At 71.3% G+C, this 57,671-nt stretch carries 48 protein-coding genes (1 of these 48 running past the window's edge); 21 read left to right on the forward strand and 27 right to left on the reverse strand.

The features are described 5' to 3' along the window. The first annotated feature begins 537 nt into the window (after positions 1 to 537). The 4 genes from AB0B68_RS07290 to AB0B68_RS07305 all read left to right on the forward strand — a co-directional run bounded on the left by AB0B68_RS07290 (position 538) and on the right by AB0B68_RS07305 (position 3,750). Positions 538 to 960: a MerR family DNA-binding transcriptional regulator gene (locus AB0B68_RS07290; protein ID WP_357204454.1), complete on the forward strand. Its 423-nt coding sequence runs from the start codon at positions 538 to 540 to the stop codon at positions 958 to 960. 92 nt (positions 961 to 1,052) lie between these two features. Then, entirely contained in the window at positions 1,053 to 1,853 is an 801-nt protein-coding gene (modA, locus tag AB0B68_RS07295) for a molybdate ABC transporter substrate-binding protein (RefSeq protein ID WP_357204460.1), read from the forward strand. A 5-nt stretch (positions 1,854 to 1,858) separates the two neighbouring features. Next, the gene (modB, locus tag AB0B68_RS07300; RefSeq protein WP_357204458.1) at positions 1,859 to 2,686 is read left to right on the forward strand and encodes a molybdate ABC transporter permease subunit; all 828 of its coding nucleotides are present in this window, start codon (positions 1,859 to 1,861) and stop codon (positions 2,684 to 2,686) included. After that, positions 2,683 to 3,750 carry an ABC transporter ATP-binding protein gene (locus AB0B68_RS07305; RefSeq protein ID WP_357258295.1) on the forward strand — a complete coding sequence of 356 codons (1,068 nt, stop codon included), beginning with the start codon at positions 2,683 to 2,685 and terminating at the stop codon, positions 3,748 to 3,750. Before modB ends, AB0B68_RS07305 begins: the two co-directional genes overlap by 4 nt. A gap of 206 nt (positions 3,751 to 3,956) precedes the next feature. Here AB0B68_RS07305 and AB0B68_RS07310 read toward each other — a convergent pair whose 3' ends face one another. From AB0B68_RS07310 to AB0B68_RS07325, 4 genes are all read right to left on the reverse strand, one after another. Continuing rightward, positions 3,957 to 4,370, reverse strand: a complete 414-nt coding sequence (locus tag AB0B68_RS07310; RefSeq protein WP_357204450.1) for a type II toxin-antitoxin system prevent-host-death family antitoxin — start codon at positions 4,368 to 4,370, stop codon at positions 3,957 to 3,959. Between the two features lie 29 nt (positions 4,371 to 4,399). Further along, complete coding sequence (locus tag AB0B68_RS07315) at positions 4,400 to 4,972, reverse strand: GNAT family protein (protein ID WP_357258626.1); 573 nt, start codon at positions 4,970 to 4,972, stop codon at positions 4,400 to 4,402. Between the two features lie 107 nt (positions 4,973 to 5,079). Continuing rightward, complete coding sequence (locus tag AB0B68_RS07320; protein WP_357258297.1) at positions 5,080 to 5,520, reverse strand: hypothetical protein; 441 nt, start codon at positions 5,518 to 5,520, stop codon at positions 5,080 to 5,082. 33 nt (positions 5,521 to 5,553) lie between these two features. Next, positions 5,554 to 6,780 (reverse strand): hypothetical protein, encoded by a 1,227-nt coding sequence (locus tag AB0B68_RS07325; protein ID WP_357258299.1) that lies wholly within the window; start codon positions 6,778 to 6,780, stop codon positions 5,554 to 5,556. A 166-nt stretch (positions 6,781 to 6,946) separates the two neighbouring features. On the opposite strand from AB0B68_RS07325, the gene AB0B68_RS07330 reads away from it, so the two are divergent. Continuing rightward, complete coding sequence (locus AB0B68_RS07330) at positions 6,947 to 8,506, forward strand: NAD(P)/FAD-dependent oxidoreductase (protein WP_357258301.1); 1,560 nt, start codon at positions 6,947 to 6,949, stop codon at positions 8,504 to 8,506. 27 nt (positions 8,507 to 8,533) lie between these two features. On the opposite strand, the gene AB0B68_RS07335 is transcribed toward AB0B68_RS07330, so the two are convergent. After that, positions 8,534 to 9,352, reverse strand: coding sequence for a hypothetical protein (locus AB0B68_RS07335; RefSeq protein WP_357258303.1), 819 nt, complete (start codon positions 9,350 to 9,352; stop codon positions 8,534 to 8,536). 394 nt (positions 9,353 to 9,746) lie between these two features. On the opposite strand from AB0B68_RS07335, the gene AB0B68_RS07340 reads away from it, so the two are divergent. The 3 genes from AB0B68_RS07340 to AB0B68_RS07350 all read left to right on the forward strand — a co-directional run bounded on the left by AB0B68_RS07340 (position 9,747) and on the right by AB0B68_RS07350 (position 19,132). Continuing rightward, positions 9,747 to 10,076, forward strand: coding sequence for a trypco2 family protein (locus tag AB0B68_RS07340; protein ID WP_357204440.1), 330 nt, complete (start codon positions 9,747 to 9,749; stop codon positions 10,074 to 10,076). A gap of 21 nt (positions 10,077 to 10,097) precedes the next feature. Further along, the gene (locus tag AB0B68_RS07345; protein WP_357258305.1) at positions 10,098 to 15,404 is read left to right on the forward strand and encodes a serine protease; all 5,307 of its coding nucleotides are present in this window, start codon (positions 10,098 to 10,100) and stop codon (positions 15,402 to 15,404) included. 263 nt (positions 15,405 to 15,667) lie between these two features. Next, positions 15,668 to 19,132 carry a ThuA domain-containing protein gene (locus tag AB0B68_RS07350; protein ID WP_357204439.1) on the forward strand — a complete coding sequence of 1,155 codons (3,465 nt, stop codon included), beginning with the start codon at positions 15,668 to 15,670 and terminating at the stop codon, positions 19,130 to 19,132. Between the two features lie 103 nt (positions 19,133 to 19,235). Here AB0B68_RS07350 and AB0B68_RS07355 read toward each other — a convergent pair whose 3' ends face one another. Then, a complete protein-coding gene (locus AB0B68_RS07355; RefSeq protein ID WP_357205027.1) occupies positions 19,236 to 19,691 on the reverse strand; it encodes a nuclear transport factor 2 family protein in 456 nt (151 codons plus the stop codon). Positions 19,692 to 19,888: 197 nt separating this feature from the next. Between AB0B68_RS07355 and AB0B68_RS07360 the strand changes: the two genes are divergently transcribed. Next, positions 19,889 to 20,533 carry an alpha/beta hydrolase gene (locus AB0B68_RS07360; RefSeq protein WP_357205024.1) on the forward strand — a complete coding sequence of 215 codons (645 nt, stop codon included), beginning with the start codon at positions 19,889 to 19,891 and terminating at the stop codon, positions 20,531 to 20,533. 112 nt (positions 20,534 to 20,645) lie between these two features. Here AB0B68_RS07360 and AB0B68_RS07365 read toward each other — a convergent pair whose 3' ends face one another. After that, complete coding sequence (locus tag AB0B68_RS07365) at positions 20,646 to 23,717, reverse strand: S8 family serine peptidase (protein ID WP_357258308.1); 3,072 nt, start codon at positions 23,715 to 23,717, stop codon at positions 20,646 to 20,648. 211 nt (positions 23,718 to 23,928) lie between these two features. Next, entirely contained in the window at positions 23,929 to 24,456 is a 528-nt protein-coding gene (locus AB0B68_RS07370) for a hypothetical protein (RefSeq protein WP_357205018.1), read from the reverse strand. A gap of 109 nt (positions 24,457 to 24,565) precedes the next feature. Here AB0B68_RS07370 and AB0B68_RS07375 point away from each other — a divergent pair, with 109 nt between their 5' ends. Next, positions 24,566 to 26,125, forward strand: coding sequence for an acetolactate synthase large subunit (locus AB0B68_RS07375; protein WP_357205015.1), 1,560 nt, complete (start codon positions 24,566 to 24,568; stop codon positions 26,123 to 26,125). Here the strand turns inward: AB0B68_RS07375 and AB0B68_RS07380 are convergent. From AB0B68_RS07380 to AB0B68_RS07420, 9 genes are all read right to left on the reverse strand, one after another. Then, a complete protein-coding gene (locus AB0B68_RS07380) occupies positions 26,122 to 27,285 on the reverse strand; it encodes a hypothetical protein (RefSeq protein WP_357205013.1) in 1,164 nt (387 codons plus the stop codon). The two genes, AB0B68_RS07375 and AB0B68_RS07380, sit on opposite strands and share 4 nt — an antisense overlap. Then, positions 27,278 to 28,117, reverse strand: coding sequence for a sugar phosphate isomerase/epimerase family protein (locus tag AB0B68_RS07385; RefSeq protein ID WP_357205030.1), 840 nt, complete (start codon positions 28,115 to 28,117; stop codon positions 27,278 to 27,280). The genes AB0B68_RS07380 and AB0B68_RS07385 overlap by 8 nt, the downstream gene beginning before the upstream one ends. Before the next feature lie 20 nt (positions 28,118 to 28,137). Further along, complete coding sequence (locus AB0B68_RS07390; RefSeq protein ID WP_357205010.1) at positions 28,138 to 29,289, reverse strand: dihydrodipicolinate synthase family protein; 1,152 nt, start codon at positions 29,287 to 29,289, stop codon at positions 28,138 to 28,140. Continuing rightward, on the reverse strand, positions 29,286 to 30,437 hold the full coding sequence (locus tag AB0B68_RS07395; RefSeq protein ID WP_357205007.1) for a Gfo/Idh/MocA family oxidoreductase: 1,152 nt from the start codon (positions 30,435 to 30,437) through the stop codon (positions 29,286 to 29,288). Before AB0B68_RS07395 ends, AB0B68_RS07390 begins: the two co-directional genes overlap by 4 nt. A 38-nt stretch (positions 30,438 to 30,475) precedes the next feature. Next, entirely contained in the window at positions 30,476 to 31,270 is a 795-nt protein-coding gene (locus AB0B68_RS07400; RefSeq protein WP_357205004.1) for an ABC transporter ATP-binding protein, read from the reverse strand. Between the two features lie 4 nt (positions 31,271 to 31,274). After that, positions 31,275 to 32,279: an ABC transporter substrate-binding protein gene (locus AB0B68_RS07405; protein ID WP_357205001.1), complete on the reverse strand. Its 1,005-nt coding sequence runs from the start codon at positions 32,277 to 32,279 to the stop codon at positions 31,275 to 31,277. 23 nt (positions 32,280 to 32,302) lie between these two features. Beyond that, positions 32,303 to 33,274 (reverse strand): ABC transporter permease, encoded by a 972-nt coding sequence (locus AB0B68_RS07410; RefSeq protein WP_357204998.1) that lies wholly within the window; start codon positions 33,272 to 33,274, stop codon positions 32,303 to 32,305. Positions 33,275 to 33,441: 167 nt separating this feature from the next. Next, a complete protein-coding gene (locus AB0B68_RS07415) occupies positions 33,442 to 34,158 on the reverse strand; it encodes a cupin domain-containing protein (RefSeq protein ID WP_357258312.1) in 717 nt (238 codons plus the stop codon). Continuing rightward, on the reverse strand, positions 34,151 to 34,495 hold the full coding sequence (locus AB0B68_RS07420) for a cupin domain-containing protein (RefSeq protein WP_355006751.1): 345 nt from the start codon (positions 34,493 to 34,495) through the stop codon (positions 34,151 to 34,153). The genes AB0B68_RS07415 and AB0B68_RS07420 overlap by 8 nt, the downstream gene beginning before the upstream one ends. 93 nt (positions 34,496 to 34,588) lie before the next feature. Between AB0B68_RS07420 and AB0B68_RS07425 the strand changes: the two genes are divergently transcribed. After that, complete coding sequence (locus AB0B68_RS07425; RefSeq protein ID WP_357258314.1) at positions 34,589 to 35,662, forward strand: LacI family DNA-binding transcriptional regulator; 1,074 nt, start codon at positions 34,589 to 34,591, stop codon at positions 35,660 to 35,662. Continuing rightward, entirely contained in the window at positions 35,659 to 36,678 is a 1,020-nt protein-coding gene (locus tag AB0B68_RS07430) for an aminoglycoside phosphotransferase family protein (RefSeq protein WP_357204989.1), read from the forward strand. The genes AB0B68_RS07425 and AB0B68_RS07430 overlap by 4 nt, the downstream gene beginning before the upstream one ends. Positions 36,679 to 36,792: 114 nt before the next feature. Here AB0B68_RS07430 and AB0B68_RS07435 read toward each other — a convergent pair whose 3' ends face one another. Then, positions 36,793 to 37,455, reverse strand: coding sequence for a fasciclin domain-containing protein (locus tag AB0B68_RS07435; RefSeq protein WP_357204934.1), 663 nt, complete (start codon positions 37,453 to 37,455; stop codon positions 36,793 to 36,795). A gap of 134 nt (positions 37,456 to 37,589) precedes the next feature. Between AB0B68_RS07435 and AB0B68_RS07440 the strand changes: the two genes are divergently transcribed. Next, the gene (locus AB0B68_RS07440; protein WP_357258317.1) at positions 37,590 to 38,075 is read left to right on the forward strand and encodes a GNAT family N-acetyltransferase; all 486 of its coding nucleotides are present in this window, start codon (positions 37,590 to 37,592) and stop codon (positions 38,073 to 38,075) included. A gap of 103 nt (positions 38,076 to 38,178) precedes the next feature. Here AB0B68_RS07440 and AB0B68_RS07445 read toward each other — a convergent pair whose 3' ends face one another. Continuing rightward, a complete protein-coding gene (locus AB0B68_RS07445) occupies positions 38,179 to 39,450 on the reverse strand; it encodes an MFS transporter (protein WP_357204929.1) in 1,272 nt (423 codons plus the stop codon). 125 nt (positions 39,451 to 39,575) lie between these two features. Here AB0B68_RS07445 and AB0B68_RS07450 point away from each other — a divergent pair, with 125 nt between their 5' ends. Then, positions 39,576 to 40,757, forward strand: coding sequence for an FAD-dependent oxidoreductase (locus AB0B68_RS07450; RefSeq protein WP_357258320.1), 1,182 nt, complete (start codon positions 39,576 to 39,578; stop codon positions 40,755 to 40,757). Then, positions 40,754 to 41,671: an RNA polymerase sigma-70 factor gene (locus tag AB0B68_RS07455; protein ID WP_357204923.1), complete on the forward strand. Its 918-nt coding sequence runs from the start codon at positions 40,754 to 40,756 to the stop codon at positions 41,669 to 41,671. The genes AB0B68_RS07450 and AB0B68_RS07455 overlap by 4 nt, the downstream gene beginning before the upstream one ends. Positions 41,672 to 41,687: 16 nt before the next feature. On the opposite strand, the gene AB0B68_RS07460 is transcribed toward AB0B68_RS07455, so the two are convergent. Beyond that, the gene (locus AB0B68_RS07460) at positions 41,688 to 42,593 is read right to left on the reverse strand and encodes a LysR family transcriptional regulator (protein WP_357204920.1); all 906 of its coding nucleotides are present in this window, start codon (positions 42,591 to 42,593) and stop codon (positions 41,688 to 41,690) included. Between the two features lie 152 nt (positions 42,594 to 42,745). On the opposite strand from AB0B68_RS07460, the gene AB0B68_RS07465 reads away from it, so the two are divergent. After that, positions 42,746 to 43,684 (forward strand): SDR family NAD(P)-dependent oxidoreductase, encoded by a 939-nt coding sequence (locus tag AB0B68_RS07465; protein ID WP_357204917.1) that lies wholly within the window; start codon positions 42,746 to 42,748, stop codon positions 43,682 to 43,684. A 56-nt stretch (positions 43,685 to 43,740) separates the two neighbouring features. Here the strand turns inward: AB0B68_RS07465 and AB0B68_RS07470 are convergent, their stop codons facing one another. Then, positions 43,741 to 44,301, reverse strand: a complete 561-nt coding sequence (locus AB0B68_RS07470; protein WP_112589991.1) for an NAD(P)H-dependent oxidoreductase — start codon at positions 44,299 to 44,301, stop codon at positions 43,741 to 43,743. Between the two features lie 137 nt (positions 44,302 to 44,438). Between AB0B68_RS07470 and AB0B68_RS07475 the strand changes: the two genes are divergently transcribed. Continuing rightward, positions 44,439 to 44,912: a MarR family winged helix-turn-helix transcriptional regulator gene (locus tag AB0B68_RS07475; RefSeq protein ID WP_357204914.1), complete on the forward strand. Its 474-nt coding sequence runs from the start codon at positions 44,439 to 44,441 to the stop codon at positions 44,910 to 44,912. Between the two features lie 103 nt (positions 44,913 to 45,015). Here the strand turns inward: AB0B68_RS07475 and AB0B68_RS07480 are convergent, their stop codons facing one another. The 5 genes from AB0B68_RS07480 to AB0B68_RS07500 form a co-directional block, all read right to left on the reverse strand. Then, on the reverse strand, positions 45,016 to 46,863 hold the full coding sequence (locus tag AB0B68_RS07480; protein WP_357258323.1) for an IucA/IucC family siderophore biosynthesis protein: 1,848 nt from the start codon (positions 46,861 to 46,863) through the stop codon (positions 45,016 to 45,018). Next, the gene (locus AB0B68_RS07485; RefSeq protein ID WP_357258327.1) at positions 46,860 to 47,453 is read right to left on the reverse strand and encodes a GNAT family N-acetyltransferase; all 594 of its coding nucleotides are present in this window, start codon (positions 47,451 to 47,453) and stop codon (positions 46,860 to 46,862) included. Before AB0B68_RS07485 ends, AB0B68_RS07480 begins: the two co-directional genes overlap by 4 nt. After that, positions 47,450 to 48,727, reverse strand: coding sequence for a lysine N(6)-hydroxylase/L-ornithine N(5)-oxygenase family protein (locus AB0B68_RS07490; RefSeq protein ID WP_357258629.1), 1,278 nt, complete (start codon positions 48,725 to 48,727; stop codon positions 47,450 to 47,452). The genes AB0B68_RS07485 and AB0B68_RS07490 overlap by 4 nt, the downstream gene beginning before the upstream one ends. A gap of 35 nt (positions 48,728 to 48,762) precedes the next feature. After that, positions 48,763 to 50,301, reverse strand: coding sequence for an aspartate aminotransferase family protein (locus AB0B68_RS07495; RefSeq protein WP_357258330.1), 1,539 nt, complete (start codon positions 50,299 to 50,301; stop codon positions 48,763 to 48,765). Positions 50,302 to 50,381: 80 nt separating this feature from the next. Then, complete coding sequence (locus AB0B68_RS07500) at positions 50,382 to 51,413, reverse strand: ABC transporter substrate-binding protein (RefSeq protein ID WP_357204902.1); 1,032 nt, start codon at positions 51,411 to 51,413, stop codon at positions 50,382 to 50,384. Positions 51,414 to 51,648: 235 nt separating this feature from the next. Here AB0B68_RS07500 and AB0B68_RS07505 point away from each other — a divergent pair, with 235 nt between their 5' ends. The 4 genes from AB0B68_RS07505 to AB0B68_RS07520 are packed head-to-tail and all read left to right on the forward strand — an operon-like array spanning position 51,649 to position 56,523. After that, positions 51,649 to 52,599, forward strand: a complete 951-nt coding sequence (locus AB0B68_RS07505; protein WP_357204937.1) for an iron chelate uptake ABC transporter family permease subunit — start codon at positions 51,649 to 51,651, stop codon at positions 52,597 to 52,599. Then, positions 52,596 to 53,624, forward strand: coding sequence for an iron chelate uptake ABC transporter family permease subunit (locus AB0B68_RS07510; RefSeq protein WP_357204899.1), 1,029 nt, complete (start codon positions 52,596 to 52,598; stop codon positions 53,622 to 53,624). Before AB0B68_RS07505 ends, AB0B68_RS07510 begins: the two co-directional genes overlap by 4 nt. A 29-nt stretch (positions 53,625 to 53,653) precedes the next feature. After that, positions 53,654 to 54,478, forward strand: coding sequence for an ABC transporter ATP-binding protein (locus AB0B68_RS07515; RefSeq protein ID WP_357258333.1), 825 nt, complete (start codon positions 53,654 to 53,656; stop codon positions 54,476 to 54,478). Continuing rightward, positions 54,475 to 56,523 carry a penicillin acylase family protein gene (locus AB0B68_RS07520; protein ID WP_357258336.1) on the forward strand — a complete coding sequence of 683 codons (2,049 nt, stop codon included), beginning with the start codon at positions 54,475 to 54,477 and terminating at the stop codon, positions 56,521 to 56,523. Before AB0B68_RS07515 ends, AB0B68_RS07520 begins: the two co-directional genes overlap by 4 nt. Positions 56,524 to 56,584: 61 nt before the next feature. Here the strand turns inward: AB0B68_RS07520 and AB0B68_RS07525 are convergent, their stop codons facing one another. After that, positions 56,585 to 57,671, reverse strand: the end of a protein-coding gene (locus tag AB0B68_RS07525) for a S8 family serine peptidase (RefSeq protein WP_357258339.1). 2,627 nt of this gene lie beyond the right edge of the window; the window shows 1,087 of its 3,714 coding nt (coding positions 2,628–3,714); its start codon lies off the right edge, out of view — the gene reads right to left on this strand; its stop codon occupies positions 56,585 to 56,587.

Raw genomic sequence — 57,671 nt, forward strand, 5'->3', positions numbered from 1 at the left:
CTTCACCACCACAGCCGCAAACTCCTTTTGCGGGTAATTGTTCTTGTGTTCGCCGGGGCGGCGCCCCCCCCCCGGCCCCCCCCCCCCCCCCCCCCCGCCCCCACCCCACCCCACCCCACACCCACCCGCGCCCGCGCCCGCGCCCGCGCCCGCGCCCAACATCCGCGCAACTTCGCGGATGTTGCTGCCTCCGACGCGGGAGAGGCAGCAACATCCCTGATATTGCGCGGATCTTGACCACGGCCACCTAGCCGATCGGTCGGGAGTGTGGTTCTGGGGTGCCCGCGCCTCACACCCGGGCCTCACACCCGCACCCCCATCAAGATCGCGCTCCAACCAGGATGTAGTGGCCTCATCGCTCGCCGACACCACTACTTCCTGGTTGCAGCACGATCTTGCGGGCTCGGACCAGGGATCCGCGGGCGTCCTGAGACAGCACAGCAGGATGCAACTGCGGGCCTGGGCACCGAGCAACCCACACTTTTGCTGCTTATTTCGGGGTTTCGTGCTGGCAAATGCGGGCGTTAGGGTGAGCCTGTGACGACGTACCGGATCGGGGAGGCGGCCGACCTGCTCGGCGTCAGCGCCGACACCATTCGCCGCTGGGTGGACGCCGGGCGCCTGACGGCCGGGCGCGACGAGCACGGCCACCGGGTCGTCGACGGCGTCGACCTGGCGTCGTTCGCTCGCGCCCAAGCCAACGACCCGGATGCGGGCGCCGAGTTCTCCTCGGCCCGCAACCGGTTGCGCGGCATCGTCGTCGACGTCCGTAAGGACACGGTGATGGCCCAGGTCGACATCCAGGCGGGCCCGTTCCGGGTCGTGTCACTGATGAGCCGGGAGGCCGTCGACGAGCTCGACCTGCGGGTCGGTTCGGTGGCCGTTGCGGTGATCAAGTCGACCACTGTCGTGGTGGAGCGGGCCGCACCCGCCCCGGCGCGCGGACGGTCGGCCAGATGAACGCGGCGACGGTCGCGCGGACGAACGCGGGAACGATCGGCCGGATGAACGCGCGGGCGGTCGCCCAGACGAAGGTGCAGATGGGTGCACCGATGCACGCGCGCACGGTTGCCCGGAGCAGGCGTACGGCGGTGGCTGTCCTGGTGGCGGGCCTGGCGCTGACCGGCTGCGGCGCGGGCGACGGCCGGGCAAACGGCAGCGGTGCTGGCGGGCGGGTGACCGGCTCGGTGACCGTGTTCGCGGCCGCCTCGCTGACCGAGTCGTTCACCCGCATCGGGAAGGACTTCGAGGCCGCCTACCCGGGCAGCCGGGTGACCCTCAACGTCGCCGGCAGTTCCGCCCTGGCCAACCAGATCACCCAGGGCGCGCCGGCGGACGTGTTCGCCTCCGCCGCCGCGACGAACATGAGCACTGTCGTCGAGGCCGGCGACGCCGATGGCACGCCGAGCGTCTTCGCCCGCAACCAGTTGGTGATCGCGGTGCCGCGGGGCAACCCGAAGGCAGTGGCCGGCCTGGCCGACCTGAGCCGCCCGGGTGTGAAGGTGGCGCTCTGCGCCAGTCAGGTGCCGTGCGGCGCGGCGGCCCGCACCGCCCTGGACGCGGCCGGCGTCGCGCTGACGCCGGTCACCCTCGAACAGGACGTCAAGGGTGCGCTCGCCAAGGTGAAGCTCGGCGAGGTCGACGCGGCACTGGTCTACCGTACGGACACGCGGGCGGCGAGCGACGACGTGACAGGCGTGGAGTTTCCCGAGTCGGCGCGGGCGGTCAACGACTACCCGATCGTCGCGTTGAAGGACGCGCCGAATCCGAACGGCGCACGGGCTTTCGTCGCGTACGTCCGCTCGGCGCCGGCGCAGGCGGTCCTCGCCGACGCGGGGTTCCAGGCCCCGTGAGGCAGATCCACGAGCACAACGCACCGAGCGGCCGCCCGGCGACGGCTCGACGGCGGGGTCGGGTGCCGGCGGCGCTGCTGATCCCCGCCGGGCTGGGGTTGCTGTTCCTCGTCCTGCCGTTGGCGGGGCTGCTGATCCGGGCACCGTGGACGACCCTGCCGGAGCGGCTCGCCGCGCCGGGCGCGTTGACCGCCCTGCGGCTGTCGGTGCAGACCGCCACCCTGGCCACCGCGCTCTGTCTGCTGCTCGGGGTGCCGCTCGCCTGGGTGCTGGCCCGGGTCGAGTTCCCCGGCCGTCGGCTGGTACGCGCGCTGGTCACCGTGCCGCTGGTGCTGCCGCCGGTGGTCGGCGGGGTGGCGCTGTTGCTGGTCTTCGGCCGACGCGGCCTGCTCGGTGGCTGGCTCGACAGCACGTTCGGCATCACCCTGCCCTTCACGACCACGGGTGTCGTGCTGGCCGAGGCGTTCGTCGCCATGCCGTTCCTGGTGATCGCCGTGGAGGGTGCGCTGCGTGCCGCCGACCACCGCTTCGAGGAGGCAGCGGCGACGTTGGGCGCCAGCCGCTGGACCACCTTCACCCACGTCACGCTGCCGCTGGTGGCGCCCGGCCTGGCCGCCGGGGCGGTGCTCTGCTGGGCCCGGGCGCTCGGAGAGTTCGGTGCCACCATCACCTTCGCCGGCAACTACCCCGGTCGGACACAGACCATGCCGCTCGCCGTCTACCTGGCGTTGGAGACGGACCTGGAGTCCGCGATCGTGCTCAGCCTGGTGCTGCTCGTCGTGTCGGTGGGCATCCTGGTGGCGTTGCGGGACCGCTGGATGACCACCGCATGAGCGACCGACTTCTCGACGCGAGGCTCGTCGTCGACCGGGGCGTCTTCCGGCTCGACGTGCCGCTGGGGGTTGCCCCGGGCGAGGTGGTGGCGTTGCTCGGCCCGAACGGCGCCGGGAAGACCACCGCGCTGCGGGCGCTGGCCGGGCTGCATCCCCTCACCGACGGGCACGTCACCCTCGACGACGTCGACCTGGACCGCCCGGCGACCGGGGGCTGGGTGCCCACCGAACGCCGGTCGATCGGCGTGGTCTTCCAGGACTACCTGCTGTTTCCGCACCTCAGCGCCTTGGACAATGTGGCCTTCGGACCGCGCCGGCGCGGCGTCGAGCGGCGGGCCGCCCGCGCCACGGCCCGGGAGTGGCTGGGCCGGGTGGGGCTGGAGGCGCAGGCGCAGCGCAAGCCGCGGCAGCTCTCCGGCGGTCAGGCGCAGCGGGTGGCGCTGGCCCGCGCGCTGGCCGTGGCACCGTCGCTGCTGCTGTTGGACGAGCCGCTCGCCGCGCTGGACGCCCGCACCCGGCTGGACACCCGCGCGGAGCTGCACCGGCACCTGTCGGCGCACGCGGGCGCGACGGTGCTGGTCACCCACGACCCGCTGGACGCGTTGGCGTTGGCCGACCGACTGGTCATCGTCGAGGGTGGCCGTGTGGTGCAGGAGGGCGACGGGCCGAGCGTGACCGCCCGCCCGCGCACCGACTACGTCGCCCGGCTGGTCGGGCTGAACCTGTACCGGGGCCGTGCCGACGGGCACGGGGTGCGGGTGTCGCCGGAGCTGACCCTCACCGTCGCCGACCGGTTGGACGGCGAAGCGTTCGTGGCGTTTCGCCCGGCCGCTGTGGCTCTGCACCCGGCCCGGCCGGACGGCAGCCCACGGAACACCTGGGCGGGCACAGTGGCCGGCGTCCAGCGCCACGGTGACAACGTGCGGGTGCAACTGGACGGACCGATCGGGGTGGCCGCCGACGTCACGCCGGCCGCCGCCGCCCAGTTACGGCTGATCCCCGGCCAGCGGGTCTGGGTGGCGGTCAAGGCGACCGAGACCCACGCGTACCCGGCCACCGGCTGACCCGACGCCGGCCACAGCGTCACCGGGGTGGACCCGACCGGCGCGTCCGGCGCCGCCGCCCGTGCCACGCCGACCGCCGGCCCGCGCGGACGCCGATCGGCTTGCCCCGCCAACGCGGGACCCGTCAGCCGGCACGACACCGCCGCACACCCGGCGCGGCACCCGCCAAGCGGGTGCGGCCAACGCGGCGCGGGCAGGGACGCTGGTCAGCCGGCGAGCAGGTCGGCATGCGCGGCGCGCAGCCGGGCCAACGTCGGGTCGCTGCCCGGGACGACGCGGCTGTCCAGCTCGGCCCACGCCTCGGCCAGCGCCGCACGGACCGCGCCCAGCTCGGCGGCGTGCCGCTGTGCGCTGCGTCGGTGCTGCTCCTCAAGGCGGCGGGCCCAGCCGGCGGTGACCGTCGCGAGCCGGTCGGCGTCGGCACGGGCCTGGGCGGCACTGCGGGCGGCTGCGGCGGGGACGATCGCGGCGACCGGGCGGGGATCGCCGTCGCGGGTGACGACGGTGACCGCGTCGGTCAGCTCGGCCAGCGCGACGAGCTGGCTGAACCGGGTGCGCGCCTCACGCAGCGGCACGGAACGCGGCGGGTCGGAATGAGGGGTGAGCGCGGGGACGGCCATGGATGCATGGTGCCGCGCGGGTATGACAACTATTCGCGGTCGTCAGTGGACGGTGCGTAAGAGTCGGTCCACTCGTCCGCCAGCACCGACCAGATTTCAATGTCGATCCGACCGCGCGGACCCGGGATGACCTGGCGCAACGTGCCGTCGAGGCGCAGGCCGAGCCGGTCGGCGAGGGCCTTGCTGCGGGTGTTGTCGGCGTTGGTACGCCACTCCACCCGTTGGATGCCGCGCTCGCGCACCGCCCAGTCGACGATCCGGCGCACCGCCGGGGCGACCAGGCCCCTGCCCTGCGCCGCCGGCTCCACCCAGCAACCGACCTCGCAGACGCCCCGGGCCACGTCGAACGACACGAACATGACCCCACCGACGAGCGTGCCCCGCCACCACAGCCCCCAGATGCCGCCGCTGTCGCTGGCCCAGAGGTCGGCGTACCGCTGCAACACCGCGCGGGCCGACGGCAGGTCGGTGGCGACGAAGGACGGCGAGACCCAGGGTCGGATGTGCTCGCGGGCCCGGTCGAGGTGGGCGAGGAACTCCTCGGCCCGCCACGGGTTCAGCGGGCGCAGCTCGACATCCTCGGTCAACGGCAGGGCGAACACCGGGCCTCCACTCAGTACGCTTCTCACGTCGGTAGCAGGCTCGCACAGCCACCCTGGCCGAAGCACGACCACCCTCCGCGCTCACCCCGGCGATGCGTCCGCAACGCTCACCCCGGCAGGTGCGTCCGGAGCGCGGCGAACTGGGCCACGGTCAGGTAGGAGGGGTTGGCGGCCTGCGGCTGACGGAACACCTCCAGGGCGGCGAGCCGGTCGTCGGCACGCAACAGCAGCCGGGAGATGCGGTCCTGTTCGGCGAGGATGGGCAGATCCAGCGGCACCGACCACGGCTGCCCCGGTGCGCCTGGCTCGGCCGCCCCGGTGACCTGCCCGACGCCCCACACCCCGTACGGCAGTCGGCCCCGGCTGCCGCTGGCCCAGAAGACCACCGGCTGCCCGGCGCACATCAACCGCGCCCGGTAGCCGGGACGCACGCACCAGCTCGTCACCAGTGGCTTCCGGGCGAACCGGGCGGCGAGGTCGACCAGGTCCGCGTTGCCCTTGATCAGCCAGGCGCCCAGGTCGTCGAGGCGTACCCGTGGCTCGGTCATCCGCCTATCCTGCCCGGCCGCCGGCCGTCCCAATCAAATGATCATGTGGGTCCAGTAGCTGAGCCACAGCACGAACAGCGCGCCCTGCACCACCGCGAGCGTCGCGGTCAGCCACACGTCCACGCTGGTACGGCGGGCCCAGCGGGCCAGCACCAGCGCCACCGGGAAGGCGGCGAGCAGATAGCGCAGCAGGCTCTTGTACACCGGCGGGCCCATCGACAGCGGCACCAGCACCATGAGGACGCCGTACACCAGGTAGGCCAGCTCCCGGCGGCGGAAACCGACGACCAGCACCGCGAGGACGGCCACGGCGAACCACACCCGAGCGGCGTCGCGCGGCTCCCCGGTCAACCCGTCGAGCAGCACCGGGACGGGGTTCTGCACCTCGATTCCCCATCCGGTCTCCTGGGCGTGCTGGTAGGCGAGCCAGTCCCCGCCCCGCCACCGGCAGTACGCCATGAAGGTGAACCACCCGGCGGGTAACAGCAGCAACGGCCAGCCGATCCGGAGGTAGCCGAGCAGGGCGCGCGGCCCGAGCCGCCAGTCGTGCTGCCGGAGCAGCACCAGGGCCAGCGGCAGCGCCACGAGCAGGCCGACGGAACGGCTCATCGCCAGGAAGTAGCCGATCACGCCGACCAGCAGCCACCGGCGTCGCTCGGCGTAGAAGAAGGTGGCCAATGCGAGGCAGACGAAGAGCGACTCGGTCAGCGCGGCCTGGAACAGGAACGCGGTCGGCAGCAGCACCAGGTACCGGATGAACCGGCGGGCCGCGTACGCGTCGCCGAGCAGCAGCTCCGCCAGCCGGTGGCCGTACCAGAGCGCGAGCAGGAACGCGACGTTGCTGATCACCAGCAGTGCCAACGCGTTGTCGCCGCCGAGCACCGCGCCGAGGGGCCGGGCCAGGAACGGGTACAGCAGCGGAAAGCCGAAATCTCGCCACGGCCCGGTCAGCGGCAGGGTGCTCAGTCGCAGGTACAGCAGCGAGTCCCAGGCGAACCAGAAGGAGATCCACCGGTGCCCGGAGATGTCCCGCTGCTGCGCCCACATCAACGCCTCGTCCGGCGGCGGGGCCCCGGGGACGCCGTCCCAGGCGTGCAGGACCAGGAGCCCGAGCACTGTGAGCAGCAGCTTCCCGCCGAGGAACAGGCCGATGACGTACGGCCAGGGCGCCGGCACCCGGCGGGCCAGGCGCGCTGCGCCTCGGCCGGTCGCGACCGCCCGCGCGGCCAGCGTCGCCGCGCCGCTGCGCCACCGGTCCATCCGCCCGCTCCCCCGCTCCCCCGGCGCGCGGGGAGGTCGCTCTTCTCGTGGTACGCCACCGCGCGCCCCGCCGAAGCGAGGACCGGCTAGCACTAAGTGTGACATTCTGCGCGTAACGGGTGGACGCCGCGCCTCAACCATGGCGGTGAACAGGGAGCGCGTCAGCATGAGCGAGCAGAACGGCACGGTGGTCATCGGTGCGGGGCCGGCCGGGCTCACCGCGGCGTACGAGCTGCTCCGGCACGGCCGGTCGGTGCAGGTCTTCGAGGCCGACGAGGTGGTCGGCGGGATCAGTCGGACCGTGGAGCGCGACGGGTGGCGGTTCGACATCGGCGGGCACCGGTTCTTCACCAAGGTGCCGCGGGTGGAGGCGTTCTGGCACGAGATCCTGCCGGACGAGGACTTCCTGACCCGGCCCCGGATGAGCCGCATCTTCTACCGGGGCGCCCTGTTCAACTACCCGCTCAGCGCCGTCAACGCGCTGCGCAACCTGGGTCTGCCCGAGGCCGTCCGCTGCCTCGGCTCGTACGCCCGCGCCCGACTGCGGCCACCACGGGACCAGTCGCACTTCGAGGGCTGGGTGTCGGCCCGGTTCGGCTGGCGGCTGTACTCGATCTTCTTCAAGACGTACACCGAGAAGGTCTGGGGTATGCCGGCGGACCGGTTGCAGGCCGACTGGGCGGCACAGCGGATCAAGAACCTGTCGCTGGCCACCGCGATCCGCAACGCGCTGCTGCCCCGACGTCGGCGCACGGACGTGACCAGCCTGATCGAGGAGTTCCAGTACCCGAAGTATGGGCCCGGAATGATGTGGGAGCGCTGCGCCGAGCAGGTCCGCCAGCGGGGCGGGCACGTGTGGACGGGCAGTTGGGTCACCGCCGTGCACCGCGACCCGGCCCGTCGACGGGCGATCAGCGTGACGGTCAACGGCGCGGGCGGGCAGCGTACCGAAGCTGCCGACCACGTGATCTCGTCCATGCCGATCTCGGAGCTGGTGTCCGTGCTGCACCCTCCGGCGCCGCCGGAGGTGCTGGCCTGCGCGGCCGACCTGCGCTACCGCGACTTCCTGACGGTCGCCCTTGTCGTGCCGGCGGAGTTCTCGTTCCCTGACAACTGGATCTACGTGCACGACCCGGGGGTGCGGGTCGGTCGGATCCAGAACTTCGGCTCCTGGTCGCCGTACCTCGTCAAGGACGGCCGCACCTGCCTCGGCCTGGAGTACTTCGTGTTCGAGGACGACGAGATGTGGCGTACCCCGGATCCCGACCTGGTGGCCCTCGCCACCGCGGAGCTGGAGCGGTTGGGGTTGGTCCGACCCGGCGTGGTGGAGGCCGGCTACGTCGTGCGCATGCCCAAGGCCTACCCGGTGTACGACGAGCGCTACCAGCACAACGTGGACGTGATCAGGGCCTGGCTGACCGAGGCGGTGCCGAACGTGCACCCGGTGGGCCGCAACGGCATGCACCGCTACAACAACCAGGACCACTCGATGCTGACCGCGATGCTCACCGCCGAGAACATCGCCACCGGCAGTACGCACGACGTCTGGTCGGTGAACGTGGAGCAGGACTACCACGAGGAGTCCTGCGGCGGCGACGGCCGGCGGGGCACCGGCCGGGACGCGCCGGTGGTGCCCAGCCGGATCGTCGCGGCCCCGATCACCGTGCCGGAGGGGTCGGACGACCGAGCCGCTGTCGCCGCTCCCCCGTCTCACGCGGGAAGCTGAGCACGCCCTCGCGGCACGAGCAGGTGCTCAACGCGGCAGATGCGTGCAGTGTGCCACTGTGGCGTCGTCCGGGCTGCGCGCATCCGCGCCACCGGTGGTCTGCGCCTCGACCTGCCGGACCCGGGCGATGACGCCGGCCGGTCCGCTGGCGCGAAGCAGGTCCAGCACGCCCGGCCAGTCGGTCCGGCCGTAGGGGCTGACGATGCGGCTGGCACCGTTGCTGAGCAACGCGACACCGTTCAGGCCGGCGATCCGCCGGCTGCCGGTCACCGCCTCCCGCGCCGCACGGGGGTCGTCCTTGGCGATCCAGTAGCCGCCCGGCTGGTTCCGACGGGCACGCAACGCGGTGACGCACAAGGCTCGCACCTGGTCGTACTCCGGGGTGTCCTGGGCAATGCCGGCCAGCGGCGTCGCGCATTCCCGCCGCGCAGTCATCTCACGCTCATCAGTGATCACCAGCGGGCCGGCGTCGACCTGGTCGAGGACGAGGAAGGAGTCCGCGAGCAGGAGCCAGTCCAAGCGGCCCTGGCCGGCACGGACCATGGCGACGGTGGCCTGCGGGCTGCTGGGGTCCGCGATGTCGCAGGTGTCGCCGTGCTCGGCGGCGATCGCACCGATGGCGGTGGCGAGGATCGCGGCGAGATCTGGTTCGTCGCCGCGCGACAGGTGGCCGAGCAGCGCGCCGCCGAGGCGGTGCGTGTACCAGGCGACGCCGTGGGAGCACAGCGACTCGGCGCCTGGAATGCCGGCGCCGTCGAGCAGGACGACAGCGCCGGGAACCGCACCGACGAAGTCCTCGTTCGGCCGATCGGCTCTGCCGACGCTCGTTACCAGGCTGACGCGCACTCGTGGGCTCCTGTCCGGACACGCGGCGCCGTTGGGGTGGGTACGGTCAGCACCGCGTGGCGCCCAGCGCCGCGACAGCCCGGCGGCTGCGGTGGGGCGGGCAGCCCGTACTGGTCCGCCCATGGGCGGGCGGCCAGGTTGTGGTGGAAGGTCTCCTCGGCATCGAGGTGGGCGCCGTCGATGACGAGCCGGGCCACCGTGGATACCTGCCGGTTGCGAACCAGGCCATGCTCGACGCCGCATCGGACATCACCTCGCCACCCAGCATCCACCGCAAGCCATCACGCTACCGACCGGTGAGAGCTGGCCGCGAACTCGACCCCCACTGTTGATGGACCGTGACTGATACGGTCCAGATGCGTGACGTCCGGCCGAAGAGAGGGAACGCGAGCCAATGGATATCGACGACGAGGACACTCAGGGTTGGGGTCTTGCGGACGCGATCGAGGCCCTCAAGGCCGATCTGGCGGCAGCTGCCGTCACGCCGACCAGCTATCCGAAGTTCCCGGTGACCTCGGCGACGATCGAGTTGAAGGTCGTCGCGACGCGCAGCAAGACCGGCAAGGCCGGGTTCAAGGTGCCGTTCATCCACACCGAACTGGGTGGCGAACTGGGTCGCGTAGACGAGGTGCTCAGCACCATCACCGTGCAACTGGGAGCGCCAGTAGATGCGGTGGGCAACCAGGTGAGCATCTCGGACTCGGCTGACCAGTTGAAGCGCTGAGGCGATCCGTAGCCCACCTCGATGCACGTCGCGGAACGCGTCCTCGGGATAGCCGCCGATAGAGGGGTCGGCCATCCCGACGGCCGATATGGCTTCGGGTCCGGCTTCCTCGTCGCGGGCCGTGCCGTTCTGACCTGCGCCCACGTCGTCGCCGGTGCCCGCGAGGTGCTCCTGAACGACGCCGTGGGCAACGAATACACCGGACACGTCGCACATCTCGGTGACCGACGGCCGCCCGGCACCAGCATCGCCCCCGACCTGGCCATAGTCGAGATCGACGACCCCGCGGTGGACGCGTCGCCCTTTCCGATCGCCGAGATCGACCGCACGGGCATGGGAACACTGGAGTCGGTGCGCATCGTCGGATGGCCACGGTTCATGGATACTGCGGACAAGACCGGCCGGAGCACCTACTCCGCCGTCGGCACGATCGAGGACATGACCCGGCGGCGTGAAGGGCTACTCCGCGTCGACGTCAGTGGCAGCCCGCCGGCGAACGTCGAGCCGGGTTCCCCTTGGCAGGGGTTTTCCGGAGCGCCGGTCTTCGCTGACGGGCATCTGGTCGGGGTCGTGACCACGCACGGCCTGCCGGAAGGCCCCAGCGCCCTCACCGCCATACCCCTCACCGTGAATCTGCCGGACGGCTGGCGGACGGCGCTTCGCGCGACCCACGTCTCTCCCCTGCACATCGTGCGGCCGGGGCCGGCCGGCCCGCCCTGCGTCGTTCACCACCAAACGGTGCTGCGGTCACTGAACGGCTATCGTTCCAGTCTGCTCTACGACGTCATGCCCTACGTCGAGCCGCACGCCGAAGCCGTCTGGCGACCGAGCAGCGTCTGGCAGAGGTTGCGTGCCGATGACGGCCCGAACGCCGTCCTGGTGAGCGGACACGGCGGTATCGGCAAGACCCGCACACTGCTCGAGGTTGCCGGCATGGCCGTCGAGGATGGCTGGACGGTTCTGCACGTACGCGCGGGGAACGCCGCGCGGGTGGTGGATCATCTGACCACATTCGTGCGGTCGAGCTTCGCGCCTGTGCTGCTGGTCGTCGACTACCTCAACCAGAGCCTGGCGAAGGACCTCGACCTCCCGCAGTTGCTCGCCCTGATCCAGCAGAACCGACGCGGCTCCGGCCCACACCTCGCCGTTCTCGCCAGCGCCCGTACGGGTTGGCTGCTCACGCCTGCCCACGCCCGCGAGGTTGTCGCCCTCGAACAGATCCAGCTCGCGCCCGAGGCCGCGGACCTGCGGGCCATCTGCGCGTCGCTGGCACAGGCCGTCGCCCCGCGCGCCGCTGAGCAACTGGGTCTGGACACCCTGCTGGGGTACACCGACGCCGTTCGGCCCATCCTCACCCTCCTGGTGGCCCGGCAGATCGAAGATCGGGTCACGCGCGGGCTGGCCCTACCGCGCGCCACCATGGACGCCCACGACCTCCGGCAGTGGCTGGAGCTGCGCCTCGACGAGGACCAGCTCGTGCCACGGCTCGACTCGCCCGAGAGTTTGTGGGGCCCGGAGGTGGAGGTCCACATCCGGGCGGCGGCAGCCGTGTTCCTCGCCACCCCGGGCACCGAGGCGACGCTCGTGGAGACCGCGTCGCACATATTCAATGATGGTGCCTCGGCGGCGAACCTGCTGCGTCTGCTCATCAAGATGGGCTGGCTCATCAGCAGCGACGGCGGCCTCGACTCCGTACACGACGTCGTCACGGACTTCCTGGTCAGCGGAGTCGTCTTCTGGAGCACCACAGGTGCCCTGCGCCAGGCACTGACCGCACAGCTCATGGACGCCGTCGGCCAACAGCAGGCATCCCTGGAGCACGCGCTGGTCGCGCTCGGCCGGCTCGTCGACGACATTGACGAGAGGGAACGTGCGGTCGACCTGGTAGGCGAGATCGACCGCTGGTTCGGAGAACATCGCGAGTCGGTGGTACGGCTGCTGCTGCAGGACAAGCGGATTGGGGCCCGGACGGCGGCGGTGCTGGTAAGCAGCGGCATGCTCACGACGACCCGGCAGGCATACTGGGACCACGCGTTCGGCCCTCTGCTGACGGCGCTCGGCCGCGAGCCGGAGGCCTTCTCTCTCCTCCTGGCCGCAGTGCGTGCGGTGCCCCTCGAAAGCCGGGACGTCGTCGCTGAGCTGGCCGACCACGCGATCGCCTGGCTTACCGGACGTCCGCTGGCTGGGGTCGAACAGCTTCTCCGACTGCTGCTCCGCCGCGACGACCTTCCACCGGATCGCGCCAGGGCAGCTGTTCGGCTGGCCAACGACTGGCTGCGCCTGCACTCGCGCGACGCTCGGTCCGACGTCCTTCTCAGTTCCACGCTGATGTGCGACATCGTGGATCACGAGGCGGACGCCGACCTCGAACGGCTCACCGGGTTCGCACTGCAGTGGCTGGCCGCGAACGGCACACAACTGAGAGCGTCGTACCTCCTGCGAGCTATGAGCAGGGTCAAGCACCTACCCGATGATGTCGTTGGGCCGCTCGTCTCCCGCGCACTGTCCTGGCTGGGAACGCACGGCGAGACCATCGAGGCGAGCTTTGTGCTGCCGGGCTTCCTCAATCAAACGGCGGTACCGCAGAAGAGTGTCACCGACTTCGTTGGAGCGGCCCGAGCTTGGCTTGCGCACCACCAGACGCGGCCGGAGGCCAACTACGTTCTGGCGCACCTGCTGACCCGCCACGGGCTCGATGCCGAGGTCGTTTCGGAGACCTTCGATCACACGCGTGAGTGGATCAAGCAGAATTCGAACGACCCCAGCGCCGACTACCTTGTCCAAAGGGCACTGGCCCACCCTGCACTGCCCACGGAGATGGCGGGGGTCGTCTACGCGGCGGCGTCCGAATGGTTGGCGAGCTACGGGTCCCTTGAGACGGCGACCTACCTCCTGCAGGTGCTCGTGCCCGCGAACGGCCTACCCGAAGACCTGCGCGCCACCACGTTCACCACCGCACGAACCTGGCTGCAGACACACGGCCAACACCTCACCGCGAACTACCTCCTCCAGGTGCTCGTGGCCGCCACCGGACTACCCGAAGACCTCCGCGCCACCACATTCACCACCGCACGAACCTGGCTGCACACCCACGGCCAACACCTCACCGCGAACTACCTCCTCCAGGTACTCCTGCCCGCCACCGGACTACCCGAAGACCTCCGCGCCACCACATTCACCACCGCACAAAGCTGGCTGCACACCCACGGCCAGCACGTCGACGCGGCCTACCTCCTACAGGTGCTCCTGCCCGCCACCGGACTACCCGAAGACCTGCGCGCCACCACGTTCACCACCGCGCGGACCTGGCTGCACACCCACGGCCGACACCACACCACACGACACCTGCTCGCGGCATTGCTACAGACCGATGGGCTGCCCGAAGACCTGCGCACCATGACGTTCAGCAGCGCACAGGCCTCGCTGCAGACGCACGGCCAACACCTCACCGCGATCTACCTCCTGCAGGTACTCCTGCCGGCCACCGGCCTACCCGAAGACCTCCGCGCCACCACGTTCGCCACCGCACGAACCTGGCTGCACACCCACGGCCAACACCACACCGCGAACTACCTCTTGCAGATGCTCCTGCCCGCCACCGACCTACCCGAAGACCTCCGCACCACCACATTCACCACCGCACGAACCTGGCTGCACACCCACGGCCACCACCTCGACGCGGCCTACCTCTTACAGGTGCTCCTGCCCGCCACCGACCTAACCGAAGACCTCCGCACCACCACATTCACCACCGCACAAAGCTGGCTGCACACCCACGGCCGACACCACGCCGCACGACACCTGCTGGAAGCACTGCTACAGACCGATGGACTGCCCGCAGACCTGCGCACCACCACCTTCACCACCACACAGACCTGGCTGAGGACACACGGCCAACAGCTCACCGCGAACTACCTCCTACAGGTACTCCTGCCCATCAACGGACTACCCGAAGACCTCCGCACCACCACATTCACCACCGCACAGACCTGGCTGCACACCCACGGCCAACACCACACCGCACGACACCTGCTGGAAGCACTGCTACAGACCGGCGGACTACCCGCAGACCTGCGCACCACCACCTTCACCACCGCACAAAGCTGGCTGCACACCCACGGCCGACACCACGCCGCACGACACCTGCTGGAAGCACTGCTACAGACCGGCGGACTGCCCGCAGACCTGCGCACCACCACCTTCACCACCACACAGACCTGGCTGAGGACACACGGCCAACAGCTCACCGCGAACTACCTCCTACAGGTACTCCTGCCCATCAACGGACTACCCGAAGACCTCCGCACCACCACATTCACCACCGCACAGACCTGGCTGCACACCCACGGCCAACACCACACCGCACGACACCTGCTGGAAGCACTGCTGAGAATCGATGTCGTGCCGGCCGCAGCTCGGGAACTGTTCGTCGACGCCGCGGTATCCTGGCTGGATTTGTGGTGGCAGGAGGCGTCGGCAGTTTCGGTTCTCAGCGCACTGCTTCGAATCGAGTCACCTGGCAGCGACGCTGCCGACCACCGGAGTGGTGCCACCATCCCCGGCGCGAGACTGGTCGAACGGGCACTGCAATGGCTGTCCCGTTTCGGGTCGGCCACGGAAGCTCGGTCGGTCCTCGGTCTCTTGCTGCGGTCGCCGGCTCTCGAAGCGCGGGCACGCCATCAGGTGCTCCAGGCCGCGGTGGTCTGGCTGAACGAGCACGCCGATTCACCTCGCGCCTGCGAGATCATCTCCGCGGTGCTGGGCAATTCGGACGTGCCGAAGGAGATGCTGGTCGACGCGTTCGAGGGAGCGCGCATCTGGCTGAGTCGACCGAAGCCCAAAGCATCCCGAGCCCGACCTGTCATCGAGGCCCTCTTCCGGCGGCAGCCGGAATATCCGGAGGCGGTCCGAGCAATCGCTTCCCAGTACCTGATCGCCCTGGAGCGTGGGATCGACACGGCTCAGACCCGGTTTGCTCTCGCCGCTTTCCTCACCGAACCGCTCCTGGACGGCGAGGTCCGGGAGACTGTCCTACGCCTCACTCGCGAATGGCTGGTGCGGTTTGCCGAGCTGCCCTCCGCCCACCTCGTCCTCGGAGCCACGGCTAGCCGCGGTGACCTGACCGCGGACGAGGTGCGGTGGTTCGAGCGCTTCGTTGCGGCATGGCTGGGCGAAAATTCGCAGGCACCGCCCGCACGTCCGCTCGCCCAGGCGCTACTCGACGGCGCCGTGACGTTTCCACACGCATTGCACGGGGAGCTGCTCAGGATTGCGCAGGCCAGCTACGACGACTCCGCTGGTCGCAGTGCCGGAACGGGTGGCGGCTAGCTAACCCCTGCGCCAAAAACCCCGCGATCGACCGTGCGCTCGGGGCCCGCGGGCCACCGCGCCGTAGCTGGAGGCGTCGGCCAGGGGCGGAAGCTGCTCCACCGCACGCCGTGGCCCGTGGGCCCCGCCGAGGCGCGGACGCCGGCATGTCGGGAAACCGCTTACCAGGCCACTATTGACGGTCTTCACTGGCTGTCAGTACCGTGATGCGGGCAGCGAGAAAGCGCTTTCCGACCCCTCACCGTCCGACAGGGAGCGCCCCCATGCCCCGACACCTCCGTGCGTTCTGCCTGATCCTGCTCGCCATCGCCACAGCGGTGAGCACCACCACCGCCCTGCCCGCCGAGGCCGCCCCGCGCTTCCGGGTGATGGTCTTCTCCAAGATCACCAACTTCTACCACGACTCGATCCCGGCCGGCATCGCCGCGATCCAACAGCTCGGTGCCGCCCACAACTTCGAGGTCGTCGCCACCACCGACGCGGCGGCCTTCACCGACGCCAACCTCGCCACCTTCGACGCTCTCGTGTTCAACAACACCAACAGCCTCCCGACCTCGGGCGACCTGCTCAACGCCAGCCAACGGGCCGCGTTGCAGACGTTCATCCGCAACGGCGGTGGTTGGGCCGGCCTGCACGCCGCCTCCGCCAGCGAACGCGACTGGCAGTGGTACGAGGGCCTGGTCGGCACGATCTTCGACTACCACCCCGACTTCTCGTCCACCGGCGGCACCTTCCCCGGCCGGGTCAAGGTGCTCGACCGGGCGCACCCCTCCACGCGCAACCTGCCGGAGCTCTGGGAGCAGAGCGAGGAGTGGTACAACTGGCGGACCAACCCGACCGGCAACGTGCACACCCTCGCCCAGATCAAGGTGCGCGACGGGATCAACGGCCTGGACGAGGGCGTCGACCACGCGTACTCCTGGTGTCAGCCCTACGACGGCGGCCGGTCCTGGTTCACCGCCGGTGGGCACGCCAGCTCGCAGTTCAGCAGCGCGACCTTCCTGGAGCACCTGCGCTACGGCATCGAGTGGGCGGCCGGCGCGGTCGCCGGTGACTGCTCGGCCACCAAGACCAGCAACTTCGAACGGGTGGGGCTGGTCACCGAGAACCTGGCCGACCCGTTCGAGCTGGCCGTCGGCCCGGACCGGAAGGTCTACTACATCCAACGCACCGGCGCGCTGAAGGTGGTCAACTCCGACACCCTGCAGGTCACCACGCTGATGGACTTCGCGTACACCTCGGCGATGACCGACCAGTCCGACGGGCTGCTCGGGATGACCCTGGACCGCAACTTCGCCAGCAACGGCTGGATCTACCTGCTCTGGTCGGACAAGACCCTCAAACAGCTCAACCTGTCCCGGTTCACTGTCGCCAACAACAGCGTCGCGCTCTCCTCGGAGAAACGGCTGCTGACCGTCCCCACCTATCGGGGAGAGGGCCGGGCCAACTCGCACATGGGCGGGTCGCTGGCCATGGACACGGCGGGACGGCTCTACGCGGCGATCGGTGACAACACCGACCCCTTCGCCTCCAGCGGCTACACCCCGGTCGACGAACGCTCCGGCCGCGCCGCCTGGGACGCCCAGGGCACGGCCGGCAACACCAACGACCTACGCGGCAAGATCCTGCGGATCACCCCACAATCCGACGGTACGTACACAGTGCCCAGCGGCAACCTCTTCCCGGCCGGCACCGCGAGGACCCGGCCGGAGATCTACGCGATGGGCATGCGCAACCCGTTCCGGATCACCGTCGAGCCGCAGACCAACGCGGTGCTGGTGGCCGACTACGGTCCGGACGCCCGCGCCGCCGACCCCAACCGCGGTCCGGAGGGGACTGTCGAGTTCAACCGGATCACCAGCGCCGGCAACTTCGGTTGGCCGTACTGCGTGGGCAACAACATCCCGTTCAACGACTACAACTTCGCCACCAACACCTCGGGGGCGAAGTTCAACTGCGCCGCACCGGTGAACAGCTCACCCAACAACACCGGCCTGACCACCCTGCCGGCGGCGAAGTCCGCGCTGGTCTGGTACGCGTACTCCGCCTCCACCCAGTTCCCGGAGCTGGGCACCGGTGGTGGCGGGCCGATGAGCGGCCCGGTCTACGACTACGACCCGACCAACACCCGCACCACGAAGTTCCCCGAGTACTTCGAGGGCAAGTGGATCACCTATGAGCTGACCCGCAGGTGGTTCAAGACGCTGTCGATCCACAAGACGGCGCAGACCTTCAGCAACGCGCGCTTCGGCCCGACCGCCGTGGGTGACCTCCAGTCCATCAACGGGATCTTCGACAACATGAGCTGGATCCAGCCCTTCGAGGCGGAGTTCGGCCCGGACGGTTCGCTCTACGTCATCGACTTCGGCGAGGGCACCGGCAGCGGTCGCGGCGGCAGCAACGCCGGCGCGGGCATCTACCGGATCGACTACGTCGCCAACGGGCGGCCACCGACCGCGAAGATCGCCGCCAGCCCGGACAGCGGACGTACGCCGCTCGCTGTCAGCTTCTCCTCGGCCGGCACGACAGCGGGTGACGGCACGGCGCTCAGCTACGCCTGGGACTTCACCAACGACGGCAGCACCGACTCCACCGCCGCCAACCCGAGCCACACCTACTCGACGGCCGGAAAGCACACCGCCCGGCTGACCGTGCGCAACAGCGGCAACGGGTTGACCGCCACCGCGGTCACCGACGTGGTGGTCGGCAACACCCGGCCGACGGTGACCATCACCGTGCCCGACGGCGGGTTCTTCGACTTCGGTGACAAGATCCCGTACACGGTGACGGTCACCGACCCGGAGGAGACCACCATCGACTGCGCCAAGGTGACGGTGCAGACGCAGCTCGGCCACGACTCGCACGCCCACCCGCTGGACGTCTACACCGGCTGCTCCGGGCTGCTCGCCACCGAGGCGGACGCCGGTGACGGCCACGGGCCGGGGCAGAACCTCTACACCCTGATCACCGCGCAGTACACCGACGGCGGCGCGGCCGGGGGCGTACCGGCCCTGACCGGCTCTACCCGCGTGCAGTTGCAGCCCAAGAGCAAGGAGGCCGAGCACTTCAGTGCCCAGTCCGGCGTCACTGTCAACGACCGGGCCACCGCCCGCGCCGGCAAGCGGCTCGGCGAGGTCGACCACAACGACTGGGTGGCGTTCGGGCCGGCGGACCTGCGCAACGTCGGCTCGGTGACGCTCGGGGTGACCAACGGCGGGCTCGGCGGCACCATCGAGCTGCGCACCGGCTCTCCCACCGGCACGCTGATCGGCACGGCCACCATCGGCTCCACCGGCGGGTGGGACAACCTGGTCTCCCCCACCGTCACGCTGACCAACAAGCCCACCGGCACGACCACCCTGTACGCGAAGTTCGTCAACGCCGCCCAGGTCGGTGGCACCCCGGACCTGATGGCCCTGGACTGGCTGCGGTTCAACGGCGCCGGGGTCAAACAGGAACCGGGCGGGACGTTGTCGCTGGGCGCCAGCCCGACCGGCGGCGCCGCGCCGCTGACCACCACGCTCACCGCCACGGCGACGGCGCCGTCCGGGCAGAGCATCACCGACTACGCGTGGGACTTCGGCGACAACAGCGCCATCACGCACGGAGCGACACTACGGTCGACGGCGCACAGCTACCCCCGCAAGGGGACCTTCACCGCCCGGGTGACTGTCACCTACACCAGCGGGGAGACCCGCTCGCTCAACCTGACCCTCACGGTCAGCTGACCCCGGTAGCCGGCGGGCGGGAGCGTCCCGCCCGCCGGCGCCACCAAGCAGGCCTGATCGCCGTGCCGCTCATCGGCCGGCCGATTCCAGGGCTGATCGACGGCTACGCCCTCGATGGGGGTGCTTCTTGCGGACGCAGTGCGGTCAGGAGGCTGTCGAGTTGACCCCAGGCCCGCGCGCTGGCGATGGGGTCGATGTAATCCCTGGACTCGATGATGAGCCCGTCGCGGATACGCATCACGAAGACGCAGGGCACCGTGAACGCCTCACCCGTCTCGGCCACCTGCCCCTGATAGGCGAACTCGGCGACAATCACCTCCGGGTCCGCAGTCTCGTGAACTGTCACGTCGACTGGCTTACGGACCAGCGTCCGGGCGACCGGAGGCCGCGAGGTGAAGTGCTCGTGCAGTTCGTTGCGGCTCCGCAGCGGCGGCGGGTCGAGCGGGTGGAACGGATGCGTCACGTGGGTCTGTTCGGCGTACAGCTCGGCCAGGTCGTCGTACGGACCGTCACAGACACCGTTCACCAGTCGGAGGAACGTTTCACGTGGGCTACTCATGCCGGGCTTCCTTCGCGATCGGTAGATGTCACCTGAGCCACGCCGAGACCTACCTCCGGGGCGGCTGGTACCCCAACGACGGCACCCTACTGACCTCAGCCTCGATCTGACTGTCCCGAAGCGCTTTCTTCGCCCCGTATCCACTGCATCGGCACCGACGGAGGCGCGTGTCGTACCTGTGTGTGAGGCTACGAGACATGGCGACTTTCGTTCTGATCCACGGCGGTGGGGGCAGCGCCTGGGACTGGCATCTCCTTGTCCCCGAGCTGACCAGCCGGGGCCACGACGTGGTAGTACCGGAACTGCCGATCGAGGACACATCCGCGGGGTTCGCCGAGTTCTGCCGGACTGTCGTCGACGCGATCGGCGACCGGCGTGACCTCGTGGTCGTCGGGCACTCGTACGGTGCGTTCACCGCGCCGCTCATTGCCGACAAGCTGCCGGTACGGCTGCTCGTCCTGCTCACACCGATGGTCCCCAGACCTGGCGAGAGGCCCGGTGACTGGTGGGCCAACACCGGTTACCGCAGCGCCGAAGGGCTCACTGAGGAGGAGCAGTTCTTCAACGGTGTCCCGGCCGAGATCATCGCGGAGGCAGCATCACACAGCCGGGGCCAGGTCAGCGCGGAGGGCGACGAGCCGTGGCCCCTGGACGCCTGGCCAGACGTGCCGACGACGGTGCTCCTCGCACGCGAGGACCGGTTCTTCCCGGCGGACTTCCAGCGCCGGGTTGCCGCCGACCGACTCGGCGTCGTTCCGGATGAAATAGATGGCGGCCACTGCGTGCCGCTCAGCCACCCGAAGCAACTCGCCGACCGCCTGACCGCGTACCCGCTGACCTGAAGGCGTGACCACGGCCGTCACCGTCTGGGACGGCGGCGAGCACCGGCCCGGCCGCATCGAAAATGACGGTGGGGCGGTGCACATTGGCACCGCCCCACGCCTGGTTGAACGGTTACTGCCAGGAACTCTGTTGGGTGTAGACCAGGTTGCCGGGGACCACAGTGCCGTTGGTGCTGTACTCGGTGTACGCCCAGAAGTCACCCTCGGCCAGCGGCTTGTTCGGCTTCAGCGTGAAGTTGAAGCCCTGACCGCGCTCCGAGGTGGAGGGCAGCGTGAGGGTGGCGCCCGAATACTTGGCGTTACGGCCGATGATGGCGTGACTCAGGTCGAAGTCGACGACCGGAGCACCGGGGTACTGTGCGAACACGTACGCGGTGTAGCGCCCCGGCTCGGGCAGGAACTTGTACGCCTGCTCAGCGCTGGTCCAGTACCTGTCACTGCTGTAGATCAGGGTGTCGCCCTTGTACAGGTAGAGATCGAGGTTCGTGTTCGGATCAGCGGTGTTGGCCTCGACGACAATGCCGGCGGTGTTCGCCGGCACCGTGAAGTCGACCTTCTTCACACCGGTGGCGCTCGGGTCGAACACGCCCCCGTAGACGCCGGCCGGCATCGAGTACGACGTGCGCCGCATCGGCGTGTAACCGGTGCTGCGACCGACGAGCGGGCCGGTGAAGCCCGGCTGGACCATGCCGAAGGCGCCGTTGGCCATCCGGGCGAACTCCTCGCCGTCGTCCGCGTACGGCCGGGCCGCGATGCCCCACGGACGGGCAGCGACCGGAATCCGGGCGCTGTGGGCCTTACCCTGCCAGGTGATCGCCCCGGTCACGTACCGGTCCCACGGCGCGCTGCCTCGACGCAGCGTGATGGTGACCGTCGCGGACTTGCCGGGGGCCAGGGTCACCGATGCCGGCGACACGGTGACCTTCATGCCGGGCAGACCGGACACCGACGAACGGTAGGTCTCCCGCGCCTTGCCCACATTGGTCAGGGTGCGGGTGAGGCTCACCGGGCGGGTCCCGTCGTACTCGCGCAACGAGATGGCCGGCAGGTTGAGTTCCTTGCCGTCGGGCGCGGCCGTCTCGCTGAACTCGATCAGCTCGGCCGCGGTGGGCTCGATGACCAGTCCCGGGTCGGTGGCCCGGGGCAGGTTGATGAAGCCGCTGCCCTGCTCCAGGGGGCTGCTGGTGCCAACGGTGTCGGTGGCGGTGGTGCGCAGCGCGGAGGCGACCGCGCCGGGTGACCAGTCCGGGTGCGTGGCGCGCAGGATCGCCGCCGCCCCGGCCACGTACGGCGAGGCCATCGAGGTGCCGGAGTACGCGTCGTACTGTCGCCCGAAGTTGCCGGCCGGTGAGACAGCGGCGATGATGTTCGATCCGGGCGCGACCAGGTCCGGCTTGAAGACGCCGAGGGTCACCTTGTCCGGGCCGGTGGAGGAGAAGTCAGCCACGCTCGGGATGCCCGGGACGCTGGAGCCGTCGCCGCCGGTGCGCAACGACACTGTCGCGTCGGTGGGGTGGCGCATCAGGTAGTTGAACAGTGTGCCGGCCTGCTTCTCGGTCGGCAGGTAGACCACCGGGAAGTTGAAGATGGAGTTGATCCGGTAGTTGCCGACCGGGTCGAACACCATCATCGCCGCCCCGCCCTTGGCCTTGATCTCGGCGGCGGAGCCGAACATGTCGGACAGCGCGCAGGCGACGACCTTGCCCTTGATCTTGGCGGGGTCCAGGCTTCCGGGCTCGCAGTAGACCGCGCCCAGATCCGGCGAGCCGGCCTGGTCGCCGAAGACCAGCGGCCGTGCGCCTCCACCAGGCAGGGCGTCCAGCGAGCCGCCGACCAGCTTGGTGCCGTCGCCCAGCTTGGCGGTGGCCTCGTCGAGCTTGGTCACCGCCGCGCCGACAGTGGTCACCCAGGGCGCGGCGTTGCTGATGGCTCCACTGACGATGCCGGTGTTGCCGGCCGACGCCGCGACGAAGACCCCGGCCAGCGAGGCGTTGAGGAACGCCACGCCGATGGGGGTGTTGGCCTCCCAGTCGCCGAGGTCGGAACCGATCGAGAAGTTCAGCACCTGTACGCCGTCGGCGACGGCCGCGTCGATTCCGGCGATGATGTCAGCGTCGTAGCCCATGCCACCCCAGAGCACCTTGTAGACGGCGATCTGGGCATCCGGCGTCACCCCGGAGACGGGACCGTAGCGGCGACCGTCGATCGTGACGTTCGCGATGGGCAGGCCGGCCGCGGTGGAGGCGGTGTGGGTGCCGTGCCCGGACGCGTCGCGGGGGGACAGGAACTCGCCCTCGGGCACCGAGCCACCGCCGGCGAGCCACGAGTCGGCGAAGTACCGGGCACCGACGATCTTGCCGTTGCAGTGCGCGGCCACGAAGGCCACACCGGTCTGGCAGGTGCCGTGCCAGTTCGCGGGAGCGGGCATCGTCTTGGCGAACGACGCGCTCTCCGGCCAGATGCCGGTGTCCAGGACGCCGATCACCATGCCCGCGCCGGTGCCGGGTCCGGGCTTGGCCGGCCGGCCGGAACGGTCCGTCGGTGCCGACTGGTCCGCGCCACCGGGGGTGGCGGGCGTCGGGTTGTCGGCGGTCGCCGTGCTCGCGGTGGGCGGCGCGGAGGGGGTGCCGAGGGCGCGCGAGGCGGTGACGGCGCGGACGCGCTTGTCCGCCCGCAACGTGCTCACCTGCTGGGTGGTCAGCTTCGCCGAAAACCCGTTGAACGCGGTGGTGTAGACGGCGTTGACAGTGACCCCGGCCGCGGCGGCGACGGCGCTCCGCTGCGTGTCGAGGTGCCGGCGGTATGCCTGCGACGGCGTGGACGTCACGTCCAGCCGGTTGCCCGCCGCCGGGCGGGTCCGCGCCAGACCGGACACCCCACCGGTGTACGTGGTCAACGGGTCCTCGGCCAACTCGACGACGTACATGCCGGGGCCGGTCTCGTCGACGGCTGCCTTCGGCGTGGCCGCGCGGTTGCCGCCGGGTCGGCGGTCGGCCCCGTCGGTCAGGGTGACCGACTTGTCGGACCCGGCGGTGAAGTAGCCGGCGCCACTGCCGTTAACCGGCGACCCCGAGGGTGCCGCCAACGCCGTTCCCGCGACACCGGTGGTACCGGTGATCAGGGCGACGACCAGCGTAGGTATCGCCAGTCTTCGCAGCCTGTTTCCGCTCGTGCCTGTAGCCACGAGGCTCCTTTCGGTTGCTCCCTTGTGGAGCTGTTCATCGATCGCGACCCGCTCATGGGAGCGCTCCCCCACCTAAGCCGCCGATGGTTAATCGATGGTTTGCGCGGTGTTACGGATCGCCGGTGCGTATAAGATCACGTTCCGCCGGCCGCGCCTAGATCATGTTTTTCCGGACGCCGTGGGAGCAGGGCATACACCCCGGTGAAAGGCCTTAGTCGGACAGGCCCGCCGGCACGGGCACCTTGAGGTACGCCAGGAGGGCGACGACTTCACGGTCGAGTTCCAGGCCCACCTCGTGGATCGCGTCCACTCCCAACGAGCCGAACGCGTGACTGGGTTGCTCGATGACGAACCGCGCTCCGCCGTCCGGCCGGTCGCTGATCAAGGTGCGCAGGGGCGCGTACAGCATGACCGTCGGGTCGTACCTGAACATCCGCTCGGCCGTGGTGTGGTTGCCCATCAGGTATTCGACGCAGTGCCTGGTGTCGCCCGCGAGGTTCATCATCGGTCGCAGGTCGCCGCTGCTCCAGTAGATGAGGAAGTCGTGCGGCGCCCGTTCGCGCATGAGGGCAAGGACGTCGTCCCAGGGTGCGTCGCGGGCCACCAACGCCTTGAACGCCGCCTCGTCATAGGCCGGGACGGCCTGCTCGTACTGCCGCCGGAAGTCATCGAAGGAGCGGTCGATGCTGATGTCCAGGCACCGGGCCTGGTAGCGCCGTTCGGCCCATCCGCGCTCCATCAGGCTCCCTCTCTACCTGGCGGGCTAGTTCCCCGAACCTACCAGCAAGAGTCCGAAATGCGAGTTTAGTATCTGAATAGTACTTATCCGACCGGGGACGGGGTGACTGGTGAACGGCGCGGAAGCACTGCTGCGGACGCTCGTCGACGGCGGCGTCGAGGTGCTCTTCACGAACCCCGGCACCACCGAGCTGCACCTGGTCGGGGCGCTGGAGGCGGTTCCCGAACTGCACGGCGTGCTCGCTCTCTTCGAGGGCGTCGTCAGCGGCGCGGCCGACGGTTACGCCCGGATCGCGGGTAAGCCCGCCGCGACGCTGCTGCACCTCGGGCCCGGACTCGCGTACGGCCTGACGAACCTGCACAACAGCCGCCGCGCCAACTCGCCGGTGGTGAACATCGTCGGGGACCACGCGACGTTCCACACCGCCTTCGATCCACCGTTGAACTCCGACATCGCCGCGCTGGCGGGATGGCTACGCGGCCCCGTCCGCCGCCCCGAGGACGCAGCCGGTGCCGGACCGGACGCCGCCGCCGCGCTCGCCGCCGCCCTGGAGCCACCCGGGCAGATCGCCACCGTGATCATGCCGGCGGACGTGTCCTGGTCCGAGGGAGGTGCGGCCGGGGCGCCCGTACGGCCCCGGCCGGCGCCGACAGTCGATCAGGAGACGATCACCCAGGTCGCGGAGGCCCTTCGAAGCGGCGAGACGACCGCACTGGTGATCGGCGGACCAGCTCTACGGGAGGCCGGCCTGCTGGCAGCGGGCCGCATCGCCGCGGCGACCGGTGCACGGGTCTTCCAGGAGCTCTACTCCAACCGGGTCGAACGAGGGGCGGGCCTACCCGCGTTCCCCCGGCTCGGCTTCTATCCCGACCAGGTGCTCGACCAACTGCACGGGACGCGGCACGTCATCGTCGCGGGAACCAAGGCACCGGTCTCGTTCTTCGCCTACCCCGACCAGCCGAGCCTCCTCGTGCCCGACGGGGCCCGGACGCACGTCCTGGCCGAGGTCGGTCAGGACGCCGTCGCCGCGCTGGTCCGGCTCGCCGACCTGGTGGCACCGGACGCGACGCCCCAGGTCACCGACCCGCACCGACCGACCCTACCCACCGGTGCGCTCACCCTGCAGAACTGGGCCGACGTCATCGCGGCGCTGCTACCCGAACGGGCCATCATCATCGACGAGTCCGTGAGCTCCGGCACGACCCTCGCCGCCGCCACCGTCGGCGCTCCCCGACACGACGTGCTGATGCAGACCGGTGGCGCCATGGGCGACGGTCTGCCCCTGGCCGTCGGCGCCGCCGTCGCCGCACCCGACCGACCGGTGGTGGCGCTGGTGGCCGACGGCTGCGTGATGTACACCGCCACCGCGCTCTGGACCCAGGTACGCGAGCGGTTGAACATCACCAACGTGATCCTCAACAACCACGGGTACGCGATCCTGCGCCAGGAGTGGGGCTATTTCAGCACGCAGCCGGGCCCGGCGAACCCCGACGCCAATCCACTGTTCGACCTGACCAACCCTCAGATCGACTTCGTGGGACTGGCGAACGCGTTCGGGATGCCCGCCACCCGCGCCAGCACCGCCGAGGAACTCGCGGAGCAGTTCTCCGCAGCACTGAACCAGCCGGGCCCGCACCTCATCGACGCCACCATCCCCGCTGCGGCCTAGGCGACGCCTGCCTGGCGGCGCCAGAGCACCGTGCAGGCCGCGGCCAGGGCCAGCCCGAGCAGCGGGGCGACACCCACCCCGGCGAGCGTGCAGGCCACCGCGAGCAGCGCCGGCGGCATCCAGCACCAGGCGGGCACGGTACGCGGGACACGACCGCGACGACGGGCCGCTGCTTCCACCGCCATCGGCACCACCAGCACCGGCAACGCGGCGGCCAGCAGCGTCAGCCACTGCAGCACCAGACGGTCGAACCGCGCCACCGCCAGCATCCCGCCGAGCACCGCGACGAGCAGCATCGCCGCCCGCGCCGGCACGCGGGGAGCCAGGCCACGCACCGCCAGGGAACCGGAGTACGTGGTGGTCAGCGCCGCCGCGAAAACCGCCACCGCGACGAACAGATTCGCGTACGCGGCCAGCCCCGAGCCGGCGGCGAGCAGCGCGACCACGTCGGCCGAGCCGGTCCGCAGCCACAGGCCGGCCCCGGCCAGCACCCCGAGCAGCGCCGGCCCGACCAGCAGCGCCACGCACCAGGCCAGGTCCCGCCTTCGGGAAAGGCCCACGCTGAAGTCCGGTGCGCGCAGCGCGAACACGGCCGCGTACCCGATCAGCGCGGCGGCGTCGGCGAGCCCGCCGCCGGCGAGGCGGACCGGGGCACCGGGTGGTGGAAGCACCGTCAGGCACCAGCCGACCAGCACCACCGCGCTGAGCGTGGTGACCACCGCGACCCGGTTACCGAGCCGGGCTGGCGCCCAGGAGACAGCGAGGACCGCCACCTCCAGCAGCGCCGGCCCGGCCCAGCCGGGCAGGTGGGTCAGCGCGGCCAGCGAGGCCCCGCCGAGCCCGACGTTGAACCCGTTCCACCCGACCATCGACACGGCCAGCACCGCCGCCAGCAGCAGCCGCGAGGTGTCCCCCAGGTACGCGGGCAGCACCGCGGTCAACGTCCCGCCGTCGCCGAGCGGCCGACGCAGCCCGATCAGGCCCTGCCCCCAGAGCAGGGCCGCCATCAGCGCCCCGCCGACCAGCAGCCCGGCCACCGGCACCGCGCCACCGTGTCGGGCAGCCATCGCCGCGCCGAGGACCAGCGTGGCGGGTGCGGTGCCGATGCCCAGCCACGCGCCGACCGCCGCCGGCCACCGCCGTTCGGGGCTGTCAGGCAACGTGGCGCAGGTAGCCGGCGATCGCGGCGTCGAGCACCTCCGCGCCCGGACGTGCCCACACCTCGGCGGAGAAGACCTCCACCTCGATCGGGCCGACGTAGCCGGCCGCGTCCACCGCCTCGCGAAGCCGACGCAGCTCGATGCAGCCGTCGCCGGGCAACGCCCGGCCGAGCAGCACCCCCTCCGGCAGCGGGGTCACCCAGTCGCACACCTGGAACGCGGCGATCCACTCGCCCGCCCGCGCGATCTGCGCGTACACCGTGTCGTCCCACCAGACGTGGTACGCGTCGACCACCACGCCGACCACCGCCGGGTCGAACCGCTCGGCGATGTCCAACGCCTGGCCGAGGGTGGCGATCACGCACCGGTCGGCGGCGAACATCGGGTGCAGCGGCTCGATGGCCAGCCGTACCCCGGCCGCCTCGGCGTGCGGTGCCAGCTCGCCGATCGCGTCGGCGACCCGACGCCGGGCGCCGCCGATGTCCCGGCTGCCGACCGGCAGCCCACCGGAGACCAGCACCAGCTCCGGGGCACCCAGGGCGGCGGCCTCCTCGATGGCCCGCAGGTTCTCCGCGCGCCAGTCGTCGGCGGAGAAGAATCCGCCCCGGCACAGCGACGTGACGGCGAGGCCGGCGTCGCGGACCAGTTTCGCCGATCGGGCCAACCCGTACTCGGCCACCGGCTCCCGCCACAGGCCGATGCCCGGCACGCCGGCCGCCACGCACCCGGCCACCACCTCGGGCAACGGCCAGCGCTGGGCGGTCGCCTGGTTGAACGAGAACCGGGCGAGGCTCGCTGGGCTGGTCTCCGCTCGCGACTGCGGGGCTCGCACAGCCGGCTCACGCCTCGCGCTCACTGCGCCACCCCCGCCACTGTGAACAGCGCTCGGGCGCGGGCGGCGGCCAGGTCGGCGTCGGGGAGCAGCCCGGCCGCGTCGGCCAGGGTGAGCAGGGTGGCCAGGTGCGCCGGGGACCGGCCGGACTGCGCGCCACCGACCATCGTGAAATGGTCCTGGTGCCCGGCCAGCCAGGCCAGGAACACGATCCCCGTCTTGTAGTGCCAGGTCGGCGCCGCGAACAGGTGCCGGGCCAGGGGCACCGTGGGCCCGAAGATCTCGTCGTACGCCGTCAGGTCCCCCCGGTCCAGGGCGGCCAACGCGGCGGCGGCGGCCGGCGCGATGGCCGCGAACACGCCGAGCAGCGCGTCGGAGTGACCCACCTCGTCACCCCGGACCAGCTCCGGGTAGTGGAAGTCGTCACCGGTGTAGAGGCGTACCCCGGCCGGCAGGCGGCGGCGCATCGCGACCTCCCGGTCGGCGTCCAGGAGCGACACCTTGATGCCGTCCACGGTGGACTGGTGCGTTTTGATCAGCTCGATCACCGTGTCGGCGGCCAGGTCCAGGTCGACCGCACCCCAGTAGCCGGTCAACGCCGGGTCGAACATCGGACCCAGCCAGTGCAGCACCACCGGTTCGTCGGCGGCGCTGAGCAGCTCGTCGTACACCCGCAGGTAGTCCTCCGGGCCGCGTGCGGCGGCCGCCAGGTGCCGGCTGCACATCAGCACCGGTCGGGCGCCGGCGGCGCGGACGTCGTCGAGCTGCTCGGCGTACGCGGTCGTGACCGCCGCCAGGGTGGCCGGGCCGGCGGGCAACTGGTCGGTGTTGACCCCGGCGACGATCCGACCGCCGACCGCGCGGGCCTCGGCGGCGCTGCGCCGGATCAGCTCCCGGGTGGCCGGATAGTCCAGCCCCATCCCCCGCTGGGCGGTGTCCATCGCCTCGGCGACCCCGAGCCCGTACGACCAGAGATGCCGTCGGAAGGCGAGGGTGGTGTCCCAGTCCACCGCCGCCGGGGCGCCCGGCACGTTCTCCGCGCCCGGGTCGGCGACCACGTGCGCGGCGGCGTACGCGATCCGACTGGTCGCGGGCGCGTCCGGTCGGGCGAAGCCGCCACCCCCGGCCAGCCGGTGCCGCCGTCCACCGGGCAACACCACCTCGGCGGTCATGAGCGCAGCTCCGGCACCTCGACACGCGCACCCTCGCGGGCCGAGCGCAGCCCCAGCTCGGCGAGCTGCACGCCGCGCGCGCCGGCCAGGAAGTCCCACCGGAACGGCTCGCCGGCCACCACGTGCCGCAGGTAAGCCTCCCACTGCACCTTGAAGCCGTTGTCGAACTCCTCGTTGTCGGGCACCTCGGCCCACTGGGCGCGGAAGTCCTCGGTGGCCGGCAGGTCCGGGTTCCACACCGGCTTCGGGGTGAGGGCCCGGTGCTGCACCCGGCAGTTGCGCAGGCCGGCGATCGCGCTGCCCTCGGTGCCGTCGACCTGGAACTCCACCAGCTCGTCGCGGTACACCCGCACGGCCCAGGAGGAGTTGATCTGCGCGATCACCCCGCTGTCGAGTTCGAAGATGCCGTACGCGGCGTCGTCGGCGGTGGCCGCGTACGGGTGACCGGCCTCGTCGACCCGTTCGGGCACGTGGGTGGCGGTCACGCAGGAGACGGCGGTGACCCGGCCGAACAGCTCCTCCAGCACGTAGTGCCAGTGCGGGAACATGTCGACCACGATGCCGCCTCCGTCCTCGCTCCGGTAGTTCCACGACGGTCGCTGAGCGGGCTGCCAGTCGCCCTCGAACACCCAGTACCCGAACTCGCCGCGCACCGAGAGGATCCGGCCGAAGAAGCCGCCGTCGATGAGGCGCTTGAGCTTGCGCAGACCGGGCAGGAAGAGCTTGTCCTGCACGACACCGGTGCGGACGCCGGCCGCGTCCGCCGCCCGGGCCAGGTCGAGGGCCGCCGCGGTGTCCTCGGCGAGAGGCTTCTCCGTGTAGATGTGCTTGCCGGCCTCGATGGCCTGCCGGATCGCCTTCTCCCGTTGCTGGGTGACCTGCGCGTCGAAGTAGATCTCGACGTCGTCGCGGGCCAGCGCCGAGGTCAGGTCCGTGGTCCAGTCGGTCAGCCCGTGCCGCTCGGCGAGCTCCCGGAGCTTCGTCTCGTTGCGCCCGACCAGGACCGGTTCCGGCCAGATGGTGGTGCCGTCGGCCAACGCCACACCACCGGATTCGCGGATGGCCAGCAGCGACCGGACGAGGTGCTGCCGGTAGCCCATCCTTCCGGTCACGCCGTTGACGATGATGCCGATCGACCTGCGGGTCATGGTGTTCCTTCCGTCGTGCTGGTCGTGCCGATCCGCGCTCAGTGGTTGGCGGCCGCGCTGCCGAGCAACCCACGCAGATCGGTGGCGAGCCGGTCGAAGCGGGAATCCGACATCACCTGCGCGTAGTCGCGGTGCGCCGGCAGCTCGACCGGGAAGGTGCGGATGATCCGGCCGGGCCGGGGACTCATCACCACGACCCGGGTGCCGAGGAAGACCGCCTCGGCGATGGAGTGGGTGACCAGCACCACCGTTGTTCCGGTCTCGCGCCAGATCCGGTGCAGTTCGGCGTTCATCTGTTCCCGGGTCAGCGCGTCCAGGGCGCCGAACGGTTCGTCCATGAGCAGCACCGGCGGGGAGTGCAGCAGTGCGCGGCAGAGCGCCACGCGCTGCTGCATGCCGCCGGACAGCTCGTGTGGCAACGCCTTCTCGAAACCGGTGAGGCCGGTCATCTCGATCAGCTCGTCAGCGCGGCGGGCCGCCTGCGCCCGGTCCATGCCGCGCATCTCGGCCTGGAGCAGGATGTTGGCTCGCGCACCGCGCCACTCCAGCAGCGCGGCCTTCTGGAAGACGAAGCCGATCTCCTTCTGCGGGCCGCGCACCGGGCGCTCCAGCAGGGACACGTCACCGCTGGTCGGCTTGACCAACCCCGCGACGATCTTGAGGAGGGTGGACTTGCCGCAGCCGGACGGGCCGACGATCGTGACGAACTCGCCCGGCTCGATGTCCAGCGACACGTCGTCCAACGCTGTGGTCTGCGTCCGACGGGTGGTGAACCGGACGGTCAGCCCGGACATCCCGATGGCGGTGCCGGTGGCTGCCGGCGCGGCGGTCACCGGGTCACCCCTGCGCCGCGTACGAGGAGTCCCAGTACGCGTTGGGCGCTCCGGGGTCCTTCAGCTCGGCGTAGCGGGACATCAGGTCGATGGTCTCGCTCCACTGGGCCTCGGTGTTCACCCCGGGCGGGCCGTCCGCGCCGATCAGCGGCATGTTGAGGGTGAGCTGCTTGGTGAGCACCTCGGGCGCCGGCTCGTTTTCGGCCAGGACCGTCATCGCGCTCACCGCGCCGGCCGGGTCCCGGGCGGCGTCGGCCCAGGACTTCTGGGTGGCCTTGACGAACTTGCGGACCAGCTCCGGGTCCTTCTGGAGGGTCTGGGTGTTGGCGATCAGGCCAGTGCCGAGCAGGTTCATCCCGTAGTCGGCGAACAGCAGCACGTCGACCTTCTTGCCGGTCTTGCTCTCGATCGTGGGCGCCTGGTCGTGGAAGAAGCCCATGATGGCGTCGACCTTGCCCTCGGCCAAGGCGGCGATCTTGCCGGCGGCGTCGACGTTGACCACCTTGACGTCGTCCTTCTTGAGGCCGTTCTTCTCCAGCCAGGCCGGGAAGGTCGCGTAGAGGGCGTCGCCGGGGGTGCCGCCGACGGTCTTGCCCTTGAGGTCGGCCGGGGTCTTGATGTTCTCCTCGGTAAAGAACTCCACCGAGGAGGGTCCCTTCTCCAGGTACGCGCCGAGGCTGCGCACCGGCATGCCGCTGGCCACCGACTTCAGCAGCACCGGGCTGTCGGCCCACCCGAAGTCGGTCTGCTTCTGGGCGACCTGCTTGACGGTGTTGCCCGAGCCGTTGCCGGGCAGGATCTTCAGGTCGATGCCCTCGGCGGAGTAGTAACCCTTCTGCAGGCCGTAGTAGAAGGGCGCGTGCTCGCCGTAGGGCACCCAGTTGAGGGTGAGGGTGACCTGCTTCTTGCCGTCCGCGCCGGTCTTGCCGACGGGATCGTCCCCACCGCAGCCGGTGGCGGCGACCAGCAGGGCGGCGGTGGCCAGGATGGTGGTGGCGGTGCGTTTCATCGGTGCCTCCGTGATGGGGTCGGTCAGGAGGTGGTGAGGGACACGCCGGCCCGGCGGCTGGCGTGCCACGGAATGAGCAGTGCCTCGGCGATCTCGACCAGGACGAACAGGACGATGCCGATGGCGGACATCAGGATCAGGTCGGCGAACAGCAGTGGGGCGTCGAGGTTGCCGTTTGCCAGCAACAGGACGTAGCCGAGCCCTTCGCTGGCGCCGACGAACTCACCGACCACGGCACCGACCACGGCGAGGGTGACGGCCACCTTCAGGCCGGCCATCAGGTGCGGCAACGCGTTCGGGAAGCGGATCTTGCGGAAGGTGCGCCAGTGCCCGGCGCCCATCGTGGCGGCGAGGTCGAGCAGCTCCGGGTCGGTGGAGCGCAGCCCGGCCACGCCGGAGATGACCACCGGGAAGAACGCGATGAGCACCGCCAGGATGATCTTCGGAGTGAGGCCGAGGCCGAACCAGACCACCAGCAGCGGCGCGATGGCGATCTTCGGGATGACCTGTGCGAACAGGACGATCGGGTAGAGCGCCTTGTCCAGGGTGCGGGAGTAGGCGATGGCGACAGCGGTGACCAGACCCAACGCGGCGGCGAGCACGAAGCCGAGCACTGTCTCGTAGAGGGTGACCACTGTGTGCCGGGCCAGCTCGGACCACTGGGTGGTCATCGTCTCCCAGACCTGGCCGGGGGTGGGCACCAGGTAGTTCGGGACGTATTCGCGGGCCGCCACGAACCACCAGGCGGCGAAGAAGACCGCGAGCACCAGCGCAGGGCGCCAGAGCGAGTCGGCGAAGGTCACCGCCCGGCGAGCGAGCGTGGGACGCGGCGGTCGGCCGCCCCCGGATGGCGTTCTCGCCATAGTGGACGGATCCGCACCGTCACGAGCCTGCCGTGCATCGGTGCCGCCGGGCCCGGCAGCGGCGGCTCGCGCACCGCCGGTCAGGTCGGCGGCGGCCTGCCGACCCGCCGTGTCCAAAGAGTTCTCGGTCACGCGGAACCTCCTCGGGGCCCGGCACGACGCCCACGGAACGGGCCGGTCGGCGGATCAGGCAAACGCTTTCCTGGAGCGTAGGCGGCCCCCTCACGCCGGGCAAGGCCTTTCCTCGATCTGTTTCCACCGATGTCTGGCAGCCCTCGGCAGCCGTCCCGAAAGGACGGTCAACCTGCCGCAGGGTAGGTGTCCAGCAGGCCGCACATGCCCAACCGGCCCCGCTCGACCGGCGCGTCCACCACGTACACCCCGGCGTCGCCCAGGTGTCCCGGATCCCCCCGCTCCAGGGCATCGAGCTGAGCGGCGGTGTCGGCGGCGGCGCGGCCCGCGCCGGCCTCCCACCGCTGACGCCACCGCGTCAGCAACGGCTGGCGCAGGGCTGCCGCGGCGGCGTGGAACGCTGCCAACGCCGCCGGACCACCGGACCGCAGCGACTGGAAGCCGGTCACCGCCAGATCCCGACGGCGGTACGCGACGCGCACGTCCGCCCCTGGCGCTCCCCCGTCGGGCAACGCCGCCGCCACGGCGTACGCGGCCGGATCGGCCAGCACCTCGGGTGGGAAGGTCAGCACCGCGTCGCCCGCCTCGGGCAGGCCGCTGTTCTGCATCAGGACCACGATGCTCAGCCCGCCGGTGTTGACCAGGCGGTGCACGGTGCCCGGCTCGAACCAGACCATCACCCCCGGCCGCAGCGGCGTCTCCCCGTAACCGGCCGTGGTCAGGGTCTGCACCATGCCCTCGCCGTCGGTCACCACGTACCCCTCGGTGCAGCACAGGTGCACGTGCGGGGTGCCGCCGACCAGGCCGTCCGGGGCCACCGTGTCGTAGACGCGCAGCCGGGACACCCCGACCCCGCCGGGCAGTGGCGCCGGTCGATCACGCATCGAAGTACTCGTCCGTGTCGTCAGCGGCCGGCAGTGACACCAGCAGCACGGTAAGGTCGCCGATGGCCCGGTGCCGGCAGCCCGGCTTGATCAGGAACGCGGACATCGGCCGAGCGGGGTGACGGACGCCGTCCAGCTCGATCTCGCCCTCACCGGCGAGCACGACGTAGTACTCGGTGGCGACCCGGTGGTGGTGGGTCACCGCGTCCTGCACCTGGAGCAGATGCACGCTGGCCTGGCCCTCGCTCTCGGCGATGAAGCCCCGGCGGGTGGTCCCACACGAGCAGCGACGGGCGGTAAGTTCGTCGAGTTGAAGTACCGCGAAGCGATCGGACACGGCCGGGCCTCCCTGCGGGAAAGGGCTTTCTCTGCGGTACGGTGACGCTAGCCGGCACGACGAAACGCCGTCAACAGATCGAGGGGGCGGGCCATGGCGACCCTGTCCGATGTGGCCCGCCGTGCGGGCGTCTCACCCGCCACCGCCTCCCGCGTCATCAACGGCAGCAGCAAGCCGGTCACCGACGAGCTGCGGGAACGGGTGCTCGCCGCCGTCGCCGAGTTGCAGTACGTGCCGAACGCGCACGCCCAACTACTGGCCCGCTCGCACCGCAGCGCTGTCGGTGTGATCGTGCACGACGTCTCCGACCCCTACTTCGCGGAGATCACGCGAGGGCTGCAACGGGTCGCCACCGACCAGGGCCGGCTGCTGATGATCTGCAACAGCTACCGGGACCCGGACCGCGAGTTGGAGTACGTGGAGCTGTTGCGCGGGCACCAGGTGGCGGCGCTGATCCTGGCCGGCTCGGGCTACCACGACGAGGCGTTCACCCGGCAGCTCAACGAGAAGCTCGCCGCGTACGAGGCCACCGGCGGGCGGGTGGCGGTGATCGGCCGGCACGAGCACTCCGGCGACGCGGTGATGCCGGACAACCGGACCGGCGGCTTCCTCGCCGGGCGGGAGCTGTGCGGGTTGGGGCACCGGGCGATCGGCGTGGTCGCCGGCCCGCGCATCCTGACCACCACCACCGACCGGCTCGCCGGCCTCCGGCACGCCCTCACCGAGCAGGGCCGCGAGCTGCCCGAACGGCGCATCCGGTACGCGGAGTTCGACCGCGACGGTGGCGCGGAGGCCACCGCCCGACTGCTCGACGCCGACCCGGAGCTGACCGCCGTCGTGGCGCTCAACGACTCGATGGCCATCGGCGCGCTCGCCACCCTGCGCGCGCGTGGAATGGCGGTGCCACAGCAGATCTCGGTGCTGGGTTTCGACGACATGCCGATCGCCCGGGACGTGACCCCGGCGCTGACCACAGTGCGACTGCCCCTTGTCGACATGGGTGTGCGGGCGATGTCCCTGGTGCTCGGCGTCGGATCCCCGACGCCCCGAGTCGAGGTGCTCCCCGCCGAGCTGGTCCGCCGCGACACCGCCGGTCCCGTCCCCCGGTCCACCCGTGCCACCGCGGGTTCCGCGCCACGCGCACGGCGAGGTGACAGGACGTCGTGACCGGAGTCAGCCCGACCCAGCGGCCCCTCACGCGCGCCGACGTGGCGTACCTGATCGCTGCGTCGTTCGGCCCACACACCCGGGTCCGCGACGCTGGTCCGCTGGCCGGCGGCGGGTTCGCGACGGTCTGGTGGGCGCTGCTCGACGACGACCGTCGGGTGGTGCTGAAGTTGGCTCCGCCGGCCGGAACCCCGCTGCTGCGCTATGAGCGCGGGCTCTGCGCCGCCGAGGAGCGGTACTTTCGGCTCGTCGCGCAGCGGGCACCGCAGGTGCCCGTCCCCCCGGTGCTGTGGCGCGGCGCCGACCCGGCGTACGGCGAGTGGTTGGTCACCACGATGCTTCCCGGCCGGTCGCTGTCCGGCCTGGCCGAGGCCGGTGTCGTCGTCGACGACGGCCCGGCGCGCCACGACCTCGGGGTGGCCCTCGCCGCGTTGCACGGGGTGACCGGTGAGCGGTTCGGGTACGACGACGACCGGGCCGGCGGGCCGACCTGGCGGGCGGCGTTCACGGCGATGCTCGACGCGCTCCTGGCCGACGCGGCCGACTGGGACGTCCGACTGCCGGTGACCCCGGAGCAGCTGCACGCGCTGGTGGGGCGGCACGCCGACGTGCTCGACGAGGTGCGCCGACCGGCGCTGCTGCACTTCGACTGCTGGGACGGCAACGTGCTGGCGGCACCCGACGCGGACGGCCGGTTGCGGCTGCGCGGCCTGGTGGACGGCGAGCGGTTCCTCTACGGCGACCCGCTGCTGGACCTGGTCTCGCCGCTGCTCTTCCGACGTGTGGAGGACGAGCCGGAGCATCCCCTGGTGCGCGGTTACCAGGCCGGCGCGCCCGAACCGTTGGTGCTGGACGCCTCGGCACGCCGCCGGCTCGGTCTCTACCGGTTGCACCTGTACCTGCTGATGACAGTGGAGATGCCCAGCCGCGGGATGACCGCGCACAGCCATCCCGTCCGGTCCGCCCGGCTGGCGGCCCTGCTCGACGAGGAGCTGGCCGCGCTCGCCGCGGGCTGACGTCCCGGCGCGGGTGGCGTCCGGCGCATGATCGGCCGGCGCGGGTGGCGTCCGGCGCATGATCGGCCGGCGCGGGTGGCGTCCGGCCCATGGCCGGACGCCACCCGCCCTCGGTCAGGGCAGGTCGATCGGGCGCAGCACCCGGTCCACGGCGTGGGCGATCTGCCGGTTGCCCTTGTTGACGTCGTAGGAGACGACCCGGGCGTCACGGTCGTTGGTGTCGGCGTCGACCAGCCGCACCTGGCGGAAGAAGTACAGGTAGGTGCGCACGTCGACCTCGACGGTCGAGCCGAGCGCGGTGGTCAGGTCCGTGCCGTCGGCCCGGACCGCCGTCTTGCGATCGATGGTGGCGCCCGGGACAACGTGGTAGAGCAGCACCGACTCGACGGTGTCGATGCCCAGCCCGGCCACGGCGGTGAAAGCGGCGCTCTCACTCGGCAACTTCTGGGCCTGCGTGATCTCGCGGACCAACTGCTGGAAGGCCGCGTCGGTGGGGATGAACGCGGTCAGCGCCACGGTGCCGTCGGTGAGCACCTTGACCGGAGAGTTCGGCTTGGCCTCCAGCACGGCCAGCACGGCCGCCGTCAGCACGTCGAAGTCCCGCGAGTTGCGGTCGAAACCGCTGGTGTCCTTCGTGAGCACCGCGGCGAGTGACTTCGTGCCGAGCGGCTTGGCCTTGCCGGTCGCCTGAGCGGCCGGCACAGCGATGGCCGTGGTGGCCAGCGCGGTGGCCATGGCGCCCACCGCCATCCTGGCGGCGAGTCGTGCGATCTTCATCAGCGGGCCTTTCGTCGAAGCGACGGATCCGTGACGTCTCGTCACGACCCATGCTTCGCGCCGGGTAGGCCGCGTGGATGCACCTGCGGATAAACGGATTGTCCGGGGCTCCGGCCAGGGCCTAACCTCCCCCGGTGCTGATTCGGGAGTTCGTCGACCGGGACTGGTCGCAGGTGTGGCCGATCATCGAGGAGGTGAGCCGGGCACAGGAGACGTTCCCCTACGACCCGGCGATGACCGCCGAGCAGTCGTACGGCATGTGGGTCGAGGCGGCGCCGGCGCGGACCGTCGTGGCGGTCGACGGCGAGCGGGTGCTCGGCACCGCGAAGATGGGCGCCAACCGGCCCGGGCCGGGCGCTCACGTGTCCACCGCCAGCTTCATGGTCGCCGCCGACGCGCGGGGCCGGGGCGTGGGCACCGCGCTGTGCCGCGACGCTCTCACCTGGGCCCGTCAGCAGGGGTACGCCGGCATGCAGTTCAACGCGGTGGTGGAGAGCAACGGTTCGGCGGTGCGGTTGTATCGGCGGGAGGGCTTCGAGGTGGTCGGCACCGTGCCGGGCGCCTTCCGTCACCCCACAGTGGGCCGGGTCGGCCTGCACGTGATGTACCAGGAGTTCTGACCGCGCCCGCTCCGCCCGCGCCGATCATGGACTTGTGGTGGTGTGCAAAAAGGGCAGGCGCTCACAACCCGCCCACCATAAGTCCATGATCGACCGGGAGGGCTCAGCCGCCGGCCGGGGCCGGGCGCAGTCCGGGCTGCCCGGCGGCCGGCTCCGCGCCGGCACGGCGGATCGGGGTGAAGAGGCCGCCGACAGCGACCAGCAGGCACCCCGCGCCCGCCACGAGCGTGACCGCCGCAGCCCCGTACCGGCCGGCGGCCCAGGTCAGCACGACAGCCCCGGCCGGACCGAGGGCGTAGTGCGTGCTCCAGAACGCCGACGTCACCCGACCCAGCAGGTGATCGGGGGTGATCTCCTGCCGCAGGGACATCGAACAGATCCCGCCGACGCTGAGGCAGCACAGGTACACCGCGGTCAACGTGGTGACCGCTGGCACTGTGGTGGCGATGCCGACCCCCGCCACCGCGAAACCGCAGATCGCGTGCGCGCCGATCCAGGTGGCACCGAAGCCGCGACGTCGGCGCAGCGGCGCCACCAGCAGCGCCCCGGCGACAGTGCCCAGCGCCGCCAGGCCGAGCACCGTGCCGACGGTGCCCTCGGAGCCGCCGAGGTCGTGCGTGACGTGGTAGATCAACACGTCGACGAAACCGTAGGTGAGGAAGATGAAGACCGACAACAGGACGGTCAGCGCGCGCAGCACGGGCTGACGCCACAGGAACCGCGCCCCGGCCAGGAACTCGACCAGCGGGCGTTGCCGGGCCACCCCCTCGTCCACCTGGACGGGGCGCAGTCGGATCAGCCACAGGCCGGCTGCCGAGAGCGCGAAGCTCGCCGCGTTGACGGCGATGGCGGTGGCCGGGCCGAAGCGGGCAGCCACCACACCGGCGAGCAGCGGCCCGAGGACGGCCGCCGCCGCGTACGTCGCCTGCAACCGGCCGTTGGCCTCGGTGATCCGGTCGGAGTCGACGAGGTTGCGGACCGCTGTCACCGCGGCGACCTGGAACAGCATGCCGGCCGCCTCGCAGATCGGCAGCACGACGAAGAGCAGCCAGACCTGCGGACCGGCGATCCACGCCAGTGGCACCAGCGCGTAGAGCACCAGTCGGGTCAGATCCGCCACGATCATGAGGGTGCGGCGGTCGTACCGGTCGACCAGCACCCCACCGAAGATCCCGGCGACGACGGACGCCGCGCCCGCGACGGCGGTCAGCAGACCCATCCGCGCCACCGACCCGGTCGCCTGGAGCACCAGCAGCGGCACCGCCAGGTAGGCGAACGAGTCGCCGGCCGCCGAGAGCGACTGAGCGACCCAGTACGTGCTGAAGGTCCGGTCCCGCCAGAGCGGAGCCCGACCAGCGTCGGCGGATCGGCTCATCGCGCCAAGGGTAGTGACCGCGCCCGCTCGGCGCCGTCCGTGGCGGGCGTCACATCGCTGCCGTGTCACGAACGGACGAGCGGCACGCATCTCGTGGTCGTCAACCCGATCGGAGAGGCGGAACAATGAGCACAGGCACACACCGGGTGCTGATCCTCGGCGCGGGCTACGCGGGCATGGCCGCGGCGACCCAACTCGCCGGCCGGACCAGGCGGGCCGACGTGCGGGTCACAGTGGTCAACGCGCAGGAGCGGTTCAGCGAGCGCCTCCGGCTGCACATGACGGCGACCGGTCAGCGGCTCGCCGAGCTGAACATCCCGCACCTGCTGGCGGGCGCGGGTGCGCAGTTCGTGCGCGGCTGGGTGACGGCGGTGGACACCGACGCGAAGACCGTCCGCGTCGACGACAGCCGGGTGCTGCGCTACGACACCCTGGTCTACGCGTTGGGCAGCGTGACGGACACAGCGGCGGTCCCGGGCGTCGAGGAACACGCGTACACCCTGGACGGTCCGGGCGGCGCGAGGACGCTGGCGGATCGGCTGGGCCGGCTCGGCACCGGCACGGTCGTCGTGGTCGGCAGCGGACTGACCGGGGTCGAGGCCGCCGCGGAGATCGCGGAACGGCACCCGGAGGCCGGTGTCACGCTGGTGGGCCAGCAGGACCCGGGCGCGGGCATGAACCCGAAAGCCCGGGCGTACCTGCGGGCGGCGCTGACCCGTCTCGGCGTCGAGGTGATCACCGGAGCGGCGGTCACCAGGGTCCGGCCCGACGCTGTCGAACTGGCCGGCGCGGAGACCGTGGCCGCTGACGTCGTCCTCTGGACGGGGGGTACCCGGGTGGCGCCGCTGGCGGCCGCCGCCGGGTTGACAGTGGACGGGCGCGGTCGCGTCGTCACCGACCCCGTTCTGCGGTCGGTGTCGCACCCCGAGGTGTACGCGATCGGCGATGCGGCGGCGATCCGGCAGGGTTACGGGGTGTTGCACGGCACCTGCCAGAGCGGCATGCCGACCGGCGTGCACGCGGCGGTGTCGATCGCCCGCGCGCTGCGGGGCAGGCAACCCAGGCCGTTCCGGTTCGGTTATTACCACACGCCGGTGAGCCTGGGCCGGAACGACGCTGTCGTGCAGTTCACCCGCCCCGACGACAGCCCTCGCCGCGGGTGCCTGACCGGGCGGATGGCGGTCTGGTACAAGGAGACCGTGAGCGCTTCGCCCTGGCCGACCTACCGGCGCATGTCGCGACTGCCATCCTCCGGTGCGTTCTGGCCGCGCGGTGGCCGCTTCACCCGCCGACAGGACGCGCGGTGACACGCCCGCCGGACGCCGACGAGCAGGTGTTCCACAGTCATCGCAACCTGCTGTTCTCGGTGGCCTACCGCATTCTCGGCAGCGCGGCGGACGCCGAGGACGCGGTGCAGGACGCCTGGATCAGCTGGTCCTCGGCCGACCGCTCCCAGGTCGCCGACCCCAGGGCGTACCTCGCCCGCATCGTGTCGAACCTCGCGTTGCAGCGCCTGCGCTCGGCCCGACACCAGCGCGAGACCTATCCGGGGCCGTGGTTGCCCGAACCCGTTCTGACCGACGGGGACGCGGCCGACGCCGTCACCGACGCCGAGTCGGTGTCGATGGCGATGCTCGTGGTGCTGGAGACGCTCAGCCCGCTCGAACGCGCCGTGTTCGTCCTGCGGGAGGTCTTCGACTTCAGCCACGCGGAGATCGCGGCGGCGGTGGAACGCTCCGAGGCCGCGGTCCGCCAGACCGCCCACCGGGCTCGCGAGCACGTGCGGGGCCAGCGGCAACGTTTCACCGCGGACCGGTCGCAGCAGCGCGGGGTCACCGAGCGGTTCCTGGCCGCCTCGACCGGTGGCGACATCAACACCCTGCTGGAGCTGCTGTCTCCGGACGTCACCCTGTGGACCGACGGCGGTGGCAAGGTCCGCCAGGCCCTGCGTCCCATCAGGGGTGCGGACACGGTCGCCGCGTGGTTCGCGGCCATCGGCACCGTCACCTACCAGGGCGTCGCGCCGCACGACATGCGCGCCGCCCTGGTCGAGATCAACGGGGGGCCGGGTCTGGTGTTCAGCGGCGCGGGTCGGGTGGTCGCCACCATCTCCGTCGACGTCGACGCTGGCGGTCGCATCACCGCCATCCACAACGTCGCCAACCCCGACAAGCTCCGCGCCGTCGCCGACGGCACCACCCACCGCCTCGCGACGCGCTGAGCCGGCCGGCTCACCGTCAGCCGGTGGTGGTGAGGTCGGTCGTCGCCGCGAGCTCCGTGACCACGTCCAGGAAGCGGTGCAGCGCGGGTGCGGCGTTGCCCTCCAGCCACACCATTTCGGTGTACGCGTAGGCGTCGGCCAGCGGAACGAACGCCACGCCGGTGCGGCGAAGACTCGCCGCCGAGCAGGCGAGTCGTGTGACGCCGAGCCCGGCGGCGACCAGGCCAAGGAGGCTCTGCACGCCGGCCTCCTCCTGAACGACTGTCGGTACGAAGCCCGCTTCCCGGAACTGGTCCTCGTAGGCGCGGTGCCAGGGTTCCCAGGAGCTGCGCGGGGTCATGACCCACTGTTCGTTCGCCAGGTCGGCGAGGGTCAACTCGTCGCGCCCGGCGAGCGGGTGGCCCTCGGGCAGCACCGCGCAGACCGGTTCGGTCGTCAGTCTCCTGGACTCCAGGCCGGAAACGAGCGGGGTCCGGGTGAAGGCGACGTCGAACTGCCCGTCGAAGACGCCCTGCACCAGGGGCGCGATGCTGGTGGACTCGGTGGCCAGGTGCAGGTCGGGGAGGTGGTGGCGGACCGCCCGGACCACCGGGGGCAGCAGGTGGTTGGCGACGGTGGTCAGGAAGGCGAGCCGGAGGGTACCCACCTCACCCCGCAGGGCCCGCCCCACGACGGCGACGGCCTGCTCGGCGCGATCGGTCACGGCGCGCGCCTCGGGCACGAACAGGGCGCCGACGTCGGTGAGGGTGGTGCCACGGCTGTCGCGGTCGAACAGCTTCGCCCCGAGGGCGCGTTCCAGGGCGGTGATCTGTTGCGACAGCGACTGCTGGGCGATCATCAGGCGGGCGGCGGCCCGGGTGAAGCTCAGCTCCTCCGCGAGGACCAGGAAGTACCGCAGTTGTCGCAGCTCAGGCGTCGCCACAGGAACAGACTGTAGCCACGCCAGGAAGAGCGTGTTGGCCGTCCGCGCAGACCTCCGCGCACGATCGGTGCGAAGGGCAGCACCGGCACACCGTTCGCCGATACGGCGAGCCGGCACGGCCACGTGAGGACATTCACCGGAGGAAGACGATCATGTCGGGAACACGAGTCAGCACGCCGTTCAACGCCCATTCCACCGCCGCCGACGTCGTGGCAGGTGTCGACCTGACCGGGCGGCGCGCCCTCGTCACTGGCGCCTCGTCGGGCATCGGGGTGGAGACCGCCCGGGCGCTCGCCATGGCGGGCGCCGAGGTGACCCTGGCGGTACGGGACGTGGGGGCCGGAGAGCGGACCGCGCGGGAGATCGGCGCCGGGAGCGCGAACCGGCTGCTCCGGGTCGCGCCGCTGGACCTGTCCGACCAGCGGTCGGTCGCCGCGTTCGTGGCCGCCTGGGACGGGCCCCTGCACATCCTGGTCAACAACGCCGGGGTGTCGGCGACCCCGGAGATGCGCACGGCGGAGGGTTGGGAGTTGCAGTTGGCCACCAACCACCTCGGCCACTTCGCACTCGCCAACGGGCTGCACGGGGCACTCGCCGGGGCCGGTCGGGCGCGGGTGGTGTCGCTGAGTTCCATCGCCCACGTTCAGGCGCCGATGGTCTTCGAGGACGTCAACTTCCGGCAACGCCCCTATGACCGTCTCCTCGCCTACGGCGAGTCGAAGACCGCCACAGCGCTGTTCGCGGTCGAGGCGAACCGGCGCTGGGCCGGCGACGGCATCACCGTCAACGTGGCCAACCCGGGGGCGGTCGCCACCAACCTGGGACGGCACCTCACCGAGGAGGACTACGCACAGCTTCCGGCGTTCGACTTCAAGACCCCGCAGCAGGGGGCCGCGACCTCCGTGCTGCTCGCTGCGGGGCCGCAGCTGGAGGGCATCGGCGGCCGGTACTTCGAGGACTGCCAGCAGGCGGTGCGCCACGACCCGGCGAACCCGCTGAGCGGCGTCGCCGACCACGCGATCGACCCCGCGGCGGCGGCGCGACTGTGGCAGCTCTCGCTGGATCTGTTCGCCGGTGCGCAGCGTGCCTGAACGTCCGGAAACGGCCGTGGGATCCCCCACGGCCGTTTCCGAAAGGTGTGACGTGCTCAGCCCTTGCGCAGCGGAGCGAGCGCCGTGCTCCAGGCGACCACCTGGTCCAGCGTGGCGGTCAGCGAATCCTGGTGGAACTGGTTGGGCTTGAAGACGCTGAAGTTCTCGAAATCGGTGAAGAGCGACAACGCGACCTGCGAGCGCACGTCGGCCATCTGGAGCTCACCGGAGATCAGACGCAGGTGCTCCACGGCGCGCGTCCCGCCGACCGAGCCGTAGCTGACGAAGCCGACGGCCTTGTTGTTCCACTCGGCGTAGAGGAAGTCGATCGCGTTCTTCAGGGCACCCGAGGTCGAGTGGTTGTACTCGGGGGTGACGATGATGAACCCGTCGAACGACGCGATCGTCTCGGCCCACCGCTTGGTGTGCGGCTGGGTGTACTGGCCCATCGAGGGCGGGTACGCCTCGTCGAGGTGCGGCAGCTGGTAGTCCAGCAGGTCGATCAGCTCGTACTCCGCGTCGGAGCGCTGCTTGGCGATCTCGAGCACCCAGCGGGCGACGGCCTCGCCGTTACGCCCCGGGCGGGTGCTTCCGAGGATGATCCCGATCCTGGTCATGTGTGGCGCCTTTCAGAGGTTCTTGCCTGACGACGGAGAACGCTATCCCTGCTTGATTGGTCAAGCAAATACTTGGCGTATGGGCGTAGTCACACGGAGGGTGAGCACTTGCTGAGTCAAGCAAGTATGATAGGAGGATGTCCAACCCCTCCGCAGCAACTCCGCAACCCCTCACCCCTGACGAGGAATCCCTGGTCCGCGCCCTGGGTCAGGTGATGCACGTCCTACCCCGCGCAATCGACGCGGACATGGTCGGTGACCGTCAGCTGCCGCTCACCGAGTACACCGCGTTGATGAACCTCTCCGAGACGCCCGACCAGCGGATGCGCATGAACGAACTCGCCGCGCTCTGCTACCTCTCCCTCAGCGGCATGACCCGCACGATCATCCGGCTGGAGACGCAGGGCCTGGTCCGGCGGGAACGCTGCGAGGAGGACGCGCGCGGCTGGAACGCCGTCCTCACCGACGAGGGCTACGCCCGCCTGGAGGAAGCCTGGCCCAGTCACCTGGCCGCCGTACGCCGCCGGTTCCTCCAGCACTTCGAGGGCTTCGACCTCGCCCAGTTGGCCCGCGCGTTCCAGAAGGCCGGCACGGCAGAGCCGACCGACTGAGGCAACCACCGGCCCGGCCGACGTTGCCGCGTACCCAGGTACTCAGAACTCCCATCCGCCTATTGCACCCGTTGCCGTGCGCGCTGATCAAAGGCGATCGCGGTCACCGGGCCGGAGCGTGGGCGGCGAGCGGGTTGGTGAGGGTGCCGACGAACTGGAGCGCCGCCGACGGGTCGGCCAGGTCGATCATCTGCTGGTTGTTACGCAGTTGCAGCCGGTTGAGGCAGGACAGCGTGAACTCCGGGGCGAACAGGTCGTAGTGGCGGACCCGCTCGGCCAGGTGCGGCACCCGGTCGAAGTAGTCGGCGGCGCTGGCCGCGACAGTGCGCCAGAAGTCGTCCTCGGCGAGAACACCGGCCTCGACCAGGACCGCGTTGAGGTGCCGCAGGAAGCAGTCCACCACGTCGGTGAAGATGCTCAGCAGCTTGGTGTCGTCGGGCACCTCGACGCGGATCCGCTCCACCGCCGCCGGCAGCTCGACCCTGTCGCTCATCACCGCGATCTCCTCGGCGATGTCCTTGAAAATCACCCGCTGGACGGTGTCCTGCTCGTCGAGGACCAGGATGACGTTCTCGCCGTGCGGCATGAAAGCCAGGTCGTGGGCGTAGAAGCTGTGCAGCAGCGGGGTCAGGTAGGCGTCCAGGTAGCGGCGCAGCCACACCTCGGGCACCAGGCCGGACCGGGCGATCAGCGCCGCCGCCAGTGAGCCGCCCTCGTCGTCGACGTGCAGCAGCGCGGCCATCGTGGACAGTCGCTGCCCCGGCGCCAGCTCGGGCATCGGGCTCTCCCGCCACAGGGCGGCCAGCATCTTGCGGTACGGCGAGGTGCGCTCGGTCGCCGCCTCGTACTGCCGATGCCGGTAACCCACAGCGGCCCGCTCCCGGATGACGGTCAGGCCGGTGTCGGTCAGCACCTCGTCGGCGGCGATCAGGTCGGCCAGCCAGTCGTTGATCGCCGGAGTGGCCTCCATGTACGCGGCCGACAACCCCCGCATGAAGCCCATGTTCAGCACCGACAGCGCGGTTTTGACGTAGTGCCGCCCCGGCTCGCTGACGTTGAAGAAGGTACGGATGGACTGCTGGGCGAGGTACACGTCCGGCCCGGGGCCGAGGTGCACCAGCCGCCGCTCGGCCAGCTCACCGGCGAAGGTGACCGCCAGCTTGTTCCACCACTGCCACGGGTGCGCCGGGATCAGGTGATAGTCGGCGAGGTCCAGCCCGAGATCGGCCATCGTGGTCGCGAAACGGGCCCGGGTCTCGGCGTCCAACTCGCTCTCGATGAGCGTGTCGTAGTCGAGGTCGGCGGCGCTGCTGAACGTGGCGTGGTCCCGGTGTGCGGCCAGCCACTCCAGCCGCACCGGCGCGGCGGCCTCCGGGGCGTACCGGTGGTACTCGTCGACGCCGAAGCCGAGCCGGCCGTTGTTCGCCACGAAGCAGGGGTGGCCCTCGGTCATCGAGGTCTCGATGGTCTGGAAGTCCGCCTCGGCCAGCTCTGCGGCGGTCGGCGCGGGCTGGGCCAGCTTGTACGCCGTACCCGCCAGCGTCGAGGTGATCTCCTCCAGGTAGACCGGGAGCACCCGCGCGGAGAGCCCGAGGGTGTCGCGCAGTTCGACGATGAAGTCCACCGCGTCCGGGGTCAGGGAGGTGCCTTCGCGGTGTCGGGTGATGCTGTCCGCGTCGATCTGCCAGTGCTCCAGGGCGAGCACCCGCGCCGCGAACCGGTAGGTGACGGTGCCGTCGTCGCTGAGGATCTCGTACCACTGCCGGTCGTCGGGGCCGGCCACGGCCTGCGGGGTGAGCAGCCGCTCGTGGGTGAACTCGGCGAGCGCCTTGCGGACCAGCAGCCGGTTGGCCCGGGCCCAGCGCTGCGGGGTGAGGTGCCCGACCGGGTCGCCGGAGGTGTGGTGCGCGGCGGCGACGGGCGCGTGGGTGGGGACGGCGGTGGTGGTCACGCCGGGGCTCCTTCGGTTCGGTCGGCGGCGGCACGGTCGACGGCGGCCTGGAACTGGGCTCGGGTGCAGACGCTGAGCAGCGCGTCCTTCTCCGGCTTGGCGATCGGGCCGACGACAGTGAAGCCGACGGCGGCGTTCAGCGCGTGCACGGCGGTGTTGCGCACGTCCGGTTCGACCACCACCCGCCGGGTCGTCGGGTCGTCGAAGAGCCACGCCATGACGGTGCCGATCACCGCCCGGGTGAAGCCGTGCACTGGCGCGTCGACCGGCGCGCAGAGGAAGTGCATGCCCACGTCACCGGGCTGGTGGTCGTAGAGGCCGACCAGCTCGACGTGGGCCGGGTCGTAGCGCTCCGTGAGGAAGGCGGGACTCCCCCGCCACAGCCCGAGGTACGCGTCGTGGTGCCGGTGCTCGGCGATCCGCTGGTACTCCTCGGTGACCTGGGCCAGGTCGGCGTCCTGCATCATCCAGAACGCCGCCTTCGGGTGGGTCACCCAGGTGTGCAGGAGCGCCGCGTCGGCGTCCGGATCGAGCTGCCGCAGCGCGAACTCACCGAGACTGTCGTCGACCCGGGTGAAGACAGTGGTCACGACGACACCCCGAACTCCTGGAACGTGATGCTCTTCTCGATCGGGTAGTGCTCCCGGCCGAGCAGCTCGCGGATGATCCAGGAGTTGCGGTAGGCGCCCATGCCCAGGTCCGGTGAGGTGATGCTGTGCGTGTGGGTGCCCGCGTTCTGCAGGAAGATGCCCCGCCCGCCGTGGTCGATGCTGTAGTTGCGGGCCACGTCGAAGCGGCCCTGCGCGTCCCAGCGGATCCGGTCCCGCACCGGCGTGAGGAACTCCGGCACCCGGTAGTGGTAGCCGGTGGCCAGCACCAGACCCTCGGTACGCAGGGCGAAGTCGCGTTCCTGCTCCACCTGACGCAACCCCAGCGTGTACTGCCCGTCCTGGTGCTCGGCGCTGACCAGCTCGGTGTTGGTGAGCAGGCGGGTGTTCACCGGCCCGTCGACGCTGTGCGCGTAGAGCAGGTCGAAGATGTCGTTGATCAGGTCGGCGTTGATCCCCTTGAACAGGCCCTTCTGCTCGGACTCCAGCCGGTAGCGGGTCGCCTCGGGCAGCGCGTGGAAGTAGTCCACGTAGTCCGGTGAGGTCATCTCCAGCGTCAGCTTCGTGTATTCGAGCGGGAAGAACCGCGGTGAACGGGTCACCCAGTTGAGCTGGTAGCCGTACCGGTCGATGTCGCCGAGCAGGTCGTGATAGATCTCGGCGGCGCTCTGCCCGCTGCCCACCACCGTGATGCTGCGCTTCGTGCGCAACGCCGAGCGGTGCTCCAGGTAGTGGGAGTTGTGCACGGCATCGCCCGGCAGGTCGGCCACGGCCGGGGGCAGGTGCGGCGGGGTGCCGGTGCCGAGCACCAGGTGCCGGGCCCGGTACTCGACGGTCTCGCCCGTGCCCGTGCTGGCCCGCACCACGTACCGCTCGTCGGCGGGGTCGTACTCCACTGTTGTCACGCTCTGACCGAAGCGCAGGTTCGGCAGTTTCTCCGCCGCCCACCGGCAGTACGCGTCGTACTCGCTGCGCAGCGGGTAGAAGCTCTCCCGGATGTAGAACGGGTAGAGCCGGCCGATCTCCTTGAGGTAGTTGAGGAAGGAGTACGGCGACGTCGGGTCGGCGAGGCTGACCAGGTCGGCGATGAACGGGGTCTGCAACCGGGCCGACTCCAGCAGCATGCCGGGGTGCCAGGCGAGGCTCGGTCGGGCCTCCAGGAACACCCCGTCGAGCTCGTCGATCGGCGCGGTGAGGCAGGCCAGGCCCAGGTTGTACGGGCCCAAACCGATGGCGATGAAGTCGTGGGTGGACATCGGGGTCTCCAGGCGCGGGTTCGAGGTCACCGGCGTCAGCCGACGTGGCAGGTCAGGCTGGCGTCGACGTGGTCGTGCACGTACTGACCGGCGTGGGTGGCGATCAGGTCGAGCACGTACCCGACGTCGTCGACTGTGGTTTCCGGGTTGAGCAGTGTGAACTTCAGGAAGTGCCGGCCGTCCACCCGGGTCCCGGCGACCACGGCGAGACCGGACGCCGCGAGGGCCTCCCGGGCGTGCAGATTGGCGGCGTCGGCCAACTCGCGGCCGGGGCCGGTGGGCAGGTAGCGGAACACCACGGTGCTCAGCTCCGAGCGGGTCACCACCTCGAAGCGCGGGTCCTCGCTGACCAGTCGCCAGGCGTCGGCGGCCCGGTCGACGACCTCGTCGAAGAGCCCGCCGAGCGCGTCCGGGCCCATCACCCGCAGGGTGAGCCAGAGCTTCAGCGCGTCGAAACGGCGGGTGGTCTGCAAGCTCTTGTCGACCTGGTTGGGGATACGCTGCTCCACCATCCGGGCCGGGTTGAGGTAGTCGGCGTGGTAGGTGACGTGCCGCAGCGTCCGCCGGTCGCGGACCAGCAGCGCGCTGGAGCTGACCGGCTGGAAGAACGACTTGTGGAAGTCAACGGTCACCGAGTCGGCCCGCTCGATGCCGTCGAGCAGCTGCCGGCGCGTCGGTGAGACGAGCAGACCGCAGCCGTACGCGGCGTCCACGTGCAGCCACACGCCGGCTGCCGCGCAGATCCCGGCCAGGTCGGTGAGCGGGTCGATCGAGCCGAAGTCGGTGGTACCGGCGGTGCCGACGACGGCCATCACCACCAGCCCGGCCTGGCGGCACCGGGCGATCTCCTCGCGGACGGCGGCCGGCCGGATCCGTCGCCGGGCGTCGGTGGGCACCGCGATCACCGCGTCCGGGGCGAGGCCGAGCAGTTTTGCCGACTTCTGCACGCTGAAGTGACCGGCCGCGGAGGTGAGCACGCGCAGTCGGGGCAGCAGGTCGGCGCGCGCCGCGGGGCCGATGGCGTCGGCGCACGCCTCCTCCCGGGCCAGCAGCAGCGCCTGGAGGTTGGACTGGCTGCCGCCGCTGGTGAAGATGCCGTCGGCGCGGGGACCGAGGCCGATCCGCTCGGCCGTCCAGTCGATCAGCCGGCGCTCGATGAGGGTGGCCCCGGCGCTCTGGTCCCAGGTGTCCAGCGAGGAGTTCACGGCGGTGAGCACCGCCTCACCGAGCAGTGCCGGGATGGCCACCGGGCAGTTGAGGTGGGCCAGGTAGCGGGGGTGGTGGAACCAGACGGCGTCGCGCAGGTAGACGCTCTCCAGCTCGTCGAGGGCGGCGCCGGCGTCGCCCAGCGGCCGGTCCAGGTCCACCCGGTCGACCAGGGGGGCCAGCTCGGCCGGCGTGATTCCGGTGCCGGGACGGTCCACTGTGGCCACCCGCCGGGCGACCCGGTCGACGCCGTCGGCGATCGTCCGGCGGTACTGCTCGACCGAGCCACCGTGCAGCAGCTGGGCCCGCGCGGCGGTTGACGCCGGTGGCGGCGTGGTGGTCTCGACGGGGTACGTCGGCACGGTCACTGGTGGTCCTTCCACGTTCTGGACGAGGGCAGCCGGAACCCACCCCGGGCGCGGCGGTGCGCCCGGGGATGTGGTGTTCGTCAGCTGACCTTCTTCGCGTTCCGGATGGCGGTGGCGAGGTTCTCCAGCAGCGGTGCGGAGCCGGCGTACGAGAAGCGGGGCACCGCGTCCCACGGGCTCACCTGGTTGGCCTTGACCGCCGGCAGTTGCTGCCAGGTCGGCTTGGCCGTGAGGTCCTTGGCCTGCAGCGCGGTGCCGCGGTTGTCCAGCAGGATCAGGTCGGCCGGGAACTTGCCGGCGCTCTCCCAGCTCAGCGCCTCGAAGTAGTCGCCGGATTCGAGCTTGGTGGGGACCACGATGTCGACGCCCAACTCGGCGAAGTACATCAGGTCGGTGCTGACCTTCGGGTTGGAGACGTAGAAGAGGTCGGGGCTGCCGGAGCAGGCCATCACCTTGATCCCGGGGTTGGCCTTCACCGCCTGCCGGACCGCCTCGGCGGCGGCGTCGAAGCGGGCCTTTCCGTCGGTGACCTTCTTCGCGGACAGGTCCGCGCCGAGCGACTCGGCCAGCGCCGCGTACCGCTCGATGGGCTTGGTCATCGGCACCCGGGCGGTGGTGATCGCCACGCTGGGCGCCAGCGGGAGGATCTTGGCCTTGCTCTCGTCCGGCACGTACCAGAGCGCGTCCGGGTCGTACATGTGGGTGACCAGCAGTTCGGGGCGCAGCGCTGCGTACTTCTCCAGGCTGAACTCGCCCCACACGTTGCCGAGGATCTCGACGCCCTCGACGTCAAGGTCGCCGGCCTGCGGCTCGGCCGTGCCGTCGGCACGCTTGGTCTCACCGAAGACGCCCACGAGCTGCTTGTCGAGACCGAAATCGATCAGGGCCGCCGCCACCCCGGTGAAGGCCACCACACGGGCCGGACGGGCTGCGGCCTCTACCTTCGTGCCACGGTCGTCGGTGAACGACCAGGGGCCACTTCCGTTGCCGGCGGCGGGTTTCGCGGCGTCGTTAGTGCCACAGGCGGCGAGCAGGGTGGCCAGCGTGGCGGCGCCACCGGCGGCCAGCAGGCCACGGCGGGAGAGGCGGCGGGCGGACAGGGCATCGGGCATGGTGTTGTCTTTCGATCAAGGGTTGGCCGGGGTCGACCAGGGCAGCGGGGTTAGGTTAGCCTAACCTCGGTCATTGTCAACAGCGGTACGCCGTGTCGCCACCACCCCGGAGCCCACACTGGACGCCACACCCACCGTCACCCGACCGGCACCGCCCGTGCCAGCCAGGGCGACGGCCGCACCCCCGAGCCGGCGTGGCCGTCGGGCAGCCCGCGCCGCCGGCCTGGTCACCGCCGTGGCACTGCTCGCGGTGATCGTGGTGCTCAGCATCGCGGTCGGAGCGAAGGCCATGCCGCTCGCCGACGTCTGGTCCGGGTTGCTGCACCGCGACGCCACCGAGTACGCGGTGGTGCACCGGATGCGCCTGCCCCGCACCCTGCTCGGGCTGCTCGCCGGCACCGCCCTCGGTGTGGCGGGCGCTGTCATGCAGGCCCTTACCCGCAACCCACTCGCCGACCCCGGACTGCTCGGCATCAACGCCGGCGCGTCCGCGGCCGTCGCCACCGCCGCCGCGTTCCTGGGCGTCACCGCCGTCGGCGGGTACGTCTGGTTCGCGCTGCTCGGCGCGGCAGCGGTGACCGCGCTCGTCTACACCGTCGGCGGCGGACGCGACGCGACCCCGGCCCGACTCGCGCTGGCCGGGGCGGCACTCAACGCCACCCTCTACTCCTACGTGAGCGCGGTGATGCTGCTGGACACCGCGTCGCTGGAGCGGCTGCGTTTCTGGACTGTCGGCTCACTGGCCAGCGCGGACTCCGCGACAGTGACCCGGGTGCTGCCGTTCATCATCGTTGGGCTGCTGGTCGCGCTCGGTGCCGCCCGTCCGCTGAACGCGCTGGCGCTCGGCGACGACGCGGCGCGAGCCCTCGGCGCTCGACCCGCGCTGATCCGCGCCGCCGTGATCGTCGCCGTCACCCTGCTCTGCGGCGCGGCGACCGCCGCGTGCGGACCGATCGTCTTCGTCGGGCTTCTCGTGCCACACCTGGTCCGCGCCCTGACCGGCCCGGACCTGCGCTGGCTGCTGCCGTACTGCGCGGTGCTCGCACCCGCGTTGCTGCTCGGCGCCGACGTGCTCGGCCGGGTGCTGGGCCGCCCCGGAGAACTCCAGGTCGGCATGGTGACCGCCGTACTGGGCGGCCCGCTCTTCCTGTGGCTGGTCACCCGCCGAAGGGTGGCCCAACCGTGACTGTCGTACGTACGTCATGGGGGTTGTCGCTGCGGTTTCGGCCCCGCGCGTTGGGTGTCGGGGCCGGCGCGGCGGTGCTCGCGGCCGGGTTCGGTGTGGTGGCCCTGGGCAGTGGTGACTACCCGATGGGTCCGGCGGACGTGCTGCGCACGCTGACCGGCGGTGGCACTGCGGCGGAGCAGTTCATCGTGCTTGAGCTGCGCCTGCCCCGGCTGGTCACCGCCCTGTTGGTCGGTGCGGCGTTGGCTCTCGCCGGCACGGTGTTCCAGTCGCTGGTCCGCAACCCGTTGGGCAGCCCGGACATCCTGGGCTTCACCCAGGGCGCGTCGACCGGGGCGCTGGTGGTGGTCGTCCTCGGTGGCAGCAGCCTGGCGTTGGCCGGCGCGGCGGTCGTCGGTGGTCTCGGCACCGGCCTGGTGATCTACGCGCTCGCCTGGCGGCGCGGGGTGCACGGCTACCGACTCATCCTGGTGGGCATCGGGGTGTCCGCGATCCTGACCGGCGTCAACGGCTACCTGCTGACCCGGGCGCCCCTGATGGAAGCCGCCCGCGCGGTCCTCTGGCTCACCGGCAGCCTGGACGGGCGAGGCTGGGCCAACGCCGGGCCGCTGCTCGCCGTCCTGGTCGTGTTGGCGCCGCTGGTGCTCGTCGGCTGCGCCCCGGCGCTGCGGATGATGGAGTTGGGCGACGACGCCGCCAGCGCCCTGGGCGTGCCGGTACGCCGGCTGCGCCTGGTGCTGCTCGCCGCCGCCGTGCTGCTGGTCTCGTTCGCGGCGGCCGCCGCCGGGCCGGTGTCCTTCGTGGCGCTCGTCGCCCCGCACGTGGCGAAACGACTGACCCGGGCCCCGGGTCCGAACCTGCTGCCGTCGATGGCCGTCGGCGCGGCGCTCCTGGTCGGGGCCGACCTGGTGGCGCAACGCGCGTTCGCCGGGCACCAACTCCCGGTCGGCGTGGTGACCGGCGTGATCGGCGGCGGTTACCTGGTCTGGCTGCTGGCGATGGAACGTCGGGCGGGCCGGCTGTGAACACCAGTGACGCCCTTGAAGGAGCACCCATGCGACCCGGCGATTCCCGACTCGGCGGCACCGCGCTGACCCTCGCCTACGACCAGCGCACCATTGCCGAGAACCTGACCGTGGCGGTGCCCGACAGGTCCTTCACCGTCATCATCGGCCCGAACGCGTGCGGCAAGTCCACGCTGCTGCGGGCCCTGTCCCGGATGCTGCGCCCCAGCGCCGGAGCGGTGCTGCTGGACGGACGGGACATTCACGACCTGCCGGCCCGCAAGGTTGCCCGTACGCTCGGCCTGCTGCCGCAGTCGTCGATCGCACCGGACGGCATCAGCGTCGCCGAACTGGTCGCCCGGGGTCGCTACCCCCATCAGGGGCTGCTGCGGCAGTGGTCTCACGAGGACGAGCGGATGGTCGAGGAGTCGATGGCCGCGACCGGGGTCGACGACCTCGCCGACCGGGCCGTGGACGAGTTGTCCGGCGGGCAGCGGCAGAGGGTCTGGATCGCCATGGCGCTGGCCCAGCAGACACCCCTGCTGCTGCTCGACGAACCGACCACGTACCTCGACATCGCCCACCAGATCGAGATCCTGGACCTCTGCGCCCGCTTGCACGAGGAGCAGGGCCGCACCCTTGTCGCGGTGCTGCACGACCTGAACCACGCGGCCCGCTACGCCACCCACCTGATCGCCATGCGCGACGGACGCGTGGTGGCCGCCGGGGAGCCGGCGTCGGTGGTCACCGCCGCGCTGGTCGAGGAGGTGTTCGGGCTCCCCTGCCGGGTGATCGACGACCCGGAGACCGGCACCCCGCTGGTCGTCCCAGCGGCCCGACGCCGCGCCACCACGCTGGCCCCGGAGCCGGCATGAGGACGGGACGCTTCCGGGACCCCTGGGGAGTGCCGCACCTGCGGGCCGCCGACCCGCTCGCGCTGGCGGTGGCGCAGGGCCGGGTGACAGCGTACGACCGGGCCTGGCAGATCGAGGTGGAGCGGCACCGCGCCCGGGGCACCAGCGCGGCGTTCCTCGGGCCCGACGCGCTCGGCTGGGACCGGTTCGTCCGGCAGGTCCGGCTCGACGACACCGCACGCCGATGCCACGCCTCGCTGGACCCGGCGACCGCCGAGTGGGTGGGCGCATACGTGGACGGCGTCAACGCCGCTCTCGCCGCCGGGGCGGCCCGGTCACCGGAGTTCGCCGCCACCGGGCTGAGCCCGGGTCGGTGGGAGCCGTGGACGCCGCTCGCGGTCTGGCTGGGCCACCACATCCTGTTCGCCGGGTTCCCCGGCAAGCTCTGGCGTGAGCACGTGGCGCAGCGGCTCGGGCCGGACGCGGTCGACAGCTTCGCCACCGACGGGCCGGCCGTGGCCGGCAGCAACGGGTGGCTGCTCGCCGCCGAGCGCACCGGCACCGGGGCCGCGCTGCTCGCCGGCGATCCGCACCGGTTCATCGAGGATCCCGGCGTCTACCAGCAGATCCGGCTGGCCTGCCCGGAGTACGACGTGGTCGGGTTGGCGGTGCCGGGCGTGCCGGGCATCGCGCACTTCGGGCACACCGGCGGCGTGGCCTGGGCGATCACCAACGCGATGGCCGACTACCAGGACGTGTACGCGGAGCGGCTGCGCCGCGACGGCCCCCGGGTCCAGGCGCTCGGCCCGGACGGCTGGCGCACGGCGCACCGCCACGTCGAGATGATCGAGGTGGCCGGGGCCGACCCGGTCGAGGTCGAGGTGGTGGAGACCGATCGTGGTCCGGTGATCGCCGGTGGGCCGGACGACGAGAGTGCCGTCAGCCTGCGCTACCCGCCCCGGGTCCGGGGTGACCTCGGATTCGCGACGCTGCCGGAGCTGCTGCGCGCCCGCACCGTGGCCGACGTCGACCACGCGCTGCGGCACTGGGTGGAGCCGGTCAACGTGGTGCAGGCCGCGGACACCGCCGGAGGGCTGTTGCACCGGGTCGCCGGGGCGGTACCGGTACGGCACCCGGAAAACGGCCGGCGGGTGGTCCCCGGATGGGACGCCGCGTACGCCTGGCAGGGCTGGCACGCGCCGATGCCCCGTGCCGAGGTGCACGGTCGGGCGGTGATGGCCAACGAGCGCGGGCTGGCGGCGCCGCTCGGGGTCGAGTTCGCCCCACCGCACCGGGCGCGTCGCATCGCCGAGCTGCTCGACGCCCGTCCGGCCTGGACTGCCGACGAGATGGCAGCGGTGCACACCGACACGTACCTTGGCGCGGCCGGGCCGTTGCTGGCGGTCCTCGCGGAGTCGACGGGGCTCGGTCCGGCCGCCGCCGCGCTGCGGGAACGACTGCTGCGCTGGGATCGCCGGATGGCCGCCGACAGCACCGATGCGGCCGCCTACGCCATCCTGCGGGCGGCTGTCGTACGCCGGATCGCCGCCCACCCGGCGCTGGCCGCGTTGGCCGAGCTGCCCGCGTACCCCGAGGTGTTCGCGCCCTGGTTGGCGCTGACGCCGCGGGTCGGTCACGCGCTGGAGCACCTGCTCGGCGCGAGCCCGTTGCCCGGTGTGGACATCGCCGCGCTCGTGGGCGCGGCGGCCGAGGAGGTAGCCGACGCGGCGGCCGAGCCGGTGCTCTGGGGGGACCTGCACCGGCTGGCGGCGTGGCGGGCCCTGCCCGGCCCGGACACCGGGCCCGGCCCCCGGCTCGACGGGGACCACGACTGCGTGTTGGCCACCTCCAGCGTGCCCGGGGTCACCCACTGGTGCTTCCGGGGGCCGGCGGCGCGCTTCGTCTGGGACCTGGCCCGCCGATCGGACAGCCGCTGGGTGGTCCCCCTGGGCGCCTGCGGGGTGCCCGGCGACCCGCACCACGACGACCAGAGCGCCGCCTGGCTGGCCGGCGACCTGCTGCCGGTCAGCACGGACTGGGACCAGCTCGTCGAGGAACTCCACTGACGGCACCGGCCGCCGCTCGGGGTGATTCACGCACCCCGACCGGCGGCCGGTCACCACGCTGTCAGCGCAGGCCGAACGCCCGGCTGATGCTCTGGCTCACGGTGTTGCCGGCGCTGTCACGCGCCGTGGTGCGCAGGCTCACGAAGCCGGCCTTCGCCGGTGCGGCCAGCGAGGTTCGCCAGCCGTCGCCGTGCCGGGTCAGCCGCTGCTTCTGCCAGGTCGCCCCGTCGTCGTAGGACACCTCGACGGTCACCGCGCCGATCCTGTCGGTGACGCCGGGCAGGTGGGAGGCGACAACGGTCAGCGGCGCACGTCGCGACGCCCTGCCGGCGGAGTCGATGGCCACCTGGTAGTCCAGCTGGATCATCGGCAGCACCTCGGCCGACTCCTCCCCGGTGACCGCCGAGTGGAAGCCCCACTCGGTGCGGGTCTGCCGGGAGTACGGGTTGGTCCACCCGGCCCTGTCGTTCTCCACCACGAGCCGGTACGGCAGTCGCTGCTGGGCCAGCCCGGGGACCTGGAGGTACTCGGCGTTCCCCCAGTCCAGCTCCTTGTCACCCTGGTAGAGGGTGGTCCGGTTGACCATCTTGTAGTTCGCGTACGCCTCACCGATGTGGCCGCCCCCGTCGCCCCACCCGGGCGCGGGCAGGTAAACGGTGTCCAGGTAGCGGACCGGCACGTAGCTGCCGCCCATCCGGGGTCGCTGGATCGGCCCGAACCAGGTGACCGCGCTCGGCTTGTCGGCCGGGTACGTGGCCGTCGCCATCGGGTGCTGACCGGTCTCGCCGGCGATGAACGCGTCGTCGACCCACCGCTGGTCGGCGCTCACCCAGTCGGTGCGGCGGCCCTGCGCCGGTGCCGGCTCCTGGTTGCTCGACGCCCAGCCGCGCCAGATGTCGGTGCGGAACTCCAGCGCCTTGCCCTGCCGGTAGTTGCGGAACTCCACGTCGACCCGGGCCAACTGCCGCTTCGTGGGCCGGTAGGTGAGGTCGGCCGGCACGTTACCGGTCCAGTGGTGCGCCACGTCGTACAGGTAGGTGGTCTCCGGGTGCGACTCGACGGTGAGCCGCACCGCGCCCCGCTCCAGCGCGGCGATGAGCTGCCCACCCTCGTCGGCGCCGAGGGTCGCCACGGTCACCGGGGCGGGG

It is taken from the genome of Micromonospora sp. NPDC049049, from assembly GCF_040649115.1.
GTDB lineage: Bacteria > Actinomycetota > Actinomycetes > Mycobacteriales > Micromonosporaceae > Micromonospora.

What these genes read in the sequence shown, in the direction of transcription:
- AB0B68_RS07370 (WP_357205018.1), bottom strand. Translation starts at nt 24,456, where the DNA reads ATGGAGCGCGGATGGGCCGAACGGCGCTACCAGGCCCGGTGCCTGGAC.
- AB0B68_RS07475 (WP_357204914.1), top strand. Translation starts at nt 44,439, where the DNA reads ATGTCCAACCCCTCCGCAGCAACTCCGCAACCCCTCACCCCTGACGAG.
- AB0B68_RS07425 (WP_357258314.1), top strand. Translation starts at nt 34,589, where the DNA reads ATGGCGACCCTGTCCGATGTGGCCCGCCGTGCGGGCGTCTCACCCGCC.
- AB0B68_RS07360 (WP_357205024.1), top strand. Translation starts at nt 19,889, where the DNA reads ATGGCGACTTTCGTTCTGATCCACGGCGGTGGGGGCAGCGCCTGGGAC.
- AB0B68_RS07465 (WP_357204917.1), top strand. Translation starts at nt 42,746, where the DNA reads ATGTCGGGAACACGAGTCAGCACGCCGTTCAACGCCCATTCCACCGCC.
- AB0B68_RS07310 (WP_357204450.1), bottom strand. Translation starts at nt 4,370, where the DNA reads ATGGCCGTCCCCGCGCTCACCCCTCATTCCGACCCGCCGCGTTCCGTG.
- AB0B68_RS07305 (WP_357258295.1), top strand. Translation starts at nt 2,683, where the DNA reads ATGAGCGACCGACTTCTCGACGCGAGGCTCGTCGTCGACCGGGGCGTC.
- AB0B68_RS07500 (WP_357204902.1), bottom strand. Translation starts at nt 51,413, where the DNA reads ATGCCCGATGCCCTGTCCGCCCGCCGCCTCTCCCGCCGTGGCCTGCTG.
- AB0B68_RS07520 (WP_357258336.1), top strand. Translation starts at nt 54,475, where the DNA reads ATGAGGACGGGACGCTTCCGGGACCCCTGGGGAGTGCCGCACCTGCGG.
- AB0B68_RS07345 (WP_357258305.1), top strand. Translation starts at nt 10,098, where the DNA reads ATGCACGTCGCGGAACGCGTCCTCGGGATAGCCGCCGATAGAGGGGTC.
- AB0B68_RS07355 (WP_357205027.1), bottom strand. Translation starts at nt 19,691, where the DNA reads ATGAGTAGCCCACGTGAAACGTTCCTCCGACTGGTGAACGGTGTCTGT.
- AB0B68_RS07445 (WP_357204929.1), bottom strand. Translation starts at nt 39,450, where the DNA reads ATGAGCCGATCCGCCGACGCTGGTCGGGCTCCGCTCTGGCGGGACCGG.
- AB0B68_RS07435 (WP_357204934.1), bottom strand. Translation starts at nt 37,455, where the DNA reads ATGAAGATCGCACGACTCGCCGCCAGGATGGCGGTGGGCGCCATGGCC.
- AB0B68_RS07405 (WP_357205001.1), bottom strand. Translation starts at nt 32,279, where the DNA reads ATGAAACGCACCGCCACCACCATCCTGGCCACCGCCGCCCTGCTGGTC.
- AB0B68_RS07330 (WP_357258301.1), top strand. Translation starts at nt 6,947, where the DNA reads ATGAGCGAGCAGAACGGCACGGTGGTCATCGGTGCGGGGCCGGCCGGG.
- AB0B68_RS07325 (WP_357258299.1), bottom strand. Translation starts at nt 6,780, where the DNA reads ATGGACCGGTGGCGCAGCGGCGCGGCGACGCTGGCCGCGCGGGCGGTC.
- AB0B68_RS07490 (WP_357258629.1), bottom strand. Translation starts at nt 48,727, where the DNA reads ATGTCCACCCACGACTTCATCGCCATCGGTTTGGGCCCGTACAACCTG.
- AB0B68_RS07340 (WP_357204440.1), top strand. Translation starts at nt 9,747, where the DNA reads ATGGATATCGACGACGAGGACACTCAGGGTTGGGGTCTTGCGGACGCG.
- AB0B68_RS07515 (WP_357258333.1), top strand. Translation starts at nt 53,654, where the DNA reads ATGCGACCCGGCGATTCCCGACTCGGCGGCACCGCGCTGACCCTCGCC.
- AB0B68_RS07415 (WP_357258312.1), bottom strand. Translation starts at nt 34,158, where the DNA reads ATGCGTGATCGACCGGCGCCACTGCCCGGCGGGGTCGGGGTGTCCCGG.
- AB0B68_RS07350 (WP_357204439.1), top strand. Translation starts at nt 15,668, where the DNA reads ATGCCCCGACACCTCCGTGCGTTCTGCCTGATCCTGCTCGCCATCGCC.
- AB0B68_RS07450 (WP_357258320.1), top strand. Translation starts at nt 39,576, where the DNA reads ATGAGCACAGGCACACACCGGGTGCTGATCCTCGGCGCGGGCTACGCG.
- modA (WP_357204460.1), top strand. Translation starts at nt 1,053, where the DNA reads ATGCACGCGCGCACGGTTGCCCGGAGCAGGCGTACGGCGGTGGCTGTC.
- AB0B68_RS07395 (WP_357205007.1), bottom strand. Translation starts at nt 30,437, where the DNA reads ATGACCCGCAGGTCGATCGGCATCATCGTCAACGGCGTGACCGGAAGG.
- AB0B68_RS07320 (WP_357258297.1), bottom strand. Translation starts at nt 5,520, where the DNA reads ATGACCGAGCCACGGGTACGCCTCGACGACCTGGGCGCCTGGCTGATC.
- AB0B68_RS07390 (WP_357205010.1), bottom strand. Translation starts at nt 29,289, where the DNA reads ATGACCGCCGAGGTGGTGTTGCCCGGTGGACGGCGGCACCGGCTGGCC.
- AB0B68_RS07470 (WP_112589991.1), bottom strand. Translation starts at nt 44,301, where the DNA reads ATGACCAGGATCGGGATCATCCTCGGAAGCACCCGCCCGGGGCGTAAC.